The 57,671-nt window shown below is 61.6% G+C and carries 46 protein-coding genes and 1 tRNA gene; 17 read left to right on the forward strand and 30 right to left on the reverse strand.

Annotated elements, in window-relative coordinates; all coding sequences use genetic code 11:
• Positions 1 to 411 precede the first annotated feature (411 nt).
• The 4 genes from BMY36_RS03305 to rpoN all read right to left on the reverse strand — a co-directional run bounded on the left by BMY36_RS03305 (position 412) and on the right by rpoN (position 5,441).
• On the reverse strand, positions 412 to 1,605 hold the full coding sequence (locus BMY36_RS03305) for a tyrosine-type recombinase/integrase (RefSeq protein WP_050519446.1): 1,194 nt from the start codon (positions 1,603 to 1,605) through the stop codon (positions 412 to 414).
• A 165-nt stretch (positions 1,606 to 1,770) separates the two neighbouring features.
• Positions 1,771 to 1,847 (reverse strand) — tRNA-Met (locus BMY36_RS03310).
• A gap of 123 nt (positions 1,848 to 1,970) precedes the next feature.
• On the reverse strand, positions 1,971 to 4,025 hold the full coding sequence (locus tag BMY36_RS03315; RefSeq protein WP_050519447.1) for a hydantoinase/oxoprolinase N-terminal domain-containing protein: 2,055 nt from the start codon (positions 4,023 to 4,025) through the stop codon (positions 1,971 to 1,973).
• 132 nt (positions 4,026 to 4,157) lie between these two features.
• On the reverse strand, positions 4,158 to 5,441 hold the full coding sequence (gene rpoN / locus BMY36_RS03320) for an RNA polymerase factor sigma-54 (protein WP_050519448.1): 1,284 nt from the start codon (positions 5,439 to 5,441) through the stop codon (positions 4,158 to 4,160).
• 147 nt (positions 5,442 to 5,588) lie between these two features.
• On the opposite strand from rpoN, the gene selD reads away from it, so the two are divergent.
• A complete protein-coding gene (selD, locus tag BMY36_RS03325; protein WP_050519449.1) occupies positions 5,589 to 7,766 on the forward strand; it encodes a slr1591 family oxidoreductase in 2,178 nt (725 codons plus the stop codon).
• On the opposite strand, the gene BMY36_RS03330 is transcribed toward selD, so the two are convergent.
• Positions 7,763 to 8,731, reverse strand: coding sequence for a zinc ABC transporter substrate-binding protein (locus BMY36_RS03330; RefSeq protein ID WP_050519450.1), 969 nt, complete (start codon positions 8,729 to 8,731; stop codon positions 7,763 to 7,765). The two genes, selD and BMY36_RS03330, sit on opposite strands and share 4 nt — an antisense overlap.
• A gap of 76 nt (positions 8,732 to 8,807) precedes the next feature.
• On the opposite strand from BMY36_RS03330, the gene BMY36_RS03335 reads away from it, so the two are divergent.
• The 5 genes from BMY36_RS03335 (at position 8,808) to BMY36_RS03355 (ending at position 14,201) form a co-directional block, all read left to right on the forward strand.
• A complete protein-coding gene (locus BMY36_RS03335; protein WP_050519451.1) occupies positions 8,808 to 9,281 on the forward strand; it encodes a helix-turn-helix domain-containing protein in 474 nt (157 codons plus the stop codon).
• Positions 9,278 to 10,066 (forward strand): metal ABC transporter ATP-binding protein, encoded by a 789-nt coding sequence (locus BMY36_RS03340; RefSeq protein WP_050519452.1) that lies wholly within the window; start codon positions 9,278 to 9,280, stop codon positions 10,064 to 10,066. Before BMY36_RS03335 ends, BMY36_RS03340 begins: the two co-directional genes overlap by 4 nt.
• The gene (locus BMY36_RS03345) at positions 10,059 to 10,850 is read left to right on the forward strand and encodes a metal ABC transporter permease (RefSeq protein WP_050519453.1); all 792 of its coding nucleotides are present in this window, start codon (positions 10,059 to 10,061) and stop codon (positions 10,848 to 10,850) included. The genes BMY36_RS03340 and BMY36_RS03345 overlap by 8 nt, the downstream gene beginning before the upstream one ends.
• Before the next feature lie 179 nt (positions 10,851 to 11,029).
• Positions 11,030 to 13,528, forward strand: coding sequence for a GcvT family protein (locus BMY36_RS03350; RefSeq protein ID WP_050519454.1), 2,499 nt, complete (start codon positions 11,030 to 11,032; stop codon positions 13,526 to 13,528).
• A gap of 238 nt (positions 13,529 to 13,766) precedes the next feature.
• Positions 13,767 to 14,201 (forward strand): hypothetical protein, encoded by a 435-nt coding sequence (locus tag BMY36_RS03355; RefSeq protein ID WP_050519455.1) that lies wholly within the window; start codon positions 13,767 to 13,769, stop codon positions 14,199 to 14,201.
• Between the two features lie 62 nt (positions 14,202 to 14,263).
• Here BMY36_RS03355 and BMY36_RS03360 read toward each other — a convergent pair whose 3' ends face one another.
• The 10 genes from BMY36_RS03360 to xdhA all read right to left on the reverse strand — a co-directional run bounded on the left by BMY36_RS03360 (position 14,264) and on the right by xdhA (position 26,884).
• Positions 14,264 to 15,115 (reverse strand): hypothetical protein, encoded by an 852-nt coding sequence (locus tag BMY36_RS03360; RefSeq protein ID WP_050519456.1) that lies wholly within the window; start codon positions 15,113 to 15,115, stop codon positions 14,264 to 14,266.
• A 240-nt stretch (positions 15,116 to 15,355) separates the two neighbouring features.
• The gene (locus BMY36_RS03365; RefSeq protein WP_050519507.1) at positions 15,356 to 16,141 is read right to left on the reverse strand and encodes a glycoside hydrolase family 25 protein; all 786 of its coding nucleotides are present in this window, start codon (positions 16,139 to 16,141) and stop codon (positions 15,356 to 15,358) included.
• A gap of 5 nt (positions 16,142 to 16,146) precedes the next feature.
• Entirely contained in the window at positions 16,147 to 17,226 is a 1,080-nt protein-coding gene (locus BMY36_RS03370) for an NAD(P)/FAD-dependent oxidoreductase (protein ID WP_050519457.1), read from the reverse strand.
• 102 nt (positions 17,227 to 17,328) lie between these two features.
• Complete coding sequence (locus tag BMY36_RS03375; RefSeq protein WP_050519508.1) at positions 17,329 to 18,420, reverse strand: BMP family ABC transporter substrate-binding protein; 1,092 nt, start codon at positions 18,418 to 18,420, stop codon at positions 17,329 to 17,331.
• A gap of 55 nt (positions 18,421 to 18,475) precedes the next feature.
• Complete coding sequence (locus BMY36_RS03380) at positions 18,476 to 19,408, reverse strand: ABC transporter permease (RefSeq protein WP_050519458.1); 933 nt, start codon at positions 19,406 to 19,408, stop codon at positions 18,476 to 18,478.
• Positions 19,408 to 20,490: an ABC transporter permease gene (locus tag BMY36_RS03385; RefSeq protein ID WP_050519459.1), complete on the reverse strand. Its 1,083-nt coding sequence runs from the start codon at positions 20,488 to 20,490 to the stop codon at positions 19,408 to 19,410. Before BMY36_RS03385 ends, BMY36_RS03380 begins: the two co-directional genes overlap by 1 nt.
• 71 nt (positions 20,491 to 20,561) lie before the next feature.
• On the reverse strand, positions 20,562 to 22,091 hold the full coding sequence (locus BMY36_RS03390; protein WP_050519460.1) for an ABC transporter ATP-binding protein: 1,530 nt from the start codon (positions 22,089 to 22,091) through the stop codon (positions 20,562 to 20,564).
• On the reverse strand, positions 22,088 to 23,053 hold the full coding sequence (xdhC, locus tag BMY36_RS03395) for a xanthine dehydrogenase accessory protein XdhC (protein WP_050519461.1): 966 nt from the start codon (positions 23,051 to 23,053) through the stop codon (positions 22,088 to 22,090). Before xdhC ends, BMY36_RS03390 begins: the two co-directional genes overlap by 4 nt.
• Entirely contained in the window at positions 23,046 to 25,433 is a 2,388-nt protein-coding gene (xdhB, locus tag BMY36_RS03400) for a xanthine dehydrogenase molybdopterin binding subunit (protein ID WP_050519462.1), read from the reverse strand. Before xdhB ends, xdhC begins: the two co-directional genes overlap by 8 nt.
• Positions 25,430 to 26,884, reverse strand: coding sequence for a xanthine dehydrogenase small subunit (gene xdhA, locus BMY36_RS03405; protein WP_050519463.1), 1,455 nt, complete (start codon positions 26,882 to 26,884; stop codon positions 25,430 to 25,432). The genes xdhB and xdhA overlap by 4 nt, the downstream gene beginning before the upstream one ends.
• Positions 26,885 to 27,139: 255 nt before the next feature.
• Between xdhA and dnaE the strand changes: the two genes are divergently transcribed.
• Positions 27,140 to 30,592: a DNA polymerase III subunit alpha gene (gene dnaE, locus BMY36_RS03410; RefSeq protein ID WP_050519464.1), complete on the forward strand. Its 3,453-nt coding sequence runs from the start codon at positions 27,140 to 27,142 to the stop codon at positions 30,590 to 30,592.
• A gap of 18 nt (positions 30,593 to 30,610) precedes the next feature.
• Here the strand turns inward: dnaE and BMY36_RS03415 are convergent, their stop codons facing one another.
• Both BMY36_RS03415 and BMY36_RS03420 read right to left on the reverse strand, forming a co-directional pair.
• Positions 30,611 to 31,690, reverse strand: coding sequence for an AbrB family protein (locus BMY36_RS03415; RefSeq protein WP_050519465.1), 1,080 nt, complete (start codon positions 31,688 to 31,690; stop codon positions 30,611 to 30,613).
• Between the two features lie 66 nt (positions 31,691 to 31,756).
• A complete protein-coding gene (locus tag BMY36_RS03420; RefSeq protein ID WP_175469242.1) occupies positions 31,757 to 31,954 on the reverse strand; it encodes a SlyX family protein in 198 nt (65 codons plus the stop codon).
• Positions 31,955 to 32,023: 69 nt separating this feature from the next.
• Between BMY36_RS03420 and hisS the strand changes: the two genes are divergently transcribed.
• From hisS to hisG, 3 genes are read left to right on the forward strand one after another with little or no spacing between them, the layout of a single operon-like run.
• On the forward strand, positions 32,024 to 33,664 hold the full coding sequence (gene hisS, locus BMY36_RS03425; RefSeq protein WP_050519466.1) for a histidine--tRNA ligase: 1,641 nt from the start codon (positions 32,024 to 32,026) through the stop codon (positions 33,662 to 33,664).
• On the forward strand, positions 33,661 to 34,770 hold the full coding sequence (locus BMY36_RS03430; RefSeq protein WP_050519467.1) for an ATP phosphoribosyltransferase regulatory subunit: 1,110 nt from the start codon (positions 33,661 to 33,663) through the stop codon (positions 34,768 to 34,770). The genes hisS and BMY36_RS03430 overlap by 4 nt, the downstream gene beginning before the upstream one ends.
• A complete protein-coding gene (gene hisG, locus BMY36_RS03435; protein WP_050519468.1) occupies positions 34,767 to 35,471 on the forward strand; it encodes an ATP phosphoribosyltransferase in 705 nt (234 codons plus the stop codon). Before BMY36_RS03430 ends, hisG begins: the two co-directional genes overlap by 4 nt.
• Positions 35,472 to 35,566: 95 nt before the next feature.
• On the opposite strand, the gene BMY36_RS03440 is transcribed toward hisG, so the two are convergent.
• A complete protein-coding gene (locus BMY36_RS03440) occupies positions 35,567 to 35,998 on the reverse strand; it encodes a DUF1489 family protein (protein ID WP_050519510.1) in 432 nt (143 codons plus the stop codon).
• Positions 35,999 to 36,153: 155 nt separating this feature from the next.
• Between BMY36_RS03440 and BMY36_RS03445 the strand changes: the two genes are divergently transcribed.
• Genes BMY36_RS03445 through BMY36_RS03455 form a run of 3 tightly spaced genes read left to right on the forward strand, consistent with a single transcriptional unit; the run spans position 36,154 to position 40,288 of the window.
• On the forward strand, positions 36,154 to 38,415 hold the full coding sequence (locus BMY36_RS03445; RefSeq protein WP_050519469.1) for an adenosylcobalamin-dependent ribonucleoside-diphosphate reductase: 2,262 nt from the start codon (positions 36,154 to 36,156) through the stop codon (positions 38,413 to 38,415).
• Positions 38,416 to 38,435: 20 nt separating this feature from the next.
• Complete coding sequence (locus BMY36_RS03450; RefSeq protein ID WP_050519470.1) at positions 38,436 to 39,662, forward strand: glutathionylspermidine synthase family protein; 1,227 nt, start codon at positions 38,436 to 38,438, stop codon at positions 39,660 to 39,662.
• A 44-nt stretch (positions 39,663 to 39,706) separates the two neighbouring features.
• Positions 39,707 to 40,288, forward strand: a complete 582-nt coding sequence (locus BMY36_RS03455) for a DUF1190 domain-containing protein (protein ID WP_050519471.1) — start codon at positions 39,707 to 39,709, stop codon at positions 40,286 to 40,288.
• A gap of 3 nt (positions 40,289 to 40,291) precedes the next feature.
• Here the strand turns inward: BMY36_RS03455 and BMY36_RS03460 are convergent, their stop codons facing one another.
• The 11 genes from BMY36_RS03460 to BMY36_RS03510 are packed head-to-tail and all read right to left on the reverse strand — an operon-like array spanning position 40,292 to position 50,909.
• Complete coding sequence (locus tag BMY36_RS03460; RefSeq protein WP_050519511.1) at positions 40,292 to 40,984, reverse strand: RraA family protein; 693 nt, start codon at positions 40,982 to 40,984, stop codon at positions 40,292 to 40,294.
• Positions 40,984 to 41,670 carry an alpha/beta fold hydrolase gene (locus BMY36_RS03465; RefSeq protein ID WP_050519472.1) on the reverse strand — a complete coding sequence of 229 codons (687 nt, stop codon included), beginning with the start codon at positions 41,668 to 41,670 and terminating at the stop codon, positions 40,984 to 40,986. Before BMY36_RS03465 ends, BMY36_RS03460 begins: the two co-directional genes overlap by 1 nt.
• The gene (locus tag BMY36_RS03470; protein WP_050519473.1) at positions 41,667 to 42,794 is read right to left on the reverse strand and encodes a cobalamin-independent methionine synthase II family protein; all 1,128 of its coding nucleotides are present in this window, start codon (positions 42,792 to 42,794) and stop codon (positions 41,667 to 41,669) included. The genes BMY36_RS03465 and BMY36_RS03470 overlap by 4 nt, the downstream gene beginning before the upstream one ends.
• Positions 42,791 to 43,771, reverse strand: coding sequence for a cupin domain-containing protein (locus BMY36_RS03475; RefSeq protein ID WP_050519474.1), 981 nt, complete (start codon positions 43,769 to 43,771; stop codon positions 42,791 to 42,793). The genes BMY36_RS03470 and BMY36_RS03475 overlap by 4 nt, the downstream gene beginning before the upstream one ends.
• Positions 43,768 to 44,745 carry a nuclear transport factor 2 family protein gene (locus tag BMY36_RS03480; RefSeq protein WP_050519475.1) on the reverse strand — a complete coding sequence of 326 codons (978 nt, stop codon included), beginning with the start codon at positions 44,743 to 44,745 and terminating at the stop codon, positions 43,768 to 43,770. The genes BMY36_RS03475 and BMY36_RS03480 overlap by 4 nt, the downstream gene beginning before the upstream one ends.
• Positions 44,742 to 45,740 (reverse strand): nuclear transport factor 2 family protein, encoded by a 999-nt coding sequence (locus tag BMY36_RS03485; RefSeq protein WP_050519476.1) that lies wholly within the window; start codon positions 45,738 to 45,740, stop codon positions 44,742 to 44,744. The genes BMY36_RS03480 and BMY36_RS03485 overlap by 4 nt, the downstream gene beginning before the upstream one ends.
• Positions 45,737 to 46,744, reverse strand: coding sequence for a LacI family DNA-binding transcriptional regulator (locus tag BMY36_RS03490; RefSeq protein WP_050519477.1), 1,008 nt, complete (start codon positions 46,742 to 46,744; stop codon positions 45,737 to 45,739). Before BMY36_RS03490 ends, BMY36_RS03485 begins: the two co-directional genes overlap by 4 nt.
• Positions 46,744 to 47,505: an SDR family NAD(P)-dependent oxidoreductase gene (locus tag BMY36_RS03495; protein WP_050519478.1), complete on the reverse strand. Its 762-nt coding sequence runs from the start codon at positions 47,503 to 47,505 to the stop codon at positions 46,744 to 46,746. The genes BMY36_RS03490 and BMY36_RS03495 overlap by 1 nt, the downstream gene beginning before the upstream one ends.
• A complete protein-coding gene (locus tag BMY36_RS03500) occupies positions 47,502 to 48,521 on the reverse strand; it encodes an ester cyclase (protein ID WP_082224826.1) in 1,020 nt (339 codons plus the stop codon). Before BMY36_RS03500 ends, BMY36_RS03495 begins: the two co-directional genes overlap by 4 nt.
• The gene (hisD, locus tag BMY36_RS03505) at positions 48,521 to 49,828 is read right to left on the reverse strand and encodes a histidinol dehydrogenase (protein WP_050519479.1); all 1,308 of its coding nucleotides are present in this window, start codon (positions 49,826 to 49,828) and stop codon (positions 48,521 to 48,523) included. The genes BMY36_RS03500 and hisD overlap by 1 nt, the downstream gene beginning before the upstream one ends.
• A gap of 31 nt (positions 49,829 to 49,859) precedes the next feature.
• A complete protein-coding gene (locus BMY36_RS03510) occupies positions 49,860 to 50,909 on the reverse strand; it encodes an ABC transporter ATP-binding protein (RefSeq protein WP_050519480.1) in 1,050 nt (349 codons plus the stop codon).
• 247 nt (positions 50,910 to 51,156) lie between these two features.
• On the opposite strand from BMY36_RS03510, the gene BMY36_RS03515 reads away from it, so the two are divergent.
• From BMY36_RS03515 to BMY36_RS03530, 4 genes are all read left to right on the forward strand, one after another.
• On the forward strand, positions 51,157 to 52,398 hold the full coding sequence (locus tag BMY36_RS03515; protein ID WP_050519481.1) for an ABC transporter substrate-binding protein: 1,242 nt from the start codon (positions 51,157 to 51,159) through the stop codon (positions 52,396 to 52,398).
• Between the two features lie 97 nt (positions 52,399 to 52,495).
• Positions 52,496 to 53,518: a carbohydrate ABC transporter permease gene (locus tag BMY36_RS03520; protein WP_050519482.1), complete on the forward strand. Its 1,023-nt coding sequence runs from the start codon at positions 52,496 to 52,498 to the stop codon at positions 53,516 to 53,518.
• Positions 53,519 to 53,530: 12 nt separating this feature from the next.
• The gene (locus BMY36_RS03525; protein ID WP_050519483.1) at positions 53,531 to 54,412 is read left to right on the forward strand and encodes a carbohydrate ABC transporter permease; all 882 of its coding nucleotides are present in this window, start codon (positions 53,531 to 53,533) and stop codon (positions 54,410 to 54,412) included.
• A 5-nt stretch (positions 54,413 to 54,417) separates the two neighbouring features.
• Positions 54,418 to 55,446: a nuclear transport factor 2 family protein gene (locus tag BMY36_RS03530; protein ID WP_050519484.1), complete on the forward strand. Its 1,029-nt coding sequence runs from the start codon at positions 54,418 to 54,420 to the stop codon at positions 55,444 to 55,446.
• Between the two features lie 163 nt (positions 55,447 to 55,609).
• On the opposite strand, the gene BMY36_RS03535 is transcribed toward BMY36_RS03530, so the two are convergent.
• Positions 55,610 to 57,532 (reverse strand): OmpA family protein, encoded by a 1,923-nt coding sequence (locus tag BMY36_RS03535; protein ID WP_074818419.1) that lies wholly within the window; start codon positions 57,530 to 57,532, stop codon positions 55,610 to 55,612.
• Between the last annotated feature and the right edge of the window lie 139 nt (positions 57,533 to 57,671).

Here is a 57,671-nt window from a genome sequence, read left to right on the forward strand (position 1 = left end):
AGGGAAACCAAGCTTAAAGTCCAAAAGCCACTGCCTCAAAGTCGTTGACACGTTCCGTGTCCCGTTTGGCAAGGTGAAGTCGCCTCGCGATCGCTGCGAAAAGGCCCTTGCGGTCGAATAGCGGGTTTATGCTTGGGGTGGTGGACGGAGGAAAGCCACAATCAAGCTCGGCATCATCAAGGTTCTGGAGGGTTCTCCGAATATCCTCTCGCAACCTGCGCAGGGTCCTCTCGAAGCTCACGAAAACCTCCGGGTAGCCCGGACCGATTGAGGCTTCCAGAACATTTGGACGCGTCCACCCATTTAGGTCTTCGAAAGCATGGACAATGATCTGTTGGATCCGAAGTTCACGCGGCACGGTCTGCATCTCTGGCTCCTACTTTCCGTGGATCAGTGCTTGGCGGTGCACGATCAATCCATTTCCGATTTAATCTTATTTAGATTGTCAGCCCACCACCTAGCCATACGAACACGCTCCTCCCAGTACTCGCCACGTGAGTAGATACCCCTGATCGCATTCTTGTCGACGTGGGCAATATGCCGCTCTATCGCGTCCGGATTCCAAAGACCGGATTCATTCGCCAATGTCGAAAACGTTGCTCGAAACCCATGGGATGTCATTTCGTCGGCACCGAAATCCATCCGCCGCAAGGCCATGTTCAAGGTATTCTCGCTCAGACAGCGCTTGGAAGTCGTGAGGGCTGGAAAAACGAAATCCCCATTGCCGGTCAGGAAATGCTGATTCTTAAGGATGTTAATTGCCTGCGGCGGCAACGGCAGAACATGGGGACGACGCATCTTCATGCGCTCGGCGGGAATGGTCCAAATGGCTTTGACTAGGTCGAACTCTGCCCACCTTGCCTGCCGAAGCTCGCCCGGCCGTTGCGCCACGATCACCAGAAGCTGGAGTGCATGGCGTGTTGTGGCTTGCCCGTTGTAGCCATCAATTGTTCGGAGCAGCTGACCGAGACGATGCGCATTAATGATGGCGGCACGAGGCTTTGACTTGGGGCTAATCAATGCATCCTTCAATGCATAGGTCGGGTCCGTGTCTGCTGCACCGCTCGCGACGGCAAACCGAAAGACCGCCCCGATCTTTGAGCGCAGGCGTTTAGCAGTCTCATAGGTGCCCCGCGCCTCCAGTTTGCGCAGAGTAACCATGATGATCGGTGCTGTGATCTCGCAGATCGGCATCTTGCCAAGATCAGCCTTCGCCATGTCTAGAAGCCATACAGTCTTTGACAGCGTGGAGGCTGCCAAATTCTCTGCTCGCGCCTTTCTAAGGAATGAATCCGCCAAGGCACCAAATGTTTCCGAGGCCTGTGCAAGCTGGGCCCGCTTCGCCGCCTGTTTCAACGCGTTCGGGTCGTTTCCTGCTGAAAGCTGTACGCGCGCATCGTCCCGAAGCGTCCGCGCCCGGGCCAAACTAACGGCTGGATAGTCCCCAAAGACCATCAGCTTTTCCTTACCCAGAAACCGATACTTAAAGCGCCAGGACAGCGACCCCGACGCCTTTACCAGGACAAACAACCCATCGAAATCGCCAACCTTGTAATCCTTATCTCGGGACTTGAGACTTCTGACCTTGGCATCTGTCAATGGCATCTGGGGGTACACCCTCTCTCTGGAACCTGCCGTACCCCCGAATCATACCCCTAACTGGGGCGGACTTCAGCGGATTTGGCCAGACACTGCTGGACAACCGCCAACAATAAATCTCTTATAACACAGGACTTTTCGAACGTGTTAGGACTTTTTTGGATGCAGGAGTGGTGGCGAGGGGGGGACTCGAACCCCCGACCCCACGATTATGAGTCGTGTGCTCTAACCAACTGAGCTACCTTGCCACTTAGCGCGCTGGTTAAGGGCGGCCGGCCGGGGCGTCAAGGGGGAAAAGCAGCCCGCCTGCAATCGCGCCCCAAAACCCACGGCCCAAACGCACCCCAAACCCACCCCCAAAACCCGCGCCCTCACACCGCGCCATACACCGTCCCGCTGATCGACATTTCGCCCACCGTCTGCACCTTTGCCGCATGGGCCACACGCGGGCGGCCCGATGCGGTTGCAATCAGCGTCGCCTCGATAAACATCGCGCGCCCTTCCACCACCGCTTCGCGCACGTCTTGGGTGGTGGTCACCAACACCTCATCCGCCCCCGCCTGCTGCGCGCGCGATGTGGCATCGGCAATCAACGCGGCCTGCATGGCCTCCATCGCGTCTGCCTTGGTCGTGAACCGCACGGGGCCATAGGCCAGATGCGCCGTGAACTGCCCTTCGCCCGCTGATGAGACGACCCCGGTCGCCCGCTGGCTGACTTGCCCCACTACCGCGCCAATCGCATTGGCAACCCCGGCGTGTTCGGGCAAAATCATCTGCGCGCCCAACCGCCGCCCGACCGCCCCGTAATAATAGGGCGCAGATGCCCCCAGTCCGATCACAGGCACGCCCAGCCGGGCCGATACCTCCACAATGCCGCGATGCTGGTCCAATCCAGCGCGCAGCAAGGTATGTCCCGCCAAAACCGCGCTGTCTTGCCCCGCAAACCGCGCATCCTCGCCAAAGGCCGCTTCCAGCAGGCAGGTCGCGGTTTGTTCGGTCAATTGGTCGACAATCGCTTGTGCCAATGCGCCCGCATCACCCGACACACGCTCGCCCCGCCCATTGCGCCGCCGCCCCAGCAGGGTCACCGCCTTACGCGCCGCAGTCGCATCCCAATCGGACAGCCCGCCCAAAACATGGCTGGCATCCGATGGCGTCACCCCCGAAATCATCACCAATCCGCGTGACACAAGGCGGTCCATCGCCGCCACCTCCAGCCGCGATGTCATGGCATCGGCCAGCGGCATGGGGTGCGTGATACGCGCCAGCAACGCCGCCTCGCGCGCGGTCAGCCCCGCCGCCTCAAACCCCATCGGAATGACAAACCGCCCGTCAAATTCGCCCACCGCATCATTCGACAGGGCGCGGTCCAAGGCGGCATGCACCATCGCTCCGTGGTCCACTGCCAGCAACGCCACAGGCACCAATCGGCGCGGCCCAAGGGTAAATCCCCCGTTCAGCCCCGTGGTGATCAAATGCGCCTCGCTGTCGCCACCAAGGCCTGTGGTGCGCATCGCCACCGCCTCTACCATCGTGCGAAATCCGCCCACGCGCGCGCCTAACGGGTCAATTTCTGGTAATCCATCCCGCAGCATCGCCACATCCGTGGTCGTGCCGCCAATGTCAGACACCAGCGCATCTGTTGCCCCCGTCAACCACCGCGCCCCCACAATGGACGCGGCGGGCCCCGATAAAATCGTCTCAATGGGGCGGTCGCGCACCATCGCGGCGGAAATCAGCGCCCCATCGCCGCGCACCACCATCAACGGCGCGTTGATGCCGCGCTTGGCAATATGCGCCTCGCAGGCTGTCACCAATCGGTCAATCATCCCCACCAGCCGCGCGTTCAACACCGCCGTCAACGCGCGTTTAGGCCCGTTCAAATTGGCCGACAATTCATGCGAACAGGTCACGGGCCGCCCCGTCACCCGCCGAATAACCTCCCGCGCTGCCACCTCATGCCCCGGATTGCGCGTCGCAAATTTCGCCGCCACGCCGTAAGCCACCACCTGATGCAGCGCCAGCGCCGCCTCCAACCCCGGGATGTCCAAAGGCACCGCTTCGCCGCCCGCATGGGTGTGCCCGCCCGCCAGCACAATCACCGGGTCGCTGCCCAGCGCCTCACGCAGCCCGCCACGGTCCAGATCGCCGTCATCAAACCCGATGAACACCAGCGCCACGCGCCCGCCTTGCCCTTCCACCAGCGCATTGGTCGCCAGCGTGGTCGACAGCGACACCATCGCAACATCGGCAGGCGCGACCCCGGCGGCATTCAGCGCCGCATCCACCGCGCGGCCAATCCCCAACGCCAAATCGCGCCGCGTGGTCAGCGATTTCGCTTTGCCCAACACTTGGTTGGCGTCATTGTCCAACACCGCCGCATCCGTATAAGTGCCGCCCGTATCCACGCCCAGAAAAATCGCCATGCCTGCCCTCAACCACTCTGCCGTTACCCGCGTTCAAGATCTAGGTCGGTTTTGCCCGCTTTGCCCAGCCCCAACCGACCAAAATCACCGATACCCGCCGCTTACAGCCGCGATACCGGTCGCCTGCGGCTGCTAAACCCGCCGCTTGCGGCGATGCGCGGGCAAAATATCCATCATCTGGCGGTACTTGGCCACCGTGCGCCGCGCCACCACTGCGCCTTGCGCCGATAACAGCGCGGCCAGCGCCAAATCGCTCAGCGGGGCGCGCGCATCCTCATCGCGCACCAACCGTGCCAACCGCGCCCGAATGGCCCCCCCCGCAGCCCCGCCCACATCGGCGGTGAACAAGGCCCGCAACCAGATCGTTGCGCGCGGCGTGTCCACACTAACCCCCGCCACCGCGCGGCTGATCGTGCTGGGATGCAGGTCCAACGCTTCGGCAATATCGGTCAAACCCATCGGCACCAACGCTTCCATCCCTTGGGCCAAAACCGCCTCTTGCCGGGTCAAAATCGCTTGGCCAATCCGCAGCAAGGTTTGGTTGCGGCTGGCGACCATCCGCACCAACTCGCGTGCGGCACCCCGCGCGTTGTCACCCTGCGCGCGGGCATCATTCCCGCGCCCCACCGCCACATCGGGCAGCGCCGATCGGTTCAGGCTTACCTCCCAGCCCATCGGCCCGCGCACCACCGTCAAATCGGGTTCGCGCACCGGGGCCGACACTTGGCCAAATTGCGTGCCCGGCTTTGGGTCAAACCCTTTGATCACCCGCAACCGCGCCGCAATCTCATCCGCGTCCACCCCGCACAGCTTGGCCAACCGCGCATGGTCTCCCGCCGCCAACAGGTCCAGATGGGCCAAGATCGCGGCCATAACCATGTCATGCACCCCCATGTCGCGCGCTTGCAATTCCAAACATTCCGCCAGCGACCGCGCAAACAGGCCCGCAGGCTCCATCCCTTGCAGCTGCGCCAAAACCGCCTGCGCGCGCGCCACATCACAGCCCAACTCGGCGGCCAGCCGGGGCAGGGGGCGGCCCAACCAGCCCGACGGCTCCAACGCCTGCATCAAGCCAAACGCAATGTCGCGGTCGCCTTCGTCGCGCAACATCGCATCAATCTGGCGGCTGACATGGGCAATCAACCCCAAGGCGGGCGCTTGCAACATCGCGCCCACATCCGGGCTATCCGCCCCCCCCATGCCTTGCGCGGCAAACGCCGCCGTCCAGCGCGGCAACCACGCCACCGCCTCGGCCGGGATTTGGGTCAACACAACATAAGGGTTGGTCGCCGCCTGTTCCTCCAGATAGCGGGTCAAACCACTGGCATCAAACCGCAACACCTTCAGCGACGCGGCAAGCCCCGTGTTCAATTGCAAAGTCTGGGTCTGGGACAGGCGGTTGGCCTGACGGGTCATGGCGCGGCCTTTGGTCGGTGGTGCTGCGCAACCATAGGGGGGTGCCGCGCCGCGCGCAACTGTGGCAACAGCGCCCGCGCGCACATCTCGCCTTTCCGGCCCTTGGCGGTTAAGGTCGCACCACAAACCCCAGCAAAGGCCTCGATCATGCACCCCCAATGGCCCGCCCAACGCGACATCCTGCTGATCGGCGGCGGCCATGCCCACGCGCTTTTGCTGCGCGCATGGGGCATGGCCCCGCAGGCCGGCGCGCGCATCACGGTGGTGAACCCCGGCCCGGTCGCCCCCTATACGGGGATGTTGCCGGGCCATATCGCAGGCCATTACACCCGGGCCGAGATGATGATCGACCTTGTGCGCCTTGCCCGTTTCGCAGGCGCGCGCATCATCATGGGCCGCGCGATTGCCATGGATCGCAGCGCCAAAACGGTGGAATTGGAAAATGGCCGCCACCTGCGCTATGATGTGGCGTCGGTTGATATTGGCATCGCATCGACCTTGCCAAATGTGGCCGGGTTCACAGATCACGCGCTGGCCGCCAAACCCCTTGGCGGCTATGCGCAGGGCTGGGATGATTTCCTGGCCCACGCGCCGCAATCGCCCAATATCGTGATCATCGGCGCGGGCGTGGGCGGGGCTGAACTTGCCATGGCCTCGGCGCACCGTTTGCGCCAATCGGGCCGCACGCCGAATATCACGGTGTTGGAACGTGGCGATACCGCCTTGCCGCTGCTGGGGCAGGGCGCGCGCCACGCCCTGCTTGCGGGCCTTGCGCGCCACAATGTCACCGTGGTGCTGAACGCCGAACCCGCCCAAATCACCGCCATATCCGTGACCATATCAGGCGGTCACACTTTGCCATCCGATTTCACCTTGTCGGTGGCAGGCGCGCAGCCCCAAACTTGGCTGGCAAATACGGACCTTGATCTGCACCACGGTTTCATCACCGTCAGCCCCACCTTGCAATCGTCCGACCCACATATCTTTGCGGTCGGTGACTGCGCCCATTTGGCCCACGCCCCGCGCCCCAAGGCGGGCGTTTTCGCGGTGCGCCAAGCGCCCATCTTGTTGTACAACCTGCGCGCCAGCCTGTCGGGCGCTGCGCTGCGCCCCTACCATCCGCAGCGCGATTACCTCAAACTTATCTCCATGGGGCAACAGCGCGCGGTGGCCGACAAACTGGGCCTGCGCCTTGAGGGGGCAGTGCTGTGGCGCTGGAAAGACCGCATCGACCGCACCTTTATGGCCAAATTCGCGACCTATCCAGCGATGCAGACCCCACCTTTGCCCCCCAACCCCGTGGCAGGTCTGGCACAGGCACTGGCCGCAAAGCCCCTGTGCGGCGGCTGCGGGGCCAAGGTCGGCGGCAGCACCTTGCGCGCAGCTTTGCGTGCGCTGCCCGCCCCAACCCGCCCCGATGTGCTGTCCGGCCCCGGCGATGATGCGGGCGTGATCGCGCTTGCGCAGGGTGTCCAAGTCCTCACCACCGATCACTTGCGCGCTTTTACCCATGATGCGGCCCTCATGGCACGCATCACGGCCATTCACGCGCTGGGCGATATCTGGGCGATGGGGGCTGCGCCGCAATCTGCGCTGTGCCAAATCACCTTGCCACCTATGTCCGATACGCTGCACGCCGATATGCTGGCCGAAATCTTGCAGGCTGCGGCCCAAGTGTTCACCGCCGCCGGGGCCGATATTTTGGGCGGTCACACCAGCATCGGCGCGGAACTGACCATCGGTTTTTCCATCACAGGCCGCGCAGACCGCCCCATCCAGAAAACCACCGCGCAACTGGGGGACGCCATAATCCTTACCAAACCCATCGGCACGGGCACGGTTCTGGCTGCAGAAATGGCGACCGCAACCCTGCAATCGGACCTGATGCTGGGCGAGGCGGTCGTGGCCACCTACGCCTCCATGCAACATCCCTTGCAAACCGCCGCCCGCATCTTGGCCCCCCATGCCACCGCCATGACGGATTTGACGGGGTTTGGCCTTGCCGGGCATCTGCTGGAAATGCTCGACGGCGCAAACGCCGCCGCCACCCTCACCCAAATCCCAACTCTGCCGGGCGCGCTGTCACTTGCCGCCCAAGGCATCGCCTCCACCATCGCGCCCGCGAACCGCGCGGCCTGCGCGGGCCGCATCACCGCGCCCGACATGCCGCTGCTCTATGATCCGCAAACCGCAGGCGGCCTGCTGGCCACCGTGCCCGCCGCGCTGGCCGATACAATCCTCACCGCACTGATCGCAGCGGGCGAACCTGCCCAGATCATCGGCCACATCACCCCCGGCCCGCCGCATATCACGCTAATCGCTTAACGATCGGCCAAGCATCCGGCGATATCTGTCGCCATACTGACCAACAAAGCGGCATAATCCCCGCCGCCCGCAGCCCCTTCGGGGGCCAGCGCTGGCCCCATACGCACCCCTGCGGCCTCGGCCAACTGCGCCACCGCCGCCTTGTCATGCCCGGCTTCGGGGAAAATGCACACCGCACCCGTGGCCTGCAACTGCGCTTGCAAATCACGCAAATGTGCCGCCCCCGGTTGCGCCGCATCACCCATCCGCACCGCACCCACAACCGTCAGGCCAAAATGATCGGAAAAATACCCATAGGCATCATGCAACACCGCAAAGGGGCGGTCCTTCACAGGCGCCAAAATCGCGCGCACTTGCACTTCGGCCACATCAATCTGCATCTGCCCCGCCACCGCATTGGCGCGGTATACCGCCGCGCCTTCCGGGTCCAAATCGGCCAAGGCATCGGCAATCAACCCCAACCAAACCCGCCCATTTTCAGGGTCCAGCCACGCATGCGGGTCCACCCCCGAATGGTCGTGGTCCGCATGTTCTTCCTTTTTGGCGTGGTCGTGGTCTGCATGTTCCTCCTTTTTGGCAGGGTCATGCCCCGAATGGCCCTCCTCTGCATGCTCCTCCGCCGTATCCCCAAACGCCCGCGTCACCGTGCCGTCTGCCTCCAGCAACGCCAACCGCGCGCCCTTGGCCCCAACCCCGTCCAGCCCGCGCGCCAACCACGGCGTCAACTCCGCACCGACCCACACCACCAACCCCGCATCGGCCAGCGCCCGTGCTTGGCTGGGGCGCAGCTGGAAATCATGCGGATCGCCGCCCGCAGGCAACAACAGCTCCGGCACGCCTTGGTCCCCCATCACGGTGGTGACAAGCGCGTGAACAGGGGATATGTCGGTCACAACCAGCGGTGTGTCGGCCAAGGCGGCATGACCGCAGACCATCAAACCAAACGGCAATAAAATGTGGCGCATCGGGGAAACTCCTATCTTGTGATGTTGTCGCTGTTAGAATACGTTATGATATAACATGTCAACACGGAAAGCCATCATGCCAAACGCTTTTGACAACCACGACCACAGCCATTGCGCCACCACGGGCCTTGCGCAGGCCGAAACAATCCTCGCCGCGCGCAACCAACGCCTCACCCCGGTGCGCCGCGAAACCCTGCGCATTTTGCTCTCGGAACACCGCGCGCTGGGCGCTTACGATGTACTGGAACGGTTGGCGGATGCGGGCTTTGGCAAACAACCCCCCGTGGCCTACCGCGCGCTGGAATTTCTGGTCGATCAAGGGTTTGCCCATAAAATCACCCGCCTCAACGCGTTTGCCGCCTGCATGCACCCAGACACCGACCACGCGCCCGTATTCCTCATCTGCCGCATCTGCCACGCACTTGCCGAAACCGCGGCAACGCCCGTGCGCACCGCCCTCAACGCCACCGCCCACGCAGTCGGCTTCACTGTGGAGCGTAGTAGTATTGAGGCAGTCGGCCGCTGCCCCAATTGCAAGGACGCCGCATGACCCTGCTTGCCGCGCAAAACCTCTCCGTCCGCTTGGGCGGCACGGACATCCTGTCCGGCATTACGCTCGCGCTGGAACCGGGCGAAATCGTCACCATCGTCGGCCCCAACGGCTCCGGCAAATCCACGCTGCTGCGCGCTTTGCTGGGCCTCATCTCGCCCGCCAAAGGCACCGTCACCCGCGCCAAATCCCTGTCCATCGGCTACGTCCCGCAACGCCTGCACATCGACCGCCCCATGCCAATGACCGCGCGCCGCTTTTTGTCGCTGCCCAAACGCTGCACCGATGCGCAAGCGATGGATGCCCTGACCCGCTGCGGTGTCGCCGATGCCGGGCCGCGCCAACTCGCGGACCTGTCGGGCGGCCAATTGCAACGCGTGCTGCTGGCCCGCGCGCTCCTGAACCAACCCGACCTCCTCATCCTCGATGAACCGACCCAAGGCCTCGATCAACCGGGCGAGGCTGCGTTTTACACATTGATAGCCGAGGTGCGCCGCGACACCGGGGCCGCCGTGCTGCTGGTCAGCCATGATCTGCATGTGGTCATGGCCGCATCGGACCGCGTGATCTGCCTAAACGGCCATATCTGCTGCGAAGGGGCGCCGGACGTGGTCCGCGAAGCCCCCGAATACCGCGCCCTGTTCGGCGCTGGCACCCAAGGCGCGCTGGCGCTGTACCGCCACGACCATGACCATTCCCACGGGCCAGATACGCCCCATGAACACGGCCCAAACTGCGACCACGACCATACCCCCGCCTCCGCCAAAAAGGCCGCACATGTTTGATGATTTCCTCACCCGCGCCACCCTCGCGGGGCTTGGCGTGGCGCTGGCCACCGGGCCACTGGGCGCGTTTGTGGTTTGGCGGCGCATGGCCTATTTCGGCGATGCCACCAGCCACGCGGCCATCCTCGGCGTGGCGCTTGCCCTCGCCCTGTCGCTGCCCATCGGTTTAGGGACCATGCTGGTCGCACTCGCCATGGCGCTCACCGTCTCCACGCTGGCCGCACGCGGCTGGGCGGTCGATACCACGCTGGGCGTGCTGGCCCACTCCGCCCTCGCTTTTGGCCTCGTCGCCATCAGCTTTCTGCCCGGCGTGCGGGTGGATCTGTCGGGCCTCCTCTTCGGTGACATCCTCGCCGTGTCCAAACACGATCTTGCCTTCGTTTGGGGCGGGGCAGGGGTCATCCTCGCCCTTCTGATGTGGCGCTGGCAGGCCCTCCTCACCTCGACATTGTCCGAAGATCTCGCCCACGCCTCCGGCCTCAACCCCAACCGCGAACGCTTGGTCCTCACAATCGCCCTCGCCATTGTCGTCGCCGTGGCGCTGAAAATCGTCGGTGCCCTTCTCATCTCGGCGATGCTCATCATCCCCGCCGCCGCCGCGCGCAGCCTGTCACGCAGCCCCGAATCCATGGCCCTTTTCGCCATCCTCATCGGCGGGCTGTCGGTGCTTGCGGGCCTGCAAACCTCGCTGCATTTCGACACCCCCGCAGGCCCCAGCATCATCGCAGTCGCCGCCCTCGCTTTCACCCTCTCCGTCCTCATCGCGCCGTTCAAATCGCGCTAAACCTACCCATTCGGCTTGGCCCAAATACCTAAAACTATTGGCCGCAAACGATTACTTACCCGCCGCACGCCCTGCGCCCCGCCCCGAATGTCGTTTTTATCTGCCAAGTGTCGGGCCATATTGCACGCCGCCCCCATATTCAGGCACATATGGGCAAAATCGCGCAAGGGAGTCGCCAGATGAAAACGCATGTAAAGGCTTTGGTCGTCGGCGGGGGCGCGGTCGGCAACGGCATCGCCTATCATCTGGCAAAGGCGGGCTGGGACACCATGCTGGTGGAACGCGACGAACTTACCTCCGGCTCCACCTGGCACGCGGCGGGCCTGTTGCCTTTGTTCAACATGTCCTATGCCACCACCCATATCCACAAACACTCCGTCGATTTCTACAAATCGTTGGAGGCTGAAACCGGCCTGAACGCAGGCTTTGCGGTCGTCGGCAACCTGCGCATGGCCCAGCATGAGGCGCGGATGGATGAATACAAACTCTATTCCGCCGTGGCCGACAGTGCCGATGTCTACCACGAATTTATGACGCCCGCGCAGATGAAAGACCGCTGGCCCCTGCTGCGCACCGATGATCTGGTTGGCGCGCTATTCCACCCCCAAGACGGCTACATCAACCCCGCCGATGTGACCCAAGCCATGGCCAAAGGGGCCCGCCAACACGGTGCGACGATTGAGCGTAAAATCCAAGTCGATGGCTACCGCTGGACCGGCTCTGAATGGATTATCTCTTGCACCCGCATGATCGACAAAGGTGGCAACCTCATCCCCTCCGATGAAACCTTTGAAATCCACGCCGAACATGTTGTCACCGCCACGGGCAACCACGCCCAACGCACCGCCAAACTGCTGGGCATCAAAATCCCCGCCATTCCTGTGGAACACCAGTTCATCGTGACTGAACCCGACCCCATGCTGGTCGAATACCGCAAAACCAACCCCGAACACCCCGTCCTGCGCGACGCCGATGCCAAGTGGTATGTGCGCGAAGAACGCGGCGGCTGGATCCTCGGCCCCTATGAAAAAGGCGCCCCCGCAAGGTTCGAATACGCCGTCCCCGACAGCTTCCGCGCCGATCTGTTCCCCCTGAACTTGGAACGGATTGAAGAAGAATATATGGCGATGCTCCACCGCCTCCCCTCCTCCGAAACCGTGGGTTTGAAAGACGATTTCAACGGCCCCATCTGCTACACCCCCGATGGCAACCCGCTGGTCGGCCCGGTTCCCGGCCTGCGCAATATGTGGATTGCCGAAGGGTTCTCGTTCGGCATCACCGCCGCTGGTGGCACCGGCTATTACCTCGCGCAACTGATGACCCAAGGCGAGGCTGAAATCGACATGGCGTCCCTCGACCCCCGCCGCTACGGCAATTGGATGACCACCGAATATGCCGCCCGCAAGAATGAAGAATGTTACGACCACGTTTTCATCCTCCACCACCCGGATGAGGAACGCGAGGCCTGCCGCCCTTTGCGCACCACCCCCGTTTACGACAAACAAATCGCCCTTGGCGCACAAATGGGCCAGGTCAACGGCTGGGAACGCCCCAACTACTACGGCCCCCTAAACGCCCCCGCCGATTTTGACCACAACTCCCGGTCTTTCCGCCGCGGCGATTGGTGGCAATACGCGGTGGATGAGGCGACAGCACTGCGCGAAACCGCAGGCCTGATCGACGCCGCCGCCTTCACCAAACACACCGTGCGGGGTGCTGGGGCCACGGCCTTCCTTGATTGGTTCACCTGCAACAAACTGCCCTCAATCGGGCGCATCAACCTCACCTACGCCCTTACCCCCACAGGCACCACGCGCACCGAATACACCATCGTGCGCAACGGCGAAAACGACTACTACCTCGTTTCCGCCGGTGCATGGACCGCCTATGACGCTGATTATATGCGCAAATCTGCCGAAGACTTCATCGCCGCTGGCGGCGCGCATGTCGAGATCAACGACGTCACCACCCAATGGGGCGTTTTCGCGCTGGCAGGCCCCAACGCCCGCAAAATCCTTGCGGAAATCATCAAGGATGCCGACCCTGCAACGGTGCTGTCCAACAAACGCTTCCCATGGCTCACCGCGCGCAAAATCGAACTCGGTATGTGCCCGGTCAACGCCATCCGCGTGGCCTATACGGGCGAGTTGGGCTGGGAACTGCACCACCCCATCGAATTCAACCGCTACTTGTGGGACCTCCTTCTCACCGCTGGCGCAAAACACGGCATGAAACTGGTTGGTGCCCGCGCCCAAAACTGGCTGCGCCAAGAAAAATCCTACCGCGCCTTTGGCAATGAACTGGGCCGCGACGCCACGCCGATGGAGGCGGGGCTGGACCGCTTTATTGATCTGTCCAAAGCCTTTCAAGGCAAGCAAGCGATGATCGACACCGGCATCCGCTCCAAATGCGTCACCGTCCTTATCGACGGCCCGCAAGACGCCGACCCATGGGGCAAAGAGGCGATTTTTGTGGACGGTAAAAAGGTCGGCCGCCTCACCTCGGGCGGTTGGTCCGTGGCGTTCAACAAACAAATCGGCATGGGCTATGTCTCGCCGCACTTGGCTGAAGTTGGCACCAAACTAAAGGTCAAAATGCTGTTGCAAGAATGGGACGCCGTGGTGGTCGAGGACAGCCCCTTTGACCCCACAAACGCCCGCATCCGCCTAGACGGCTAACCAAACTGCCCCGCCCAAAACAGGGCGGGGCACGCTTCGGCCCCTAAAACCATACCCAAATACCGCGCCAATGGGGTTTGGGGGGCTTGCACTGATAGGCACCGCGCGGCAGGCCCCCCTTTATTATTTATTCATCTGATTGACTCTATCATCGCGCGTCGGCCAGTGTGGTGCGTGGCAGACCATCCACGCGTGTGATGGTATTGAAATATATGATTTTTTAAGAAAAGGCAGGGGAATGACAAAATTCGGCGCTTTGGTGCTTTGTGGGGCTGTCGCAGTGGCGGGCTGCGTTCCACAGGAAACGTTTGTGAAAAACAATATGCGGTATTCGGATTTCGAAAAGGACCGCGCCATGTGTGAAACAACCGCAAGCCAGCAGGTCACCGTCAACAGAAGCCCGGGCGCAGAGGTGGCTGTCGCCTTGCTGACAGGGGTCTATCAGGCCCAAGATGCCAACGCATCCGCCCGCCAGCGCAACTATGAAGCGTGCATGCTGAACAAAGGCTATCAGCGCATTGAACTTCCCGCGTGCAAAGATATGCAAGCCGCCCGCAAAGATGGCATCGGCCCTTTGATGGGGCATAGCAAGGTTGAAATCACGCAAACATCTTGCGCCTCCAGCGATGCATCGGGGCGCATCATTTTCCACAAAAACCCGCCAAGCAAGTAACCCAAAGCAGGTTTGCTCTTTGGCTTTTGTGCTGCGCCCCGCCTCGGCAGGTGGCGCAGCTCTCATGTCCTTTTAGTGTTTTGTGGCTGTGACAACCCTGCCAAAATCGCCTCCACCTCGGCGATGCCGTCGATAAACGGCAAAACCGCGCTCGCAGACAGGCCTTTGCCCGTGTGCAACGCCGCCAATCGGGCGTCATCCGGGGCCACCGTTACCCCCAGTTTGGCCGCAATCGCGCAGGCATGGTCGCGCAGGCCCGCCGCGCTGGAATAAATATCCTCAAACACCAAATCCCCGAAATCTACGCCGCGCGCCGCCAGCGTGGCCCGTGTGTCGGCCATCAATCCCGCATCGAGTTTCGCTTGGGCTGCGATGGTTTGCGGCTCTATCGCGCGCACCTGCGCCGTGCCCGCCACAATCGCCGGATACAGAATTTCCGCCTGCTCTTGCCCCCAAACCCCCGTTGTTTGCGCAATATAAAGCGACCGCAGCCGCCCCATTTCATTGCGCCGCGTCAGCACAAAAATCTGGTATCCCCGCGCATGGCACGCCGAAATCAGCGCCTTGCTCAGCCCCAGCGGCACCACATCAAGGCAATGTTTGATGTTGGGCCGCCGTGTCAGGGGCTTGTCCAGCGCCTCCATAAATGCGGCGCTATCATACTGGCCTTTGAACGTCTCGGCCAAGGGGCCCCACATCCGGTTTTTGTTGAACGGTTCATGTTCCACCGTGGGAAACGGCGAAATGCGCGCCAAAAAGGTCATCAGCGATGTGCCCCCGGTGCGCCGCAGCGTCAAAACCAAATGGGGGTGCCGTCCAACCCGCGCCGCCTCATTGCGCAGCGCAATCGCCTTGCGTTGCGCGTCCGTTTTTTTGGCGGGCGGTTTGCTGGGCGGTTCGGGGGGGGGCGTCATCTGGTAAACCTATAAAAGCACGCGAAAATCGGTGGTGGTCACGCGCCCCGTTTCTAATCCACCCCGGGTGGATTGAACAGCCTGCGCCCCTAAATTTCGCCCTCACGCCTCCACGCCCTGACGCCTGCGCAAACTGCGCCTCAAACCCGCAACCCAAACCTTGCCAAAAGGTTAAAGAATTTTCACTTATCCATAAATTACAATGCGTTATCCGCAGCATCGCGCGCGAACCGCATGTGGTTATCGCGCCCGCCGCGCCACCCAATCGCGCCACTCTGCCCGCGACCCGGCAAATACATTCAAATCAACTTTGCCCGTGATCCCCGGCACCAATCCGGTCCCGCTATATTGCCAAAACGTCCAATTTTGCCCGGGATACACCGTTGATGGATGCCCCGCCACCGACCGCAGCCAGAAATCCACATTCCCAATTCGGCCCATCTGATTGTCGGCGAAAAAATCCACGGTCGTGTAAATCACGGGCCGCTGCCCATAATGGCGCTCCAACGCATCCATAAAAATCTTTGCCTCCGCGCGCACATGGGCGGCATCGGGGCGGCGGGTACAGGTGGGGGAATGGGCGTTCCATTCCATATCCAAAACTGGCGGCAGCGCCCCTTTGCTGCGCGGCACGTTTTTGATGAACCAGCGCGCCTGTTCAATCGCGGGGCGGCAGAAATAGAAAAAATGATAGGCCGCGCGCGGCACCCCCGCCCGGCCCGCGCCGTCCCAATACGCCTCAAACGCGGGGTCAACGATATCGCCGCCCTCGGTCGCTTTGAAAAACGCGAAAGACACGCCATTGGCCTGCGCCGCTCGCCAATCAATGTCCCCCTGCCATCGCGATGCATCAATCCCATGCACCGCGTATTTGCTGGGGTCGCGCCCGTCCCAAGGGTGGGGGTCCGTATCGCCAAACCGGGGCGCGTTCACCACCACATCGCCTGTGGCGCGCGGCGCCTCACGCCCCCCACAGCCCGTCAGCGCCAAGGCCAGCCCCACCGCCAAAATCTTTCCCCAACCCATGCGCATCACACCCCAAAGCGGGCAGGCGACAGGGCCGCAACCAGCCCCGCATCCAATCCCGTAGCCTGCCCCAAAACCAAATCCGCCGCCATTTTTGACGCGGCGGGCGCGGATTGAAACCCGTATCCGCCTTGCCCCGCCAGCCAGAAAAACCCCGGCTGGGCAACATCAAACCCAATCACAGGCACCCGGTCGGGCGAAAATGTCCGCAGCCCCGCCCAATTCGCCAGCATCCGGGTCACGGGCTCGGTCACCATTTCCTCATACCGGGCCAACCCTTCGGCCAGCACCATGTCATCGGCAAAGGCATCATGGGGCGCGCAATGCTCCTCCTCGGCAGGCGACACGATCAGCGCGCCAGCGTCCGGCTTGGCGTACCACGTCTCGCCCGCACCAAAAATCATCGGCCAGCGCGACACATCATGCCCGCCGGGCGCAGGTATCCGCGCCATCGACCGGCGCAGCGGCGTGAACCCCAAAGGCGCCACCCCCGCCATGCTCGCCACAGTATCCGCCCACGGCCCCGCCGCGTTGATCACAACCCGCGCCGAAAATTCACCCTGCGCACTGGTCACACGCCAGCCCGTAGCCAACCGCACAACCGCAGTCACCGGGGCCGCCGTCAAAATCTGCGCACCATGGCTGCGCGCGGTTTTCGCAAACCCTTGCAACAGCAAATCGGTATCAATATCCCACGCATGGTCCGCCACGGCCACATGCGCCACCACATCCGCGTTCAAAATCGGCACCATCGCCCGCGCGTCATCCAGCGATACCACCGTCAGGTTCATGCCCGCCGCATCCGCCTCAAACAGCGCGCGCGCGTCCGCTTTGGCCACCATCATCATGCCGCGTGGCGACAAAACCGCCGGTTGGGCATGAAAATAGGCCCCTGATGCCAGCGACAACGCCACCACCGGGGCCAACCCGTAATGCGGTTCATAAAGGGCGGCCGACCGCCCCGACGCGTGATGCGCCAACGCGCCTTCACCCTCCAGCAGCAGTACAGATCCGAACGGGGCCAGCCGTGCCGCCAGCGATACGCCCGCAATCCCGCCGCCGATAATGATAAAATCATGGTCCATCAGGGCACCCTGTCACGCCACGGCAGCGCGTAAAAGTTAAAAAAACGGGGGGCAAAATCCTGCCCCCCGCCAAAGGTCACATCAAAGAGTTACTGCAAAAGATTACTGCGGAATATCGCCCACAATCCCTTCGACGTAAAAGTTCATGCCCAACAAATCGCCATCCGGTGCAGTCGCCCCATCGGCCAGCCAGACAGACCCGTCTTGCTTGTTGATCGGCCCGGTGAACGGGTGCAGCGTGCCAGCGGAAATACCATCGCGCACGGCCTCTGCTGCGGCTTTCACTTCGGCAGGCACCGCTTCGGTGATCGCACCAATTTCAACTTCGCCGTCTTTGATACCAGCCCAAGTGTCGGTCTGGGCATAGGTGCCGTCCAACATCTGGCCCACGCGCTTGATGTAGTAAGGCGCCCAGTTGTCGATGATTGACGACACGCGCGGGCTTGGTGCATAGGCGGCCATATCGGAAGCTTGGCCAAACCCAACCACGCCGGGGGTTTTCGCAGCCTCGGCCAGGGGTGCGGTCGAATCGGTGTGCGCCGCAATCACGTCCACGCCTTGTTCGATCATCGCTTTGGCCGCGTCCGCTTCTTTTGCCGGGTCAAACCATGTAAAGGCCCAGACAATCGACAGTTCCACCGCCGGGTTCACCTTTTTCGCCGCCAGATAATAGGCGTTGATGCCCATCACAACTTCGGGGATCGGGAACGACGCAATATAGCCGATTTTGTTCGACTTCGTCATCATGCCCGCCATGGTGCCCTGCACCGCGCGCCCTTCATAGAACCGCGCGTTATAGGTGGACACATTGGCGTGGTCGCGCTTGTAACCCGTTGCATGTTCAAACATCACATTGGGGAATTTGGCCGCAACCGCATTGGTCGCCTCCATAAACCCAAACGATGTGGTGAAAATGATGTTACAGCCACCCAGCGCCATTTGCGTCAACACCCGCGCGGCGTCCGCACCCTCTGGCACGTTTTCTTGGAACGTGCTGGCGTCCACCCGGTCGCCAAATTCCGCGATCATGTCCAAACGGCCTTTGTCATGCTGATAGGTCCAGCCACCATCGCCCACGGGGCCGACATAAACGAAACAGGCCTTCACCTTGTCCATACCCGCCGCATGCGCGCCGCCGCCAAAGGCCATGGTCAGGCCAAGCGCCGCCGATGCCATCAAAGTTCTGCGATTCATAAGTCTCTCCTTGTTGGTCGGGCCAATTTTGACCCGGTTGGTTTTGGCCCCACGTTTACCGCGCGGCGTGAAAGTTTTGGCCCAAAGCAGCAGGCGCATTCAACGACGCGCGCCCTTTGCCCGATGACATGATGACCAACACGATGATGGTTATCAGATAGGGCGACATCGACAAGTATTCAGGCGGGATTGGGACGTTGGCAACCTGCAAATTCAACTGCAACACCGAAATTCCGCCAAAAAGATAAGCACCAATCAGCACGCGCCACGGCCGCCAGCTGGCAAAGACCACAATCGCCAGCGCAATCCAACCCGCGCCCGCGGTAATGCCGTCCGTCCATTGCGGCACACGCACCAGGCTTAGGTAGGCACCGCCCAACCCCGCCATCGCCCCGCCAAACAAAATCGCCATAATCCGGATGCGCGTGACCTTGTACCCCAGCGCATGCGCCGCGTCATGGCTTTCGCCCACAGCGCGCAAAATTAGGCCCATGCGGCTGTATTTCAACACAGCCCACACGGCGGCGATGATCAGGATGGACAGGTACACCATCGGGTCATGCTGAAACAACACGCGCCCCACCACCGGAATATCCGCCAAGGGGCCAAAGGGCACCATGCCCGTGGCAGGCGGCTTAATGCCGACATACCCTTGGCCCAAAAGGCTGGACAGCCCCAACCCAAACAGCGTCAGCGCAAGGCCCGTGGCCACTTGGTTGGCCTGAAACACTTGCGTCAACAGTGCGAAAATCAAGCTCAATCCCGCCGCCCCCAACGCACCCCCGATAAACCCCAAAAATGGGCTGCCCGTGGCCACCGCCGTTATAAACCCACAGACAGCGCCGATAATCATCATCCCCTCCACCCCAAGGTTCAAAACACCGGCCTTTTCCACCACCAATTCGCCAATCGCCGCCAACATAATCGGCACCGATGCAACCATAAGGGAGGCGACCAAAACGGCGGGGTTGATACTGCTCAGGTCCATCACGCGGCCCTCCCTTTCAAGAAACGAATCCGGTAGTTTGACAGCAAATCAACGGCCAGCAGGAAAAACAGCAGCATCCCTTGAAACGCTTGGATCGCCGCCGATGGCAGGCCAAGGTTGGTCGATGCCATCTCGCCGCCCACATAGGTCAGCGCCATCACCAACCCCGCCAGCAAAATCCCCACCGGGTTCAAACGGCCCAGAAACGCCACGATAATCGCGGTAAACCCGTACCCAGATGCAAAATCAATGCTGATCTGCCCCGCGGGCCCCGTCACTTCAAACATCCCCGCAAGGCCCGCCAACGCGCCCGACAGGCCCATGCACAACACCACCAACTTTGTCGGTGCTACCCCCGCAAACCGGGCCGCCCTTGGGGCTTGCCCCGCCAGCTTGATCTGAAACCCAAGGATGTGGCGCTGCAACAAAACATAGGCCCCGATTACCGCGATAAACGCCGCCACCCCGCCCCAATGCAGGCCCGACCCCGCGATCAATTCCGCATTGCGCGCCGCCGGAAAGCCGGAAAAATTGCGACTGCCCGGAAACCCCATCCCCTCAGGGTTGCGCAAAAACCCGGTCGCGGCCTTGGACAAAATCGTTTGCGCCACATAGACCAGCATCAAGGACACCAAAATCTCGTTGGTGTTGAACCGCGTTTTCAAAATCGCGGGGATCATGGCCCAAACCCAACCACCAAACGCGCCCGCCACAATCATCACCGGAAAAATCCAGCGGCTGTCGGTGGGAAACATCGCCAACCCCACAGCCGCACCAAACACCGCGCCCATGATATACTGGCCCTCGGCCCCGATGTTCCAAATCCCGGCCCGAAACCCCAAGGACAATCCGACCGCGATCAAGATCAACGGCCCGGCCTTGACCAACAACTGTCCGCGCAAATAAAACGCAAATTCGCCAAAAATCGGGTCCCAGAATATGGTGCGTATTGCCACCACCGGGTCCTTGCCCAACAGCGCAAACAACGCGCCGCCCGCAATCATCGTGAATAAAACCGCCAAAACTGGCGTGGCCCAGGTCCAAAATCGCGAAGGGGAGGGCCGTTTTTCAAGTACAAACATACATCACCCCAAACCCACGCCCCAAATTCATCTTGGCACAAATACCTATCCGGCCCCGGCCACCCAAAAACCTACCCATGATGCGCCACCTCCATGCCATGCGCGCCGCCCATCATCAGGCCAATTTCGTCCACCGTCAGCCCTTCGGTGGGCCGTGTCGGCGTCAACCGCCCCTCGTTCAGCGCGGCAAACCGGTCCGACACTTCCAGCAAATCATCCAAATCTTGGGAAATCACCACCACCGCAGCGCCGTCTTGTGCGCGGTTCAAAATCTCTTGCCGAATGAACGCCGCCGCCGCCGCATCCACTCCCCATGTGGGTTGGTTGATAATCACCACCTCAGGCGCTTGGCTCAACTCCCGCCCCATCAGGAACTTTTGCAAATTCCCGCCCGAAAGTGCCCGCGCTGCCACCCAAGTGCCCGGCGTGCGCACATCATATTGCGCCACAATCTCGGCGGCCCAATTCTTGGTCGCGCCCCAGTCGATAAACCCGCGCTTGGTCAACCCTTTGCGCACCACGCCCGACAGCAGCGCATTTTCCACCAGCGACATATCGGGGGCCGCTGCATGGCCCAAACGGTCCTCGGGTGCCGCGACAAACCCCAGCGCGCGCCGCGCATTTGGCCCCAGATCGCCCACAGGCGCACCTTTTGCCTTGATCATGCCGGGGTCGGTCGCCAACTCCCCCGACAATGCCAGCAGCAACTCATCCTGCCCATTGCCCGCAACGCCTGCAATCCCCAACACCTCGCCGCGCTGCACTGAAAAGCTGATGTTTTTCAACGATGTGCCAAAGGCAATCGGGGATGGCGCCGAAAGCCCCGCCACTTCCAGCGCCGGGCTCGCATCGCCCCAATCGCGCCGCGCCGCCCGCGCAGGCGGGTTCAACACCGCCCCCACCATCAACTCCGCCATGTCGCGCGCGGACACATCGCGCGGTGTGCAGGTCGCCACCACCTTGCCCCGCCGCAAAATCGTCGCCCCATCACAAAGGGCGCGAATTTCCTCCAGCTTGTGGCTGATGTACAAAATCGCCGTGCCCTCGGCGGACAGTTGGCGCAAGGTCTGGAACAAAATATCCACCTCTTGCGGTGTCAAAACGCTTGTCGGCTCGTCCATAATCAACAGCTTGGGGTCTTGCAGCAAACAGCGCACAATCTCCACCCGCTGCCGCTCGCCCGCCGACAAATCCCCAACCCGCCGCGCGGGGTCCAGCGGCAGGCCGTATTCCGTCGACACCGCCCTAATCCGTTCCGCCAGTTCGCGCATCGGCGGCGGGTTTTCCATCCCCAGCGCCACGTTTTCCGCCACATTCAACGCTTCAAACAGGCTGAAATGCTGGAACACCATCGCCACACCCGCCGCCCGCGCCGCACTCGGTCGCGCAGGGGTATAAGGCTGGCCGCGCAGCACCATCGTGCCGCTGTCAGGCTTCACCAAGCCGTAAATCATCTTGACCAGCGTCGATTTTCCCGCGCCATTTTCCCCCAACAGCGCATGAATTTCGCCGGGTGAAATCGCAAAGGACACGTCCGAATTGGCAACCACCCCCGGATAGGCTTTGGTCAGCCCCTCAATCCGCAACAGCTCATTGGTCATACGGCGTCCTTTCGTTGTGCAAGGGTGTGGCGTTGGGCAAGGGTGTGGGCGGCAATCATCCGGGCCGCAACCCCGATGGCAATCATTTGCGGGTGCTTGCCAAGGGCAGGGTCGCCAATCGGGCACTCAATCCGCGCAATACCCGCAGGTATATGCCCCAGTGTGGCCAGCCTTGCCCGAAACCGCGCCCATTTCGTGCGCGACCCGATCAAGCCACAGCGCGCAAACCCGCGGGTCAGCATGGCATGGCACAATGCCAAATCCAGCGCGTGCGAATAGGTCAAAATCAAATGCTCGGCCCCCATCGGCGCATGCGGCACCAACAGCACAGGGTCCGCCGCAGGCACCACCGTTACGCCCGCCGGAATATCCCCCGGAAACCGGTCCGCGCCCACATCCACCCAAGTGATCGCAACCTCTGGCAAAGGTGCCAACACGCCCACAATCGCGCGCCCCACATGGCCCGCCCCCCACACCCAAATCTCACGCTGGGGCCGCAAAATCGGCTCCACCATCCAGCCTTGCACCAAACCCGGCGCAGGCAAAATCCCTTGCCCCCGCGTGCGCCCCAGCACCCGCGTCACCGCCAGCGGCATCGCCTCCCCCGCCACAGACCCTAAAACCGCGCGCGCAAACACATCGCCCGGCACGCCTGCCACAGCAGCCGCGTCAAACACTTCGGTCAACAGCGTCACCACGCCGCCGCAGCATTGCCCAAGCGCTGGCCCCAACGCATCCCGGTCCAACCGCAGCAACGCTGGCCCCGTCAACATCTCCCGCGCCCGTGCAATCGCGGCCCATTCCAACGCACCGCCGCCAATGGTCCCCGACAGCCCATCGGTCCACACCAACATTGCCGCCCCCACCTCGCGCGGCGATGATCCGTCAAACCCGGCAATCACCACCCGCGCCACGCGGCCCCGTTGTGCCACCGCCGCGCGCACCCCTTCCAGATCAAACATCGCGCTGCCGCTCCACGGCGGCCAAAATCCGCTCCGGCGTGGCGGGCGCGTCCAACGCCACATAGCGCGTGCCATCCCCGCAAGCCGCCACCGCATCCGACAGCGCCAGAAACGCCGAAATGCCCAACATAAACGGCGGCTCGCCCACGGCCTTCGACTTGCCAATCGTACCCGCGCGGTTAGCCTGCCCCCACAACGCCACGTTGAACACTGGCGGGCGGTCCGAACAGGCCGGAATTTTATAGGTGCTGGGCGCATGGGTGCGCAGCGCGCCCTTATCGTCCCAAACCAATTCCTCCATCGTCAACCAACCCGCCCCTTGCACATAGGCCCCTTCGACCTGCCCAATATCCAGCGCAGGGTTCAGGCTGGCCCCCGTGTCATGCAGCAAATCGGCGCGCAAAATCCGGTTTTCCCCGGTCAGCGTGTCAATCACCACCTCGGTCACCGCCGCACCATAAGCAAAGTACAAAAATGGCCGCCCGCGTCCCTTGGCCCGGTCCCAAGTGATCTGCGGCGTGGCATAAAACCCCGTGGCCGAAAGCGAGACGCGCGCGGCGTAAACCAACGCAGCGGCCTCGGCAAAGCTGTAGCGCGCGCCGCCCACGCGCACAAACCCATCCGCAAACCGGACATCGCTTGGCTGCGCCTGATGCCGCTGCGCCAAAAACTCTGCCATGCGACCGCGAATGGTCAAACACGCCGCCTGCGCCGCCATCCCGTTCAAATCCGACCCCGATGATGCCGCCGTGGCACTGGTGTTGGGCACTTTGGCGGTGTCGGTCGCAGTGATCTTGACTGCCGCCATATCCACCCCAAACACACCCGCCGCCACCTGCGCAACCTTTTGGAACAAGCCTTGCCCCATTTCCGTGCCGCCATGGTTCAAATGGATCGACCCGTCCTGATACACATGCACCAATGCCCCCGCTTGGTTCAAATGCGTCAACGTAAACGAGATTCCAAACTTCACCGGCGTCAGCGCAATCCCGCGCTTCATCACCGGGCTCGCCTTGTTCCACGCCGCAATCGCCAATCGCCGCGCGCCGTAGCCGGACGATAATTCCAACGCCGCCACCAACTCATGCCCAATGAAATCCTCCACTGGCATATGATACGGCGTGGTCTGCACCTCATTCATCTTGGCGGAAATACCTCGGGGGTGCGGGGGCTGGCCCCCGCTGGTTGTCGCGTTTAGGGTCTGGCCCCCCCTGCTTGCAACCTCCTCAGTCTCCCCCATCCCCGCATAAAAATTCAAGCGCCGCAGCGCCAAGGGGTCCATCCCGCGGTGATGCGCAATATGGTCCATCACGCGCTCAATCCCGACCATGCCTTGCGGCCCGCCAAACCCGCGAAACGCAGTCGCACTTTGCGTGTTGGTGCGCAAACGGTAGCTTTCCAACCGCACGTCCGTCAGATGATAACAGTTGTCGGAATGCAGCATCGCCCGGTCGGCCACGGGGATCGACAAATCCAGCGCCCAGCCGCAGCGGAACAAGTGCTGAAATTCCACCCCGGCCACGCGCCCAGCCTCATCAAACCCCGCGCGGTAGCGGATGCGCAAATCATGCCGCTTGCCCGTGATCATCATATCATCATCGCGGTCGTATCGCATTTTGCAGGCGCGGCCCGTCGCGCGCGCAGCCAGCGCACAGGCAATCGCCAACGCATTGCCTTGGCTTTCCTTACCGCCAAACCCGCCGCCCATCCGGCGCACTTCGACCCGCACACCGTGCATGGGAATGTGCAAAGCATGCGCCACTTTGTGCTGAATTTCGGTCGGGTGCTGGGTGGACGAATGGATCAACATATCCCCGCCCTCTTGCGGCACAGCGGCGGCGATCTGGCCTTCAAGGTAAAAATGCTCTTGCCCGCCCACCTCCATCTCGCCTTCAATCACATGGGCTGCGGCGGCAATCGCAGCACTTGCATCGCCTTTGGCCCAGACCACAGGCCCCGCCTCAAACCGCGACCCGGCGGCCAGCGCGTCATCCACCGTCAAAATGGCGGGCAGGGGGGCATAATCCACGCGCCCCAGCCGCGCCGCCTTGCGCGCCGCCAAATGGCTGTCGGCGACCACCAAAAACACCGGCTGGCCCAGATAATGCACGCGGCCCACGGCCAACAACGGCTCATCATGGGCGGATGGGGAACAATCCGGCATCTCGTCAAAATCCGCTGCCGACAGCACCATCATCACACCGGGGGCGGCGCGCACTGCCGATAAATCCACGCTTAAAATATCGCCATGCGCGATGGTGGACAGGCCAAACGCCAAATGCAGCGCGCCCGCAGGCAAGGGAATGTCATCGACATAGCGCGCCGCACCCGTGACATGCAGGGGGGCGGTATCATGCGGCATTGCGCGTCCCATGCTCATGGCGTCACCTCCAGAATGTTCACATCTGTGCCCGACAGATCGTGGAAATACCGGATCATCATGTTTCCCGCCGTGGTCGTGCGGTAGGCGGCGGATGCCCGCATGTCCGACAGGGGCGCAAAATCATCCGCCATAGCGGCGCGTGCGGCCATCGCGGTCGCAAGAGTAAACGGCTGGCCCATCAGCGCCGCCTCTGCCCCTTTGGCGCGTTTGGGCGTCCCCGCCATGCCGCCAAAGGCGATGCGCGCAGCGGTCACAACCCCGCCCGCAACCGTCACATTGAAACAGCCACACACGGCCGAGATGTCTTGGTCAAACCGCTTTGACAGCTTGTAACAGCGCAGGTTCGGCGCATCCGTCGTGAAACTCACCGCCTCCACAAATTCACCGGGCAGGCGGTCTTGCTTGCGGTATTCGATGAAAAAATCCTCCAGCGGCAAGTCGCGCCGCGTATCACCCTGGCGCAAATGCAAAGTGGCCCCCAACGCAATCAACGCCGGCGGCGCATCGCCAATGGGCGAGCCGTTGGCGATATTGCCCCCAATCGTGGCCGCATTGCGGATTTGGTCACTGGCATACCGCCGCAACATTTCCGCAAACGAGGGCAGGGGCCCCGCCACCGCCGCCATCACCTCATTGATGTTCGCGCCCGCACCCACGCGCAATTGGTCGCCCTGCGCTGTGATGGTTTTCAAATCCGCGATGCCGCCCAAAAATGCGACAGGGGCCAGATCACGCAACTGTTTGGTCACCCACAACCCCACATCCGTGGCCCCTGCGATCAAGGTAGCGTCCGGGTGGGCGGCGTACCATGTCGCCAAATCATTCGTGGTGTGCGGCTGGTAGAGGGCGGCGGGGGGGCTGTCTGCCCCCCCAACAGGCTTTGCGATAGGCGCAAACCCTTCCCCCCCCGAAGGTATTTTTGCCAACGCGAAAGTGGCGTTTTGGGCAAACTGGGTGGTTTCGTCTTTGATCCATTGCGGCACAGGGGCATCCTTTGCCGCCTCGGCCGCGCGGATGATGGGGGCGTATCCGGTGCAGCGGCACAGATTTCCTGCCAAAACGGTGTCATGATCGGTGCGACCCTGCGCATGGGCGGCCACCATTGTCACCACAAACCCCGGCGTGCAAAACCCGCATTGTGACCCGTGATGGGCCACCATGGCGTCTTGGACCGGGTGGGGCGCGCCGTCGGGGGCCACCAACCCCTCTACCGTGCGGACCGATTTGCCCTGCAGTTGGGGCAGGAACAAAATGCAGGCGTTAAGCGCGCGCGGCCCGCTGCCGTCCGTCACCATCACCGTACAGGCCCCGCAATCGCCTTCGTTACAGCCTTCTTTGGTGCCCGTTAGCCCGCGGTCCTCGCGCAGCCAATCCAACAAAGTATGCGTGGGAGAAGCACCCGTCACGCGCACTGGCGTCCCGTTTAGGTGAAACGCAATATCAGGCATGAGACTATTCCGCCGCGGTCTGTTGCATCTGTTGCTTTTGCGTGCCCGCCCGATGCGGCGTAAAGCAGGCCACGCGCCCTTATCTGGTAACCTATCAAGCCCAACCTGCGACAAAATAGCAAATGTATTTTTTCAGAGGTTATTTGAGGGACTTCCTTGCTTTGATTGATAATTGGGCGCGGTCTGTGAAACTTTCATCACCTTGCGCACTGGTGGGTCTTTCCCTTTGGCCTTTGCCTGCGCTAGGGTCAACCCATGTTAGCACCCCGATTCATTCACCTGCGCACCCACACCGAGTATTCCTTGCTGGAAGGTGCGGTGCCGTTGAAATCATTGATAGATCTGTGCGTCCAGCACAAAATGCCCGCCGTGGCCGTGACCGATACCAACAACATGTTTGGCGCGCTGGAATTTTCCACCTATGCGGCGGGGGCAGGGGTGCAGCCCATCATCGGCTGCCAAGTCTCGCTGAATTACGACCCCGCGCAACCGGGGGAAAAGGCGCGCGCCGCCGCCCCCATTGTGCTGCTGGCGCAAGACCAGTCGGGCTATATGAACCTGATGAAGCTGAACACCTGTCTGTATGTCGGCACCGGGGGGCAGTTGCCACAAGTGACGCTGGAGCAGTTAGAGGCGCATGCAGGCGGCCTGATCTGCCTAACGGGCGGGGCCGAAGGACCGCTGGGCAAGCTGCTGCAAACCGCGCAAATGCCAAAGGCACAAGCGTTGCTGGCGCGGTTGGCCGCCGCCTTTCCCACCCGGCTTTATGTCGAACTGCAACGCCATCCGGGGGCAGGGGGCGCGCTGCCCGATGGGGAACGCGCAACGGAGCGCGGCTTTGTCGAAATGGCCTATGATATGGTCCTGCCGCTTGTCGCCACCAACGATGTCTATTTCCCCAAAACCACCATGTATGAGGCGCATGACGCCCTGATTTGCATCGCCGAAGGGGCCTATGTCGACCAACAACAACCCCGCCGCCGCCTGACCCCGCAGCATTATTTCAAAACCGAATCCGAAATGGCAGCTCTGTTCGCCGACCTGCCCGAGACGTTGGAAAACACTGTTGAAATCGCGCGCCGCTGCGCCTTCAAGGTCGCCAAGCACGCCCCCATCCTGCCCAAATTCGCCGATGATGAGGTGAACGAGCTGCGCCGCGCCGCCAACGCAGGGCTGCAAGCGCGCCTTGCCGTCATCCCCCATGCCGTGCCGGTGGAGGAATATCAGGCCCGCCTCGATTTCGAGTTGGACATCATCATCAACATGCAATTCCCCGGTTATTTCCTGATCGTGGCCGATTTCATCAAATGGGCTAAGGACCAAGGCATCCCCGTGGGGCCGGGCCGGGGTTCGGGCGCAGGTTCGCTGGTTGCCTATGCGCTGACCATCACGGATCTCGACCCATTGCGCTATTCCCTCTTGTTTGAACGCTTCCTGAACCCCGAACGCGTGTCCATGCCCGATTTCGACATCGACTTTTGCATGGATCGGCGTGAGGAGGTCATTCAATACGTTCAGGCCAAATATGGCCGCGACCGTGTGGGCCAGATCATCACTTTTGGTGCGCTTCTGTCCAAGGCGGCGATTCGCGATGTGGGCCGGGTGTTGCAAATGTCCTATATGCAGGTGGATCGCCTGTCGAAAATGATCCCGGTCGAAGGCGTCAAACCCGTCAGCATCACCAAGGCGCTGGCAGATGAACCGCGCTTGCGCGAAGCCGCCAAGGAAGAGGTCGTCGCCCGCCTGCTGAACTACGGCCAACAGGTGGAGGGGCTGCTGCGCAACGCATCAACCCACGCCGCAGGTGTCGTGATCGGCGACCGCCCGCTGGATGAATTGGTGCCGCTGTACCAAGACCCCAAATCCGACATGCCCGCGACCCAGTTCAACATGAAATGGGTGGAGGCGGCGGGCCTTGTCAAATTCGACTTTTTGGGCCTGAAAACCCTGACCGTCATCCAATCCGCGCTGGACCTTTTGCGCCTGCGCGGCATCGACATCGACATCGCGATGATTCCGCTGGACGACGAAAAAACCTATCAACTCTATGCCGCCGCCAAAACCGTGGCCGTGTTTCAGGTCGAATCCAGCGGCATGATGGACGCGCTGCGCCGCATGAAACCGACCTGTATTGAGGATATTGTGGCCCTCGTCGCCCTATACCGTCCCGGCCCGATGGAAAATATCCCCACTTATTGTGAGGTGAAAAACGGCCTGAAGGATATCACGTCCGTCCATCCCACCATCGACCATCTGCTGGCCGAGACTCAAGGGATTATCGTTTACCAAGAACAGGTTATGCAAATCGCTCAGGTTATGGGCGGCTATTCCCTCGGCGGCGCTGACCTTTTGCGCCGCGCGATGGGTAAAAAAATCGCCGAAGAAATGGCCAAGGAACGCCCGAAATTTATCGAAGGCGCCAAAAAAACCCACAACGTCGACGCCAAAAAGGCGGGCGAAGTGTTCGATCTGTTGGAAAAATTCGCCAACTACGGCTTCAACAAATCCCACGCGGCGGCCTATGCCGTGGTCAGCTATCAAACCGGCTACCTCAAGGCGAATTACCCCGTCGAATTTATGGCCGGCGTGATGAATTGCGATTTGCACCTGACCGACAAACTGGCGGTGTATAAGCGCGAGGTGGACAAGCTCGGCCTCAAAACCATCGCCCCTTGCATCAACGCCTCCCTCGCCACGTTCACTGTTCGCGATGGCACGCTGGTCTATGCGCTGGGCGCGTTGAAAAACGTGGGCGTGGAGGCGATGAAAATGATCGTCGCGGGCCGCACCACCGATCAAGGCGAAAAACCCTATGCCACGCTTTATGATTTTGCCCGCCGGGTGGATCTGAAACGCATCGGCAAACGCCCGTTGGAAATGCTGGCCCGCGCGGGTGCGTTCGATTGCTTGGACCCCAACCGCGCCCGCGTGTTCGACGCGCTCGATGGCCTCTCGTCCTATTCCGCCGCGATCCATGAGGCCAAAACCTCCAACCAAGTCAGCCTGTTTGGCGACGCAGGCGAGGATGTGCAAGAACCCCGCCTCGGCTCCCGCGATGATTGGCTGCCGGTGGAGCGGTTGACAGAGGAGCATAAGGCGATCGGCTTCTACCTCTCCGGCCACCCGCTGGATGACTACATGGCACCGTTGAAACGCAAAGGTGTCTCCACCCTCGCCGAAATCACCGCCCGTGCCGAAGGCGGCGCGATGGTCGCCAAAATCGCCGGGTCCGTCAGTTCCAAACAAGAACGCAAATCCGCGCGCGGAAACCGTTTCGCCTTTGTCCAACTCTCGGACCCCACCGGGCTTTATGAAGTCACCGTGTTTTCGGACACACTGGAGGCCGCGCGCGATGTGCTGGAACCCGGCATGAACGTGGTGTTGACGGTGGAGGCGACGCTGGAAGGCGAAACCCTAAAACTGCTCGCCCGCGCCGCCCAACCCATTGATGCTGTGGCCGCCGAGGCGGGCGCCTCCGCCTTTCGCATCCATATTGACCGGGTTGAGGCGGCGGCATCGGTCGCCACCCTGCTGGCCCGCGTGTTAAAGGATGGGGGCCGCAACCGCGCCGCCGTCACCATTTGCGTGCCGGACCCCGCCACGGGCCAAGAGATCGACCTTGAACTGCCCGGCGAATACCCGGTTTCGCCGCAAATCAAAGGGGCGCTGAAATCCATGGGCGGCGTGGTGATGGTCGAAGAACTTTAATCGTTGCGGCGTCCCGCCTTAGGGCCCCAGCACCCTGCGCGCAAACAATTTGGCCAGCGTAATCGCCACCACAATCCGCAACACATGGTGCAGCGTCACAAACACCACGCTCACTTGCAGGCTCAACGCGATCAGGCTCATTTCCGTAATGCCACCGGGCGCAAAGGCCAAAAACAGCGCGGTCAACGGCAGGCCAATCGTCAAATGCAGTCCTTCGGCAAACACAAACGCCAGCACCAGTGACGCCCCCGTGGAAAGCAGCGCCAGCAGGCTGCCGCGCCGCAACGTCCGTGCCGCAATCCCGGCAAACCGCGCGCCCAAACCCGTGCCCACAATCACCTGCGTCATCGCAATCGTCCAGGCAGGCGGCACCGCATCTGTTACCCCCGTCAAATGCAACACCGCCGATGCCGCAAGCGGCCCCGTCATAATCGCAGCGGGAAAGCGCAGATAGGTGCCCAGAAAATACCCGCCCACCGCCGCCACTGACAGCGCCGCAATATCCCACAATTCCAACGGGTTTTCCGCCCCGGTCAACGCCACCCCGGCCCCAGACCCCACCGCATGACCCGTCAAAACCGCAAACAGCACCGGCACAAAAATAATCGTTAAAATCAGCCGCAAAAACTGGATCAGCACCAAGATCGGCACATCCGCCCCCGCTTCCTCACCCAGCACCACCATTTCCATCAACCCACCGGGCACTGACCCAAAATAGGCGGTCGCAGGGTTCAGCCCTCCCTTGCGGTAAATCAGATACCCCAACGCTTGGGCCATCGGCACAAACAGCAACAGCGCCAACAGGCTGGGCCACCACCCGGCGGCATCGCGAAAAATCTCAGGCGTGAACGCGCCCCCAATCCCCACGCCAATGATCGGAATAAACGCCATGCGCAGGGGTTGCGGCAAATGGATGGGCTGGCGCAGCACCCGCCACCCCATGATCGCCCACACCGCCACCACGACCAGCGACCCGAGCAAATACCCCAACGGCAGCCCCAGCCAATGCCCCGCAAACCCGCCGCCCGTGCCCAGCAGCATCGTCGCCGCCAGTGGCACCAGATCAATCCGCGTCTTGCCAATTTGAATGGGTTTCATGCACCACCTCTGCCCATAACCGACCACCAAGCGCCTGAAACTGCAAGCGCTTTTACCAATCCGCCCCTACCAGTGTGGCGGCCGCTGATCGGTAAACACCGCGCCCCCTTCATCGGGCGCGGAAATCCGGTCCATCACTTGCGCCATGCGCCGGGTCAGGCGGTCAATCTCATCCGCTTGCGCCGCCACCACATCCGACAAATCATCGACCGCGCGCATCAAATGCGCCATCCGCTCCTCCATCGCCCGCAAATCGTCCGTCATAATCCCATCCTTGCAGCACCTTTCCCCATCCGCTACACCGCCCCTGCATCAGCTGCAAAGGGTTTCCCGATGGCCAAAGACAAAGCACCCCGCAAACCGCGCGCCGAAACGCCCAAAGGCTTTCGCGACTATTCCGGCGCCGATGTGGTGGAACGCCGCGACATGCTGGCCAAAATTTCCGCCGTCTACGAACGCTATGGCTTTGACCCACTGGAAACCAGCGCTGTGGAAACGGTGGAGGCGTTGGGCAAATTCCTGCCCGATGTGGACCGCCCCAACGAAGGCGTGTTTGGCTGGCAGGATGAGGATGGCGATTGGCTCGCGCTGCGATATGACCTCACCGCCCCCCTCGCGCGCTTTGCCGCCCAAAACCGCAACGACCTGCCCACCCCTTACCGCCGCTATGCGTTCGGCCCCGTCTGGCGCAATGAAAAGCCGGGACCGGGCCGGTTTCGCCAATTCTATCAATGCGACGCCGACACCGTGGGCGCACCAAGTGTGGCCGCCGATGCCGAAATCTGCGCCATGCTGGCCGATGCGCTGGAGGAAGTCGGCATCGCGCGCAGTGACTACATCATCAAAGTGAACAACCGCAAAGTGCTGAACGGCGTGATGGAGGTTGCGGGCCTTGCAGGCGACGACAAAGAGGCCGAACGCGGCATCGTCCTGCGCGCCATCGACAAACTGGACCGCTTGGGGCCGGACGGCGTGCGCGCGCTTTTGGGCGCTGGGCGCAAGGATGACAGCGGCGATTTCACGAAGGGCGCGGGGCTGAGTGATGCGCAGGTAAACATTATTCTGGGATTTATTGAAGCAAAAGATATTGTTAACGCCCAAGCCCAAGAGGACATCATTCTACCTGTTTTGAATAACGATACGTTGCAGCTTGAGCAGGCAGTCTTGACAGCGCAGTACGGTGAAAACCCAGCCAAAGGCCCGACTGACGCAGGCATGAGATACAACGCACTACTGTTGAGCCACCTTGCAAATCTTGTAGGGACCTCTGAGGTTGGTATGGATGGCGTTGACGAACTCTCTGATATCGCCTCTCTCCTCGAAGCCCAAGGCTACGGCCCCGACCGCATCGTCATCGACCCCTCCGTGGTCCGCGGCCTCGGCTACTACACTGGCCCGGTCTATGAGGCTGAACTGACTTTCGAAATCCTCGACGAAAAAGGCCGCAAGCGCCAATTCGGCTCCGTCGCGGGCGGGGGGCGTTACGACGATCTGGTCAAACGCTTCACAGGCCAATCCGTCCCCGCCACAGGCGTCTCCATCGGCGTTGACCGCCTCTTGGCCGCCCTGCGCGCCAAAGGCCAAGCAGGTCAAGCACCCGCTGGCCCCGTTGTGGTGACCGTGATGGACCGCGACCGCATGGCCGATTACATGCAAATGGTCGGCCACCTGCGCGCCGCTGGCATCCGTGCCGAGGTCTACCTCGGCAACCCCAAAAACTTTGGTAACCAATTGAAATACGCCGACAAACGCAATTCCCCCATCGCGATCATCCAAGGCGGGGATGAGGCAGCAAAAGGCGTGGTCATCCTCAAAGACCTTATCCTCGGCGCAAAAATCGCCGAAAACGCCACGCTGGAGGAATGGAAAGACCGCCCCGCGCAAGAGGAAGTTAAGGTAGAAGGGCTGGTGAATGCAGTAAAACTGATGCTTCTTCATCAAAAGGGACCATTAAAGTTGGCTGATTACCTGTGACCACCCGCGCCGAAATTCGCGAAGAAGCCGACCGCCTCTTCGCCGCCTTCAAAGCGGCGGGGGCCACAGCAGTAGAGGCCGACACCCTGCTGCCCGCCGACACTCTGCTGGACCTCTATGGCGAGGATATCCGCGCCCGCGCCTATGTCACCGCCGACCCGTTGCGCGGCGAAATGATGCTGCGCCCCGATTTCACCGTCCCCGTGGTGCAGGCCCATATGCAAGGCGGCGCCGACCCCGCGCGATACTGCTACATGGGCGAGGTGTACCGCAAACAAGACCACCTTGGCCCCCGCGCCAGCGAATACCTGCAAGTGGGGTTTGAACTCTTTGACCGCGCCGAACCGCAGGCCGCCGATGCCGAGGTGTTTGCGCTGTTCCACAGCCTCCTCGCCCCCCTTGGCGCGCGCGCCTTAACAGGCGACATCGGCATCCTCATGGCCGCCGTCAACGGCCTTACCACCAGCCCGCACCGCCGCGCGGCCCTCTTGCGTCACATCTGGCGGCCCGCGCGGTTTCGCAACCTCCTCGACCGGTTTTCGGACCGCGCCGCCCCCACGCAGGCCCGCACCGATATGCTGAACCGCCTGCAATCAGGCGACACCGCCGCCCTGATCGCCGCCACCGGCCCGATCACTGGCCTGCGCACACAGGCCGAAATCACGCAGCGCGCCCAAACCCTGCTGGACGACGCGCAAACCCCACCGCTGAACGCGCCTGAGGCGGCGCTCCTTTACGACCTCCTCACCCTGCAAGCGCCCGCCCGCGCCGCGCTGTCGCACCTGCGCGGCATCACCCCCATGCTGCCCGCGATTGAACCCGCCGTGGACCGTTTCGCGACCCGGCTTGACGCGCTGGAACGCCACGGCATCAACCCATCGGATTTGGCGTTTCAGGCCAGCCATGGCCGCTCGTCGATGGAATATTACGACGGTTTCGTGTTCAGCTTCCAAGGCCCCGGCAATGGCGCGGCCAACGCCCCCCCCATCGCTTTGGGCGGCCGCTATGACGCGCTGACCGCCCATTTGGGCCAAGGCCGCTCTATCCCCGCTGTGGGTGGCATCATCCGCCCCGGCCTTGTCGCCGCATTGCGAGGCATCACATGACCCTGAAAATCGGTGTGCCGTCCAAGGGGCGGCTGATGGAAAAGACGTTTGACTGGTTCGGCGCGCGCGGCGTCACCATGGCCCGCACCGGGTCCGACCGCGAATATGCGGGGGCGGTGGACGGTGTCGCGGGCGTTGAACTGGTGCTTTTGTCCGCAGGCGAAATCCCCCGCGATCTTGCCGCCGGGCGCATCCATCTGGGCGTCACCGGGTCCGACCTCGTGCGCGACAAACTGGCGGATTGGCAAGCCCAAGTGGCGGAAATCGCCCCCTTGGGCTTTGGCCACGCCGACCTTATCATCGCCGTGCCCACCGCATGGATTGATGTGGACACGGTCGATGATCTTGACGCCGCCGCCGCCGCCTTTCGCGCGCGCCATGGCCACCGCTTGCGCATCGCCACCAAATACCACCGCCTTGTGCGTGAATTCCTAACCGCCCAAGGGGTCGCTGATTACCAGCTGGTCGACAGCCAAGGCGCGACCGAAGGCACCGTGAAAAACCTGACCGCCGAGGCGATTGCCGACATCACATCATCGGGCGAAACCCTGCGCGCGAACCATCTGAAAATCCTGTCAGACGGCCTCATCCACGCGTCCCAAGCGACTCTATTCGCCGCCCGCGCCGCTGATTGGACCTCTGATACCCGCGCAACGCTGAACACGCTTTGCGCCCAACTCGGTGTCACCGCCAGCCTGTAACGAACCCCTCCCGCCATTGCGCCCGCGCGCCTTTGGCACGCAGCTTCATGTTGGGCCCAGCAGCGGGGTTCTACCCCGCTGCGACCGCGCGAAAATCAACGCAACCCAATATCCGCCAACGCCCGCGCCAGCTCCGGCGGCAACGCCTCCTCCACCCCGCGCGATTTTGGCAAATCGCGTGGCGCATCTTCAACCGTCAAATACCGCCAGCCCTGAAACGGCCGGCGGGGTGCGGGTTCGGTGCGCACAATCTCAGGGTCCAGCACAATGGCGCAGCGCAAAATCCCATCCTCGCCGCGCACCTCCTCCAGCCCTTTGATCGACTGCCGCGCCAAAATAACACCTTTGAACACCCAAAAAAGCGCGCCCCCGTTCAGGATTTCGCCCTCCCGTTTCGGCCACATCCGCGTAATATGGCGCGGCAAATTGTCCGGCCAAGTCTTGCGCCGCGCATCCTGCCACGCCGCCAAATCCTCCACCGCCTGCGCGCCCACGCACAGCTTCAACAAATGCACCGTTCCCACCATCATGCTCCTCAAATCTTAAACCCTACTTAACGTCTCATCCCCCAACGGCAAGGCCTTCTCCATCCCAGTCTCGCGTTGACGTTTGGTCCCCCCCGGCCTATCTGGTATCCTCGCACTTCAAGACCCACCAAACCTTGCCCAAAAGGATCTGACACATGTCCCGTTTTTCCGTCCCCATCGCCGAAGCAATTTGGGACATGAAGTACCGTCTTAAACAGCAAGACGGCACCCCGATTGATGGCACGGTCGAAGATACGTGGCGCCGAATCGCCCGCGCCCTTGCCGCGACCGAGAAAAACCCCGCAGCATGGGAACCCAAATTCTATGCAGCATTGGAGGATTTTAAATACCTCCCCGCCGGGCGCATCACCGCAGGCGCAGGCACCGAACGCTCCGTCACCTTGTTCAACTGTTTCGTCATGGGCACGGTTCCCGACGATATGGGCGGCATTTTCGACATGCTGAAAGAGGCTGCACTGACCATGCAGCAAGGCGGCGGCATCGGCTATGATTTCAGCACGATCCGCCCGCGCGGGGCCGAGGTCAAAGGCGTGGCCGCCGACGCCTCCGGCCCCCTCTCCTTCATGGATGTCTGGGATTCCATGTGCCGCACCATCATGTCCGCCGGCAGCCGCCGGGGTGCCATGATGGCCACCATGCGCTGCGACCACCCCGATGTTGAGGCGTTTATCGAGGCGAAAAAAGACCCCGCCCGCCTGCGCATGTTCAACCTCTCGGTGCTGGTCACCGACCCCTTTATGGCGGCGGTCAAGGCCGATGGCCCATGGGATTTGGTGTTCAACAACAAGGTCTATAAAACCCTGAACGCGCGCGATTTGTGGAACAAAATCATGCGCAACACCTTTGATTTTGCCGAACCGGGCGTGATCTTCATCGACCGCATCAACGCCGCCAACAACCTGTCCTATTGCGAAACCATCGCCGCCACCAACCCTTGCGGCGAACAGCCGTTGCCCCCCTACGGTGCCTGCTTGCTCGGCTCCATCAACCTCGCCACCTTGGTCACGGACCCCTTCACCGCAAGCGCAAAACTCGACCCCGCAGCCCTGAAATCGCTGGTCGCCACCGCAGTGCGCATGATGGACAATGTGGTCGACGCCAGCCGTTTTCCGTTGCCGCAACAGCGCGATGAAGCGCACGCCAAACGCCGCATCGGCCTTGGCGTCACAGGGCTTGCCGATGCTTTGCTGATGCTCGGCCAGCGTTACGGCAGTGAAGACGCCGCCGCACAAACCGAAGCGTGGATGAAGAAAATCGCCCGCGCCGCCTATCTCGCCTCCGTCGATCTCGCCCGCGAAAAAGGCCCGTTCCCCCTGTTCGACGCCGATAAATACCTCGCGTCCGGCACTATGCTCGCGATGGACGATGATGTGCGCGACGCCATTCGCACCCACGGCATCCGCAACGCCCTTCTCACCTCCATCGCGCCCACCGGCACCATCAGCCTTTATGCGGGGAACGTCTCCAGCGGGATTGAACCCGTTTTTGCCTACGCCTACACCCGCAAAGTCCTGCAAAAAGACGGGTCAAGGACCGAGGAAGAAGTCGTCGATTACGCCGTCCGCATGTGGCGCGATCTGCACGGCGACGCTCCCTTGCCCGATTATTTCGTCAACGCCCAAACCTTGCCGCCCATGGACCATGTGCGCATGCAGGCCGCCGCGCAAAAATGGATCGACAGCAGCATTTCCAAAACCATCAACTGCCCCGAAGACATCAGTTTTGATGACTTCCAGCAGGTCTATATGGCCGCATGGGACCAAGGCTGCAAAGGCTGCACCACCTACCGCCCCAACGCGGTCACAGGCTCGGTTTTGTCGGTCAAGGAAACGTCGGAAACGGTGCCCGAGGCAGAACAATCCGCCGAAGTTGTCTATCTCACCGACCCGCTGGACCGTCCCGCAGCGCTGGAAGGCTCCACCTACAAGGTCAAATGGCCCGGCTCCGAACACGCGCTCTATATCACCATCAACGATATTATCATCAGCGATCACCGCCGCCCGTTTGAGGTGTTTATCAACTCCAAAAACATGGAACATTTCGCATGGACCGTGGCGCTGACCCGCATGATCTCCGCCGTGTTCCGCCGTGGCGGTGATGTAAGCTTTGTGGTGGAGGAGTTGAAGGCCGTGTTTGACCCGCGCGGCGGCGCATGGGTCGAAGGGCGCTACATCCCCTCCATCCTCGCCGCAATCGGCGGCGTTATTGAACGCCACCTTATCGCCACAGGCTTCATCGCGGGCGAGGGGATGGGCCTGAAATCCGACCCGCAGGCCGAAATCGTCTCCATCGGCGCGCCAAAAGGCAAATCCTGCTCCTCTTGCGGCGGCTATCAAATGCGCATGATTGAGGGCTGCATGACCTGCGCCGATTGCGGTTTCTCCAAATGCGGTTGACCCGCCAAAAGGGCTAGAACATGAAGAAAATCGCGCTGCCCGAACGTCCCCATTGGCGCGATTACGCGGCCGAGGTGGGATTCACTTTTGCCGATATGCACGGCGAACCTTACTGGGATGAAACCTCCGCCTACAGCTTCACGCTGGCACAGGTGGAGGATGATATCGAAGACCCCGCCACCGCCCTGCACGCCATGTGCCGACAGGCGGTGGCCCATATCCTGACCGACGATGCGTTGATGGACCGTGTGGCCATTCCCCCTCGCCACCGCGACCTGATCGCGCAAAGCTGGCGGCGGGGCGACCCGGAAATCTATGGCCGCTTTGATCTGGCCTATGATGGCGATGGTCCTGCCAAGCTGTTGGAATACAACGCCGATACGCCAACCTCGCTGTACGAAAGCGCGTCTTTCCAATGGCAATGGCTGGAAGATCAGATTGGCGCAGGCGTCATCGCGCCCAACAGCGACCAGTTCAACGGCATCCACGAATCGCTGGTCGCGCGCTTTCGCGATGTGTTTGAACAAGGCAGCGATTTGCATTTCACCGCCGTCGCAGGCAACGCCGAAGACTACGCGACCGTCGAGGCGATGGGCTGGGCCGCACGCGAAGCGGGGCTTGGCGCGCATTACTGCGACCTTGATAAACTCGCCGTCAGCGATGATGGCGGCTTCTTGGATGACCAAGACCGCCGCATCGGCGTCCTTTTCAAACTCTACCCGTGGGAAGACCTTTTGCGCGATGATTTCGCCGCCAATATCGCCAGCTCCAACTGCTTGTTTCTGGAACCCGCATGGAAGGCGCTGCTCTCGAACAAAGGCCTCCTCCCCGTCCTTTGGCAGATGTTTGAAGGCCACCCAAACCTCTTGCCCGCGTATTTTGAAGACGACATCAAAGACGCGCTGGCAGGCACTGGCCCCGCAGCCCCCCATGTCGCCGCCTCATTCGCGCGCGCCGCCGATCAGTTGCGCGCGGCCCATGTGACCAAACCCATCCTGTCGCGCGAAGGGGCCTCCGTTTTCATCCTCAAAAACGGCGAAATCGCGGAACAATCGCAAAACACCACCTACGCCGAACACCCCCGCATCGTCCAAGCCTACGCGCCCTTGCCCGAATGTGACGGGTTCCGCCCCGTGATCGGCGCATGGATTATCGGCGACACTTGCGCAGGCATCGGCATCCGCGAAGACCGCTCGCGCATCACCCAAGACCTGTCGCGCTTTAAGCCGCATTTTATTTCCGGCTAAACCGCGCTATATCTATCCAAACGACCCCGATAAAAGGCCACGCCATGATCAAACGCTCTCGCACCATCGCCATCACCATCCTCGGCGCCGCCGCGTTCACGCTTGCCGGCTGCCAAGAGGAACAGGTCGATGCCCAAGCTTTCCCCGACTTGCAAAGCTGCACCAATGCCGCGCAAAACGGCGGGGCGATTACGGTGGCCGAATGTGATGCGTCCTTCGCCGCCGCCGCCGCCCTGCATGTCGAAGCCGCCCCCCGCTACGACAGCTTGGCCGTGTGCGAAGAACAGCACGGCGAAGGCGCTTGCGGGACTGAGGAGGCCCAAACCCAAAGCGGGTCCAGCGGTATCTTCATGCCATTGATGATGGGCTATTTGATCGGCAGCATGATGAGCAATCGGGCAGGCATGGCCGCCAGCCAGCCTTTGTACCAAAAACCCGGCGGCGGTTTCACCAACGCCGCAGGCACCAGCAATTTTTCCAACAATGCGGGCGCTGCGAAACTGAACACCTCGCAATTCACCCGCCCCGCGACCACCGCAGGTCAGGCCCCGATGTCACGCGGCACCGCCGCCGCACGCGGTGGTTTCGGCAATTCCAGCGCCGGACGCACCAGCACAGGCGGCTAAACGTTACACGCGGGCCGCCTCAAACGCCAGCCACGCCGCCTCAAACGCCGCAAAATCAAACCCCGGCCCCCGCGCCGGGTCCAGCACCAGCTTTTCTGTGGCCTGCATCTTGGCAATCGCCGCTGCCAATTGCCCAATCACATCGGGCGGCACCACCGCAGCACCATGACGGTCGGCATGGATAAAATCGCCGGGCCGCACGTCCATCCCCATAATCCGAATGGGCTGGTTGACCGAGCGCACATGCACAAACCCGTGGCTTGGCCCGATCGAGCCTGCCACCACCGGAAAATCCGCCGCCAAATCGCCCAGATCACGCATCACCCCATTGGTCAGCGCGCCCGCCATGCCAAAGCCTTTGTGAATGGTCGTGTTCACCTCGCCCCAATAGGCGCCGATGCAATGGGGATAATCCAAATCCTCCACCACCGCGACCGCCCCCGCACCGCCCTGCGCCATCGCTTTGTAATAGTCCATGCGCCGCGCGCGTATCACCGCCGCATCCTCGGTCGGGGGGGCCAATGCCGCAATCTGCGCCGTCACGGCGTAGCCGACAATCACCCCTTTGGGGTCCGATGCCAACATGGTCCCGCGCGTAAAGGCGTTGAACCCGCGCTTGCCTTGGGCCACTTCAATCGCGTTGCAAACCGTGGGGGTGTCCACCGATTTCAACAGGGTTATCAATGCGTTGTCCATCATGCCTCCATCCAGCTGGCCAGCGCCGCCGTTGTGTGTTCCGGGTTTTCCAGCGTGGGCAAATGCCCCGCGCCAGCGATAATTTCCAACCGCGATTGCGGCATCAACGCGTGCATTTCGTCGTGTCGGGCGCGGGGGCACAAACGATCTTCCTCCCCCATCAACACCAGCGCAGGCCGCGTGTAATCGGCCAAAACCGCGCGCCTGTCGCTGCGCCCCGCCAGCGCCCGCGATTGGTTCACAAACACATCCACGCCCAGCCCCAACGCCATATCCATGCACAAATCCAGCAGGGCAGGGGCCTGCGGTCCATCGGCCAAATAATTTGGCTTCATATCTTCGCGCAAAACCCCTTCCAAATCGCCCGCCACCGCCCGCGCGACCTGCCCCTCGCGCAGCAAGGCCACCGCTGGCAACTCGCTGCGGGGATTCGTGTCCAACAACGCCAAACGGTCCACGCGGCCCGGTGCTTGCGCCACAACTTCCATTGCCACAATCCCGCCCATCGACAGGCCCGCCAGCGCGAACCGGGGCGGGGCAGCAGCCAAAACCGCCGCCGCCATCCCTGCCACTGTATCCTGTGTGGACACAATCACGCGCGGCGCATAGCCCGCCAACGCCGCCACTTGCGGTGCAAACAACCGCGCATCGCACATCATGCCGGGCAGCAAAACCAGCGGTGTCATTTTGACGCCAACGCCGCCCCTTCGGCCAGCGCGCCCAGCTTGGCATAGGCGATATCGGGGTCCACCGACCCAAAGCCCGCAAATGTGCCAAACCCGCAATCGGACCCCGCAATCACCCGGTCCGCGCCCACAATATCGACAAACCGCGCCAACCGCTGCGCCACCAATTCCGGGTGTTCGACAAAATTCGTCGTCGTATCCACCACGCCCGGCACCAGAATTTTCCCATCGGGAATATCCGCCGCCCGGTCGCGAAACACTGCCCATTCATGGCCGTGGCGCGGGTTCGACGTCTCAAACAGCAAATACTGCGCATCCACCGCCATCAGCGTGTCAAACATTTTCGCCATCGGAATGTCGCAAACATGCGGCCCTTCATAATTGCCCCAGCAAATATGCACGCGCACTTTTTCCGCCGGAATCCCTGATAAGGCGTGGTTCAACGCCTCTACGTTGCCCGCCGCAACTTTCAAAAATTCGGCATCAGTCAGATCATTGAACAGCATATGCCGCGACAGCGCCAAGTCGGGGCAATCGAGCTGCAAATCCAAGCCCGACGCCACAATGGTTTCATATTCTGCCTTCATCGCATCGGCCAATGCGGCCAAATACGCCTCGCGCGTTTTGTAATGGTCGTTTTGCAAGAACAGTGAAATCACCCCAGGGCTGGCCGCGTTCATAAAGCCACGGCTGGCCCCATGCGCCGTCATCGCCGCCTGCAAATTGGAAATATCCTTTTCCAATTCGCCTTGGCCTTTGGATGTCACCTCGCCCACGCACATGGGCCGCGCATATTTCGGCGTGCCCCCATCATTGGCCAACCGCGCCAAATAGGTGGGAAACAGCTTCAAATCCGCGGGCGCATTGCGCGGGCTGTCGCCATCAAAACCCGTGTAGCGGTCCTTGACATAGGTGGCATAGCTGATCTTCGATGTTTCCCCATCAGAAACAATCCCAACCCCCGCCGCCACTTGCTTTTTCACAGTCTCCGCCACCGCCCGCGTCATTGCCACGTCAAATTCTGCCTGCACAAACGGCTGTTTGCGTTCGCGGGCAAAGATGAAATCCACAACCTCTTGGCTGCGCGGCAGTGACCCCACATGGGTTGTCAAAATCTGGCTCATGCTGCTGTCCCTTTCAAATTCCATGTGGCCCCTGCCGGGTCTTTGGTTGCCACCACATGATACAGTGACGCCTCGCCAGTCATCGACGGCGCCAGACTATAGGCCACATTTTCCGGCACCGACATCGTGTCACCCGGCGCCAAAGTGGCCGAACCTTCGCCCCAGGTCACCCGCCAATGCCCGCGCATCGGCATCAAAACCGATGGCCGGGGATAGGCGCGCAAATCATCCCACGCCGAACCGCGTGTGACAAACGACACCTCAAACCCCGGCTTGTCGCGCAGTTTGCCATTCTCGCCAATCACCACCGCAGGTGTGCGGTCCGCCAGCGCATACAAATCGTAATACCGAGCCACATAATGCGGCACCACATCGGCCGTGGTCGGCTCAGGATACCCCGCCAATTCCGCATCATTCAAAACCGGCATCGGCCCGACACCACTGGGCAAGGCCTGCCCCTTTTTGGTATCATAGAGCTTGCCATTTTGCCCCAGAACCAAGCCATGCCCCGCCGCATCCTCAATCACTTGCGGGGCCCAAATCACGCCGCCGCCCGCATCATCGCCGCCCAAAACGGCCATAATCATCCCGTAATCGGTGCCGATATTTTCAAATCCGCGAAAAATGCCGGTGGGAATGTTGATGATATCGCCTTCCTCCAGCACCACTTCGCCTGCGGTCCCCCAGCGCCCCCAGAAAAACCGCCAACGGCCTTTCAGTACGAAAAACACCTCTGCCGTGCGGTGGCTGTGCAGGCTGTTGCGGCATTTCGGCGGCTGGCCGGCTGCCCCAATGTTGAACCCATGCGGGATGCCAATATGCACATGCTGGTCCGCGCTTTCGGAAACGCCGCCGCCAATGACGGTAAAGTTTTCCTTTTGGTCGCTGCCCGGCGTATGCGCGTCAATAAACGCGGTCTTGCAGGGGCGCAAATCGCCGTAACGTACAATGCGGCTTTCCATCTCAGTAGGTGTCATTCGCAAGCTCCCGTATGCAGGTGAATTTGTTTCCAGATCGCGACCTCATCCCACAGGGTGAATTCGCGGCGCAGGCCGAACGGCCCAAATTCGGCGTGGGTGATGCCCATGATATGCACCTCTGCGCCCGTTGGTGCCCCAAAGGCGCCAAAGCCGGAATGTTTGCCCGTCAGCGACCACCGCACAGCGGCGCGGTGGGGTTGGGCGGTATCGGACCGCCCAATCTGATGGTGAATGTCAAACGTGGCGGTGGGAAAGGAGGACCGCAGCCGCATCCATTCCGTCTCCACAAAATCAAACGACCAGCCGCCAACAGCCCCCGGATGCTCCACCCGGCAGGCGCGGTCGTATTCATGGCGAAACACGGTGAAATCCTTCTCCATAATCCGGGTCAGAATATCGGCCAGTCGCGCCCCCCATTCATTATCATTGCCGCGCGACACATAGCCGCCCTGCACATCATCGCGCGGATGGAACGGCCGCACGGCACGGTCAGCCCCGCCCTCACGCTTGATCTGGTCGCGGGCAAAGCGTTTCGGCTTCATCCCCAACTGCCGCACAATCCCGCCCGCATCGCGGATCAACCATTCGTCGTAAATCACGTTGTCCTTGGCCGCGCAGTCCGCAATCGCGCGCGCCACAAATTTGCGCCCGGTGGGGGGGCCGTAAATCCCGTGCCCGGTGTGCGTCCCGGTGCTGACGTTGCGGTGCGACGATAAAAAACCCACCTCATCGTCACCCGACCAAATCACATCTTCGCCCAGCAATTGGCGGTCTGGAAACTCCGCCAGCGTCGCCAATGTGCCGTCAATCACCGCACGGTTGCCCGTCACAACACCCGATGGAAACCGCATCGGCAGGTCGGGCGCATAATATCTATGCAGCGTGGACAGCCCCCGATCCTCCCAAATCTCCTTGGTGATTTTTAGGATGTAATCTGGCAAGTCGCTGTATTCTTGTGAAAAACCCTTCATGCGTGGGCTCCTGTATGTAATAAAATCTGTTTCCATATTGCGGTGTCGTCAATCAGCGCAAATTCGCGCCGAATGGCCCCCTCCGCGTCAAATTCGGCGTGGCATATGCCCATGACATACACCTGCGCGCCCGATGGCACGCCAAACCGCCCCCAGCCCGAATGGGCACCATGCAGCGACCAGCGCACGGCGGCGCGCGGCGGGCACAGTGCATCCGCACGCCCCACCACATGCTCCACCTTAAACGTGGCGAACGGAAACGCCGCCCGCAACCCAATCCAAAACGCATCCGCCCCGCGCCAGCCAAAGGCATCGACCCCGCCCGCATAATGCAAATTCGCCGCCCGCGCATAGCCGGATGGCACCACGTCCAATTCCCCCGCCATCAACCGCGAAATCACCCCCGAATACCGCGCCCCCCACGCGTCCGAATTGCCGCGCCGCGTATACGGCCCCGGCACGTCCGTCTCCGGCGTCATCGGCTTCACACACCCCGCCGCCCCGCCTTCACGCCCAATCTGCGCGCGCACCCAATCGACCAGATCATGGCCCATCTGCCCCACAATCGCCGCTTGGTCGCGCACCAGCCATTCGTCATACACGGCGCCATCCCTAATCGCGCAATCCGCCAAAATCCGGTAGCGCAGCTTGGCCCCCGTGGGCGCACCATAAGCCCCCGCTTGCGCATGGGTCGCCGTACACATCAACCGATGCGACGACAAATACGCATCCGATGTCGCCGTCGCCCCCTCCGGGTCGTCGCACCAAATCACATCCTCGCCCAGCAATTCGCGGTCGGGAAATTCGGCCAGCGTGGCAAGTGTCGCGGCAATCACCCCCGAATTGTCCACCACCACCGATGCGGGCGAGCGTACAATCAACCCCGGCGCGTATAACTGGCGCAAGGCCCCAATCTGGCGCCCCTCCCAAATGTCGTAGGTAATCCCGTTGATATAATGTGGCACATCGCGCCATTTCGCATCAAACCCCTTCATATCTCCCCCCGCGCGGACGTGCGCACCACCAGCGGCCCGTCAATTTCAATCTGTTGCGATGCGCGCGCCGGGTCGGCGATTTGCGCTAACAGCGTCTCCACAGTCGCCTCCACCATCCGGTTCAACGGCTGGCGCACGGTGGTCAAATCATACGCCCCCCAGGCCGCCAGCGGCACATCATCATAGCCCACAATCGCCACATCGCGCCCCACCACACGCCCCATCGCGCGCGCTTGGTCGATCACCGCGAACGCCATATGGTCATTGCCCACAAAGATCGCAGTCGGGGGGGCGGCCCCGTCCAACAGCACACGGGCCGCCGCCGCTGCCGTGTCGCGGTCATACATGCCGTCGATCAACCCACAAGCCTCAACTCCCAAATCCGCCAACCCTTCCACAAACCCGCGCTGGCGGTCGCGGCCCGTCAACGCCCCTTGCCACCCCGCGATATGCGCAATCTGTGAATGCCCCGCGCCGACCAAAAACCGCGCCACTTTGCGCCCACCTTCGACGTTGGCGGAGGTGACGGAGGATAACCCAGCCCCCGGTTGCCCCCGGTTGAACAGCACCACCGGAATCCCCGCCCCCGCACAACGCGCCGTCAAATCCGATGACATGGCGACCGATGCCGTGATAATCCCATCCACCTGATAATCCATCAGATCGTTGATCACCCGTTCAATCCCGTCCTGCGAATTGGCGGCGGTAAACACGAGGATATGATACCCCTTATCCTGCAACGCGTTCGACAACCGTTCCAACGCCGCCGGATAAAACTGGTTGTCCAAATAGGCCACAACCAAGCCGATAATCCGGCTTTTGCCTGTAATCATCGCGCGCGCCAGCGGGTTGGGGCGGTATCCCAATTGCTCGGCGGCAGCCCGCACTTTGGCAATCGTGGCCTTGCTGGCCGATGCGCCAGGCGTAAACACCCGGCTGACCGCCGATTGGCTGACGCCCGCCAACCGCGCCACATCCTGACTGGTGACCTTGGCCTCCAACATCAATCCGCCGTCCAACCCCCGTCAATCAAAAGGCTGGACCCGGTGACCAAAGCGGACGCATCGGTTGCAAGGTACACGACGCCGCCCATAATATCCTCTACCTCACCCACGCGCCCCAGCTTGATCTTTTCCTCAATCCATTTGCGACGCTCCGGAATGGCCAGCGTTTGCTCGGCCAGCGGTGTGCGAATGAAGGTGGGGCACAGCGTGTTTATCCGGATCTGATGCGGCCCCCATTCAACGGCCATCGCCTTGACCATGCCTTCCAGCCCATGTTTGGACGCGCAATAAAGCGCGCGATCAATCCCGCCAACATGGCCCATCTGACTGCCAATATGGATGATCGACCCGCCTTTGCCCCGTGCCACCATCCCATGCGCCGCCCCGACAGACAGGAAGTAGGCCGCCCGAAGGTTCAGGTTCATCACGGCGTCATAATCGTCGGGCTGGGTTTGCAAGGCAGGGCTGTGGCGCGCCAACCCGGCAGAGTTTACGACAACGTCAAAGCATTGCCCTTTCATCGCTTGGGTCAGCGCGTCAAGGTCAGCGATATCAAGCGCCAACGCCTCAGCGGACCATCCCTGCGCGGTCATGGCGTCGACGGTGGCTTGCAACTTATCCAATCCGCGCGCCGCACAGACAACATGCGCCCCCACCTCCGCCAGCGCTACCGCACAAGCCTGGCCAATGCCCGATGATGCCCCCGTCACCAGCGCGCGCTTGCCGTCCAGCCGAAACGATGGGGTGCGGGGCAAGGTCATGCGGGCACCCCCGAACTGATCTCAACCGCGCCCATATTCCGCGCCTTATTGAACATCGCCATGCGCGCCAACACATCCACGCCCAGTTGCGCATACATATCCAGCACGTCAAACAACACCCAGTTTTCGCGGATCAACCCATCCTGCATCCGCCAAAAATCCAAGCTTCGCAGCGTGATCTGCTGCCCCGCTGGCGGTATCCCCAACCAGCCATCTTGCGTAATCGTCAACCGCATGTTCGGCCAGCCGGTTTCGCAAACATAATTCCCCTGCGCCACCCAATGCGACATCAAGCCGTCTGGGTCCAACCCCCGGTCCGGCATCGCTTGCAAAAACGGAATTTGGTGCCAATGGCGAAACCCCGAAATCCCCCGCGCCGTGCCAACACCCGCAGGCCCGTACCAGTTGAATTTCGGATGCCAAAACCGCCCCAACTCCATCGCCTCGGCTGGCTCTTTCGGGTGTTTGCACAGCGCTGTCAGCATATCGAGCACATGCTGCATCGTCGCAGACCCATCCCCCGATGCAGTCAACCCATCTTGCGTCATAGGCCCCGGCGTACACAAATACGCGCCCAGCTGCGGCACCATCGGCCACACCCCGGCCTGCATCATCACCTCGGGGATGTCCCAGATCGCCTGCATTTCCACCACGCGGCCATCCACCACCCGGAAAAACTCGTGGTACCGCATATGCACCAAATGGCCCGTCGGCCTAATCCCCAGCCACGGCGCCAAAAACGTGCCCATGTAATTGCCGCAGGTGCCAATCCAATCGGCCCCCTCGGGCGAGGTTCCGGCCAGCACAATCACATCGCGGCGTTCTAGGTCCGGCACCGCCGCGCGCAACGGCCCAAACGCCGCCAACAGCGCAGCACCGCCCACGCCACCGCCCAAAGGGTGGCACAGCTTCACGTCAGCATCCGGCGCAAACAGCGCATCCACCGCGCCGTCCAAATCCCCCTCCAGCGCCGCCAAATAGGGTGCAATCAACGCTTTCAAATCTTCAGGCGACATCATTCTGCCGCCGCCCCATATGGCACATTGCGCCCGCCATAGCGCCGCACGCGCACATTGCACTGCTCCGCATGGCCCACAAACCCCTCCAGCATACACAAACGGCTGCCATATTCCCCAATCATCGCCGCCGCCGCATCCGTGGTAATGCGCTGATAACTATGGGTTTTCAAAAACTTGCCAACCCACAGCCCCCCCGTATACCGCCCCGCCTTTTTGGTCGGCAGCGTGTGGTTCGTCCCAATCACCTTATCGCCATTCGCCACGTTGGTCCGCGCCCCCAAAAACAGCGCGCCATAGCTGTGCATATGCTCCAAAAACCAATCATCGCGGTCGGTCATCACCTGCACATGCTCGGACGCGATGTCATTGGCGACCGCCAACATCTCGTCATACGTATCGCAAACAATCACCTCACCATAATCGCGCCAGGATACCGATGCGGTCGCCGCCGTCGGCAAAATCAACAACAACCGCTCAATCTCGGCCAGTGTCGCCTCTGCCAGTTTCCGGCTGTTGGTCACCAAAACAGCGGGCGAGTTATACCCATGCTCCGCTTGCCCCAGCAAATCGGTTGCACACATCTCCGCATCGACAGTTTCATCCGCGATCACCATCGTCTCGGTCGGGCCGGCAAACAAATCAATGCCTACGCGGCCGTACAATTGCCGCTTCGCCTCCGCCACAAACGCGTTGCCGGGGCCCACCAACATATGCACCGGCTCAATACTTTCGGTCCCAATCGCCATCGCGCCCACGGCCTGCATCCCGCCCAGCACCAAAATCTCATGCGCGCCGCCCATGTGCATCGCGGCCACAATCGCGGGGTGCGGTTCGCCGTTCACCGGGGGGGCGGATGCCACAATCCGCGGCACGCCCGCCACCGATGCGGTCAAAACCGACATGTGCGCCGATGCGACCATGGGAAATTTGCCGCCGGGCACGTAACACCCCACCGATTGCACCGGAATGTTGCGATGCCCTAGCACAACGCCCGGCAGGGTTTCCACCTCCACATCGGTCATTGATGCCCGCTGCACCTCCGCAAACCGCCGAATTTGCACTTGGGCAAAGCGAATATCGTCCATATCGCGGGCCGATACCTTTTGCATCGCCGCTTCAATCTCAGACGCGGTCAGCCGGAAAGCGGCAGGCGTATAATTGTCAAACTTGGTGGACAATTCGCGCACCGCCACATCGCCGCGCGCTTCAATATCGGCCAGCGTGGTTTCCACAACCTCGCGCACGCGCGCATCATCCTCCGCGCGCTCTGCCTCTGGCTTGCCATGCTTCAAATAGGTGATCATCTTGATTTCCTTACACTTCTTGGGGGCTGGATCAGGCGATCCGCTCTCCCGTTTTGGCATCAAACAAATGGCAAATCGCGGCGGGAATGGTGGCATAAACCATATCGCCAATCTCCGCGCGAAAATCCTTGGCGGCTTTCACAGACACCAACGCAGGTCCTGCCTTGATGGAAAACATCGTGGCATCGCCCAGCAATTCCAGCGCATAAATTGGCGCGGACAGCTGCGCATCACCTTCCGCGCACAGGCTCGCATCCTCGGCGCGAAAGCCCAGCGTGACTGGACCATCCGCCCCATCAAGGCCAGAAATCACCACGTTTTTGCCGGTAAACGTACCGCCCGCCATCACCCCATCCAACAAATTCATCGCAGGCGTGCCAATGAAACTGGCCACAAATGTATTGGCCGGGCGATCGTAAATTTCCGTGGGCGTGCCCACTTGCTGCACCACGCCCTTGTTCATCACAACCACCCGGTCGGCCAGCGTCATCGCCTCAATCTGGTCGTGGGTCACATAAATCGTGGTGGTTTTAAGGGTGTGCGACAGGTTTTTAATCTGCGCCCGCGTTGATACCCGCAGTTTCGCGTCCAAATTCGACAGCGGCTCGTCCATCAAAAACAGGTTCGGCTCGCGCACCACGGCGCGGGCCAGCGCCACGCGCTGCCGCTGCCCGCCCGACAATTCGCCGGGTTTGCGGTGCAAGAAATCATCCAATTCCACCATCGCACTGGCCCGCCGCACCCGCGCGTCATGCTCGCCCTCCGGCACTTTGCGCACTTTCAACGGAAAGCGGATGTTTTCATACACATTCATATTCGGGTACAGCGCGTAACTTTGAAACACCATCGCCACATCGCGGTCTTTGGGGTCCAGATCGTTCACCCGCTTGCCGTCGATAATAATATCGCCGCCCGATGCATCTTCCAGCCCCGCGATCATCCGCATCGTCGTGGTTTTGCCGCAACCCGATGGGCCCAGCAGCACCAGAAATTCACGGTCGCGGATGGTCAGGTTAAAATCCTGCACGCCCACAAAACTGCCCCAGCGTTTGGACAGATTGCGCAGTTGAATCTCGGCCATACCAGCCTCCAAATTGCATACGTTTGCAAAAGTTGTAGACCCGAATCAAAATTGCAATCAAGCATTTTTAAGCTGATATAAAAGAAATATCTGCGGCGCAGAATTTTTCTTGCCAAACGGGACAGGCCACGCCTTAATTGCAATCGTATGCAAGCATCTGTGTGATTCGTCTTGCAACACCCAATATCAGCCCCAAACGGGCGGCCCAAAATGGGCGCAATGACATCAACACGGAGGGTTTCGACATATGAAGATCTGGAAAACAGCGGCCTTTGCCACGGCGATCGCCCTTTTGAACGGCACCACTGCCATGGCCGCCTGCGGCATCACCGAAGGGCGCATCAGCGTTGTCGGTAACGAATTTCCCGCAATCCAATCCATTGCTAAACGCATGGGCGATTGCGCCGCCACGGGTGTCGAGCTGAAATCAAACCTGACCGCCGACCACCAGAAAATCAACGTGGCAGGCATGCAGGGCAACCCTGCCGAATATTCCAGCGCAATCATCGCCAACTCCTCCATCGTGGCGCTGATCAACGAAGATGTCATTCGTCCTTTGGATGATCTGATGGCGATGTATGGCGCAGCCATCCCAGACGGCCAGAAAATCGTGATTGATGGCAAGGTGATGGCCGTGGCCTTCATGGCCAACGCGCAAACGCTGGCCTACCGCAAGGATATCCTTGATCAAATCGGCGTTGCACCGCCAAAAACCTATGAGGAGCTGTTGGCCGCCGCCAAACTGATCCGCGACCAAGGCATCATGGCCAACCCCGTGGGCGGCTCCTATGCGGCGGGCTGGAACCTCGCGCAGGAATTTGTGAACATGTATCTGGGCTACGGCGGCGCGTTCTTTGTCCCCGGCACTGCCGAAGTGGCGATCAACAATGCCCAAGGTGTTGATGCCCTCAACATGATGAAATCGCTGACCGAATACATGAACCCCGATTTCCTGACCCATGACAGCAACGCCACCCAAGCGGAATGGGAAGCGGGCAATGTCGCGTTGATGAACATGTGGGGCAGCCGCATGCAAAACCTGATGGATGATGTGGGGTCCGAGCCGGTCGTCTATGAAAACACCAAGGTCGCAGGGCCAATGACCGTGGGCGGCGGCACATCGCCCGCAACAACCCTGTGGTGGGACGGTTGGACCGTCGCCAAAAACGTCAGCGACGCCGATGCTGCGGCCACCTTTCAGGCAATGGCCTACGCCTCCTCGCCGGACATTCTGACGCCGGAAACCATGAACCAAGCCGTGTGGCTGCTGGCGGGCTACACCCCCGATGCGGTGTCCGAAGGTGTGCTGGCCGCTGTGTCCGCAGGCACCACCCCCTACCCAATGCTGCCCTACATGGGCCTGTTGCACACCGCTTTGGGTGATAACCTCGCCGACTTCCTGCAAGGCAAGGAAAGCGCAGAACAAGCACTAGCCGATGCCGAAGCGGCCTATTCCACCGCCGCCCGCGAAAAAGGCTTTTTGAAGTAAGCACCCCGCGCGGGCACCTTGCCCGCGCAAACCCCAAACCCGCTGCGGGCAGCCCCCCGGTTGCCCGCGCACGCCACCCCCGACATAAGGCAAGCCCATGAAACACAAAACATTCTTCTGGTTTGTCTTCCCCTCCGTCCTCGCGATGCTCCTCTTCATCGCCTTTCCCATCGTCTCGGTCGTCATCCAATCGCTGCATGTCGCCCATGAACAGGTCATCATCACCGTGCAAAACTGCGGTCCCTTTGGCTGCACCGACAGCACCAAAATCGACACCGATGCCACCGCCGCCCTGCGCGCCGCCGAACCGCTGGGCCGCTGGGCCGGCCTCACCACCTATTTCGACCGCGGGCATCTGGCCACCAATGAAGTCGCACAGGCCTGGACCACCGCCACCAGCCTCCCCGATTTCCTCGGCCGCCTCATCAACCTGCCGTTTTACAAGGCGATGTTCTTCACCCTCACCTTCACGGCCATCGTCACCCCCCTCACGCTCATTTTCGGCTTTGCCATCGCGGTCGCCGTCAACTCCGCCGCCAAATCCCTGCGCGGCCCGCTGATTTTCTTCACGCTGCTGCCCATGATCGTCACCCCCCTCGTCGGCTCGCTTATCCTATTTTGGATGGTCGATGCGCGCGGCATTGTCGGCACGCTGCTGCAATGGGCGGCGGGCGACCCGGATCTGTCGGTCAAGGCGTCAACACCTTTGATGTGGGCCATGCTCATGGTCTACGGCGTCTGGCATTCGGCCCCCTTCGCCTTCATCGTCTATTACGCGGGCCTGCAAACCGTGAACAAAGAAACCCTAGAGGCGGCGGTCGTCGACGGCGCATCCCGGTGGGAACGCATCCGCTATGTCGTGCTGCCCCACCTTCTGCCGCTGACCACCTTCATCGCCCTCATCCAACTCATGGATAACTTCCGCGTGTTCGAACCCATCGTCAGCTTTTCCGCCCAAGCGCACGCCACGTCCCTGTCATGGGCGATTTACAACGACCTTGGCGGCGAAACCCAACAGCTTTCCTCTGCCGCCGCCACATCCGTACTGACCATCCTGTGCATCGCCCTGCTGCTGACCCCGGTTTTGGTCCGCACCTGGCGCGATTTCGCCCGCAAATAAAGGACCCGCCTCATGTCCACGATCGGTCAACGCCAACCCATCGCCCTGCGCGTCTTCGCCATCACCTTTCTGGTGTTCTGGATGGTCATCGCCGCTTTCCCGTTCCTGTGGACGCTGTGGGGCAGCTTCAAGGTCGAAGGCGACTTTTTCTCCAAGGCCAATTGGGCCAACGCCGTTTTCGGCGTGATGACCACCGCAGAAACTGGCGCAGCCCTAACAGGTGACGGCTACCACGGCGCTTGGGTGCAAGAAGAATTTTGGCGCGCCACCTTCAACACCACCCTCGTGTGCCTGTTTGTCGTCACCATCTCCCTCACCCTCGGCACCCTCGGCGGCTACGCCCTCTCGCGGTCTACTGAGCGCTACACCTTCTGGCTCCTCATCATCGCGCTCATCTTCCGCGCCATGCCCCCCATCACGCTCGTCTCCGGCTACCTGCCGGTGTTTTTCGAATGGAACCTCTGGGGGCATCTCCCCACCGCCATCATCGTTTTGGTCGCGATCAACCAACCCTTCACCCTCTGGATGCTCACCTCGTTTTTCAAAAACATCCCCCAAGATCTGGATGAAAGCGCTATGGTCGATGGCTGCACCCGCTTCCAGGCGTTCCGCCGCGTCATCATCCCCGTCATGTGGCCGGGCGTCATCACCACGGGCCTGTTTTCCTTCCTCCTCGCCTATAATGACTTTGCGGTCACGGCGATGATCTTGTCCAAGGAAAACCAAACCATGGTCCCCAAAATCGCAAGCTTCCTTGGCACCACGCAAACCAAAGGCAACGTTATGTTCGCGGTCGCCGCCGTGGTGTCGGCCACCGCCCCCTTGTTCATCCTGATCATGTTTTTCCAACGTCAAATCGTGTCCGGCCTCACCGCTGGCGCTGTCAAAGGCTAATCCTCGTGACCTTCCAAACTGAAAAAGACCTCGTTCGCGCCCATCACGCCGCTTTGGCGCGCGCCACCCCGGAAACTGTCGCCGCCATTCTGGCCGAACGCACCAGCCCGAATTGGCAGTGGCGCGGTTTTCACCCATTCCACAAACAGACGGGGGCCGATGCTGTGGCGGCCACATTCTGGCAGCCGTTCCTTGCGTCCATGAAACGCGTCCAACGCCGCGACGATGTGTTTTTCGCAGGCAAAAACCAGATCGACAGCGGGGCCTCTACTTGGGTCGTTTCCATGGGCCACCTGATGGGCCTCTTGGACGCGCCTTTCCTCGGCATCCCCGCCACCCGCAAAATCACCATGCTGCGCTATTCCGAATTTAACCGGGTGGAAAACGGCCAAATCGTCGAAACCGCGTTTTATTGCGATCTTATTCATTTGATGCACCAAGCGGGCCTGCGCCCCTTGCCCGATCAAACCGGCGCGCATCTGGTGCAGCCCGGCCCCATGACCCATGACGGCCTTCTCTACGGCCCCACCGACCCAACCGTAGGCGCGCAAACTCTCGCCCTCATCAACCGCATGATCGGTGACATCGCCGCCAATTCCACCGCCAAAGATGTGGCCAAACCGCGTGACGCCACCCCAAGGGAGGAGCTCGCGCACTGCTGGCACGATGATATGCTGTGGTGGGGTCCAGACGGTATTGGCGCCACCTACACCATCGACCGCTATATCGAACAGCACCAACGCCCCTTCCGCACCCAGTTGAAAGATCGCACCTTCAACGGTCATGTCGCAAAACTGGCCGAAGGCGATTACGGCGGTTTTTTTGGCTGGCCCAACCTCAGCGTTACCCCCACAGGCGGCTACATGGGCCTGCCCGCAAATGGGTTGACCAGCGCCGATATGCGCGTGATCGACATCTACCGCCGCGATGGGGAAAAGCTGGCGGAAAACTGGATTTTCATCGACGTGCTGCATTTTCTAAACATGCAAGGCCTCGACATTCTGGCCCGCCAAGCGCAACTTTCGGCACGCTAAAATAGGCGCGATGCGGGATGCGAACCGCACCGCAATCCCCTTAAAATTCAGTTAACAAAAAAATCAAAGTGAAATAAAATCAATAGTTTGGCCAGCGCATCGCGCGCGATGCACTGGCCAAATCACACCTAAATCGCGGGGGCAAAAACCCCCGCAATCCCGCTTACAACAAGGGCGTGATCACCCGCACCCCAACCCGGCGATTGCGCGCCTCATTGGCCTGCGTGTCGATCAAAAGTTCCGTCTCGCCATACCCTTGCACCACCATATTTTCGGGCGGAATATCAAAATACTGGGTCAGCGCCAGCGCCACCGTTTCCGCCCGGCGGTCCGACAGCGCCAAATTCAGCGCCCCCGATCCCACCGCATCCGTGTGGCCTTCGACCAAGAAAACCTCGCCCGGATTGGCATCCAAAAGGTCCTGCATCACCAGCCCCAAATCGGCCAGCGCATCGACCTGCACGGTCGTCAGCGCGGATGATCCCGATGCAAATGTCACCGCCTCCACATCAATCATCGCCGCCAGTCGCCGCACCTGCGGAATGTCCCGCACCTGCCGCAAACTAAAGTTCCGGCCCAGCTGTTCAATTTGGCGCGCCGCAATCGCCGCCTTGATCGCCGCATCCCCATCGCGCGGCGAAATCACCACCGGGCGGCCCCGTGGCTTCGGCAAGGCCGACACCACGATGGGCCGTTCCGGGACCAGATCATCAATCAACAACCGTTCCCCACCCCGCCCATCATACTGGACGCGGCGCAAAACCCGGCCCGTCGCATTACGGATCGTCACAATCTGCGACCCATCGGCCCGGTCAACAATCGTGCGGGTGGACCCGTCCGAAAACGTCTCCGTCCGCACCTCATTGCCGGGGCGGCGCAGCAGCGCATCATCATCTTTGAACACCTGATAATTCCCATCGGGCTGCAAAACCACCACCCGGTCGCCGGTGTTGGAAACCACCTGCTGTTGGGGCGCGTTCGCGGTCCGGTTGGCACTGCTAATGATCGCCCCCACAGCCAGCCCGCCCAAGACCACAAGCCCCGCTTTTTCCAAGTCAGACAAACGGTTCTTTTTGCCCGGTGCCACGACCTGCGGGGCTGCAGTAAATTCCTGGGTCGCACTGCGGGTCGTGGCCTCAGTCACCACCTCGGTCGTGCTGGACACGGCAGCGGCGGACGGGGCTGCACCCGCAGGGGCCGGGCCCGCATCCACCAAAGCCGCCGCAGCCGTGGGCGCGGCCGTTTCGACCGCCGCTGTCCCAGTCCCAGCCTCAACCAGGGCCTCAACCGCCAACAAATCGCTCAAGGCTTGCACTTCAGTTTCCGAAACAACTGGTGCCTCCACGGTGGGGGCTGCGGGGTCGATCACCTCTTTAGCCGTTTTCAGGCTTGCTGCGGGGTCAATGATGGTGCCGTCTGCCGTGGTTTTCAACTCTGCCTCAGCTTGCGCGCGCGCGGCCGCATCAGCCTCCGCCTGCGCCGCCGCTTGGGCCGCGATTTCCTCAGCGCTCACCTCAACCGGGGCAGGTGCCGCTTCAGGAACCGTTTCAGCGGTCGCCTCCGGTGCCGCCTCTGGGGTCACTTCGGGAGCAGCCTCTGCGGGAACCACCGCAGCATCAGCCGCAGCCTGCGCAGCAGCGGCGGCCTCTGCCTCAGCGGTGGCTTGCGCGGCAGTGGCGGCCTCTGCCTCAGCGGCGGCCTCTGCCTCAGCGATGGCCTGCGCGGCAGCGGCGGCCTCTGCCTCAGCGGTGGCCTGCGCGGCAGCGGCGGCCTCTGCCTCAGCGGTGGCCTGCGCAGCAGCGGCGGCCTCGGCCTCAGCGGTGGCCTGCGCGGTAGCGGCAGCTTCGGCCTCAGCGGCGGCTTGTGCGGCAGCAGCGGCCAGTTGGGCCTCAATCGCTTGGGCGGCGGCTGTCAGGTCTGGGTTCGCAGGGTCGCAGGGCGCATCGGCGGTGGGTTCGCACAAAACCGTGCCATCCACCGCGATCGCGCTGCCCGTATCGGTCAGGGTTTGGGCCATTAACGGCCACGGCTGCACGTTCATCAAAGCAATAGAGACGGCGGCCGTAGAGCTTAGGAATCGGTTCATAACATACCCTTTCAAGGTCTGGTCGCCACTCGGGTCGCGTTTGCGAATCCCCCAGATTGGCGTTGCCGTATCGTCGCGCAAAAGGCGGTGATATGCGATAGCAACGCGCGAGATCGTGTTTGGTGCCTTCACAATTTGG

The sequence above is a fragment of the Pseudorhodobacter antarcticus genome (assembly GCF_900110135.1).
GTDB lineage: Bacteria > Pseudomonadota > Alphaproteobacteria > Rhodobacterales > Rhodobacteraceae > Pseudorhodobacter > Pseudorhodobacter antarcticus.

Coding starts and splice junctions, on each gene's coding strand:
- BMY36_RS03305 (WP_050519446.1), bottom strand. CDS start 1,605: ATGCCATTGACAGATGCCAAGGTCAGAAGTCTCAAGTCCCGAGATAAG.
- BMY36_RS03315 (WP_050519447.1), bottom strand. CDS start 4,025: ATGGCGATTTTTCTGGGCGTGGATACGGGCGGCACTTATACGGATGCG.
- rpoN (WP_050519448.1), bottom strand. CDS start 5,441: ATGACCCGTCAGGCCAACCGCCTGTCCCAGACCCAGACTTTGCAATTG.
- selD (WP_050519449.1), top strand. CDS start 5,589: ATGCACCCCCAATGGCCCGCCCAACGCGACATCCTGCTGATCGGCGGC.
- BMY36_RS03330 (WP_050519450.1), bottom strand. CDS start 8,731: ATGCGCCACATTTTATTGCCGTTTGGTTTGATGGTCTGCGGTCATGCC.
- BMY36_RS03335 (WP_050519451.1), top strand. CDS start 8,808: ATGCCAAACGCTTTTGACAACCACGACCACAGCCATTGCGCCACCACG.
- BMY36_RS03340 (WP_050519452.1), top strand. CDS start 9,278: ATGACCCTGCTTGCCGCGCAAAACCTCTCCGTCCGCTTGGGCGGCACG.
- BMY36_RS03345 (WP_050519453.1), top strand. CDS start 10,059: ATGTTTGATGATTTCCTCACCCGCGCCACCCTCGCGGGGCTTGGCGTG.
- BMY36_RS03350 (WP_050519454.1), top strand. CDS start 11,030: ATGAAAACGCATGTAAAGGCTTTGGTCGTCGGCGGGGGCGCGGTCGGC.
- BMY36_RS03355 (WP_050519455.1), top strand. CDS start 13,767: ATGACAAAATTCGGCGCTTTGGTGCTTTGTGGGGCTGTCGCAGTGGCG.
- BMY36_RS03360 (WP_050519456.1), bottom strand. CDS start 15,115: ATGACGCCCCCCCCCGAACCGCCCAGCAAACCGCCCGCCAAAAAAACG.
- BMY36_RS03365 (WP_050519507.1), bottom strand. CDS start 16,141: ATGGGTTGGGGAAAGATTTTGGCGGTGGGGCTGGCCTTGGCGCTGACG.
- BMY36_RS03370 (WP_050519457.1), bottom strand. CDS start 17,226: ATGGACCATGATTTTATCATTATCGGCGGCGGGATTGCGGGCGTATCG.
- BMY36_RS03375 (WP_050519508.1), bottom strand. CDS start 18,420: ATGAATCGCAGAACTTTGATGGCATCGGCGGCGCTTGGCCTGACCATG.
- BMY36_RS03380 (WP_050519458.1), bottom strand. CDS start 19,408: ATGGACCTGAGCAGTATCAACCCCGCCGTTTTGGTCGCCTCCCTTATG.
- BMY36_RS03385 (WP_050519459.1), bottom strand. CDS start 20,490: ATGTTTGTACTTGAAAAACGGCCCTCCCCTTCGCGATTTTGGACCTGG.
- BMY36_RS03390 (WP_050519460.1), bottom strand. CDS start 22,091: ATGACCAATGAGCTGTTGCGGATTGAGGGGCTGACCAAAGCCTATCCG.
- xdhC (WP_050519461.1), bottom strand. CDS start 23,053: ATGTTTGATCTGGAAGGGGTGCGCGCGGCGGTGGCACAACGGGGCCGC.
- xdhB (WP_050519462.1), bottom strand. CDS start 25,433: ATGAGCATGGGACGCGCAATGCCGCATGATACCGCCCCCCTGCATGTC.
- xdhA (WP_050519463.1), bottom strand. CDS start 26,884: ATGCCTGATATTGCGTTTCACCTAAACGGGACGCCAGTGCGCGTGACG.
- dnaE (WP_050519464.1), top strand. CDS start 27,140: ATGTTAGCACCCCGATTCATTCACCTGCGCACCCACACCGAGTATTCC.
- BMY36_RS03415 (WP_050519465.1), bottom strand. CDS start 31,690: ATGAAACCCATTCAAATTGGCAAGACGCGGATTGATCTGGTGCCACTG.
- BMY36_RS03420 (WP_175469242.1), bottom strand. CDS start 31,954: ATGACGGACGATTTGCGGGCGATGGAGGAGCGGATGGCGCATTTGATG.
- hisS (WP_050519466.1), top strand. CDS start 32,024: ATGGCCAAAGACAAAGCACCCCGCAAACCGCGCGCCGAAACGCCCAAA.
- hisG (WP_050519468.1), top strand. CDS start 34,767: ATGACCCTGAAAATCGGTGTGCCGTCCAAGGGGCGGCTGATGGAAAAG.
- BMY36_RS03440 (WP_050519510.1), bottom strand. CDS start 35,998: ATGGTGGGAACGGTGCATTTGTTGAAGCTGTGCGTGGGCGCGCAGGCG.
- BMY36_RS03445 (WP_050519469.1), top strand. CDS start 36,154: ATGTCCCGTTTTTCCGTCCCCATCGCCGAAGCAATTTGGGACATGAAG.
- BMY36_RS03450 (WP_050519470.1), top strand. CDS start 38,436: ATGAAGAAAATCGCGCTGCCCGAACGTCCCCATTGGCGCGATTACGCG.
- BMY36_RS03455 (WP_050519471.1), top strand. CDS start 39,707: ATGATCAAACGCTCTCGCACCATCGCCATCACCATCCTCGGCGCCGCC.
- BMY36_RS03460 (WP_050519511.1), bottom strand. CDS start 40,984: ATGGACAACGCATTGATAACCCTGTTGAAATCGGTGGACACCCCCACG.
- BMY36_RS03465 (WP_050519472.1), bottom strand. CDS start 41,670: ATGACACCGCTGGTTTTGCTGCCCGGCATGATGTGCGATGCGCGGTTG.
- BMY36_RS03470 (WP_050519473.1), bottom strand. CDS start 42,794: ATGAGCCAGATTTTGACAACCCATGTGGGGTCACTGCCGCGCAGCCAA.
- BMY36_RS03475 (WP_050519474.1), bottom strand. CDS start 43,771: ATGACACCTACTGAGATGGAAAGCCGCATTGTACGTTACGGCGATTTG.
- BMY36_RS03480 (WP_050519475.1), bottom strand. CDS start 44,745: ATGAAGGGTTTTTCACAAGAATACAGCGACTTGCCAGATTACATCCTA.
- BMY36_RS03485 (WP_050519476.1), bottom strand. CDS start 45,740: ATGAAGGGGTTTGATGCGAAATGGCGCGATGTGCCACATTATATCAAC.
- BMY36_RS03490 (WP_050519477.1), bottom strand. CDS start 46,744: ATGTTGGAGGCCAAGGTCACCAGTCAGGATGTGGCGCGGTTGGCGGGC.
- BMY36_RS03495 (WP_050519478.1), bottom strand. CDS start 47,505: ATGACCTTGCCCCGCACCCCATCGTTTCGGCTGGACGGCAAGCGCGCG.
- BMY36_RS03500 (WP_082224826.1), bottom strand. CDS start 48,521: ATGTCGCCTGAAGATTTGAAAGCGTTGATTGCACCCTATTTGGCGGCG.
- hisD (WP_050519479.1), bottom strand. CDS start 49,828: ATGATCACCTATTTGAAGCATGGCAAGCCAGAGGCAGAGCGCGCGGAG.
- BMY36_RS03510 (WP_050519480.1), bottom strand. CDS start 50,909: ATGGCCGAGATTCAACTGCGCAATCTGTCCAAACGCTGGGGCAGTTTT.
- BMY36_RS03515 (WP_050519481.1), top strand. CDS start 51,157: ATGAAGATCTGGAAAACAGCGGCCTTTGCCACGGCGATCGCCCTTTTG.
- BMY36_RS03520 (WP_050519482.1), top strand. CDS start 52,496: ATGAAACACAAAACATTCTTCTGGTTTGTCTTCCCCTCCGTCCTCGCG.
- BMY36_RS03525 (WP_050519483.1), top strand. CDS start 53,531: ATGTCCACGATCGGTCAACGCCAACCCATCGCCCTGCGCGTCTTCGCC.
- BMY36_RS03535 (WP_074818419.1), bottom strand. CDS start 57,532: ATGAACCGATTCCTAAGCTCTACGGCCGCCGTCTCTATTGCTTTGATG.